Annotated in this window: 45 protein-coding genes; 26 read left to right on the top strand and 19 right to left on the bottom strand. The window is 48.7% G+C overall.

What is annotated here, in order from left to right; translation table 11 throughout:
• Positions 1-11: 11 nt before the first annotated feature.
• The 6 genes from ACXAGC_RS11230 (at position 12) to ACXAGC_RS11205 (ending at position 9,645) form a co-directional block, all read left to right on the top strand.
• Positions 12-1,259: a metal-dependent hydrolase family protein gene (locus tag ACXAGC_RS11230; RefSeq protein WP_474844461.1), complete on the top strand. Its 1,248-nt coding sequence runs from the start codon at positions 12-14 to the stop codon at positions 1,257-1,259.
• Between the two features lie 184 nt (positions 1,260-1,443).
• Complete coding sequence (locus tag ACXAGC_RS11225) at positions 1,444-4,512, top strand: TonB-dependent receptor plug domain-containing protein (RefSeq protein WP_474844460.1); 3,069 nt, start codon at positions 1,444-1,446, stop codon at positions 4,510-4,512.
• Between the two features lie 292 nt (positions 4,513-4,804).
• Positions 4,805-5,512, top strand: coding sequence for a hypothetical protein (locus tag ACXAGC_RS11220; RefSeq protein WP_474844459.1), 708 nt, complete (start codon positions 4,805-4,807; stop codon positions 5,510-5,512).
• Positions 5,513-5,849: 337 nt separating this feature from the next.
• On the top strand, positions 5,850-7,376 hold the full coding sequence (locus ACXAGC_RS11215) for a DUF2235 domain-containing protein (RefSeq protein ID WP_474844458.1): 1,527 nt from the start codon (positions 5,850-5,852) through the stop codon (positions 7,374-7,376).
• 331 nt (positions 7,377-7,707) lie between these two features.
• A complete protein-coding gene (locus tag ACXAGC_RS11210; protein WP_474844457.1) occupies positions 7,708-8,358 on the top strand; it encodes a hypothetical protein in 651 nt (216 codons plus the stop codon).
• A gap of 9 nt (positions 8,359-8,367) precedes the next feature.
• Positions 8,368-9,645 (top strand): trypsin-like serine peptidase, encoded by a 1,278-nt coding sequence (locus ACXAGC_RS11205; protein WP_474844456.1) that lies wholly within the window; start codon positions 8,368-8,370, stop codon positions 9,643-9,645.
• A 744-nt stretch (positions 9,646-10,389) separates the two neighbouring features.
• Here the strand turns inward: ACXAGC_RS11205 and ylqF are convergent.
• The 3 genes from ylqF to ACXAGC_RS11190 all read right to left on the bottom strand — a co-directional run bounded on the left by ylqF (position 10,390) and on the right by ACXAGC_RS11190 (position 13,949).
• Entirely contained in the window at positions 10,390-11,388 is a 999-nt protein-coding gene (ylqF, locus tag ACXAGC_RS11200) for a ribosome biogenesis GTPase YlqF (RefSeq protein ID WP_303574093.1), read from the bottom strand.
• 184 nt (positions 11,389-11,572) lie between these two features.
• A complete protein-coding gene (locus ACXAGC_RS11195; RefSeq protein ID WP_474844455.1) occupies positions 11,573-12,493 on the bottom strand; it encodes an alpha-E domain-containing protein in 921 nt (306 codons plus the stop codon).
• Position 12,494: 1 nt separating this feature from the next.
• Positions 12,495-13,949 (bottom strand): circularly permuted type 2 ATP-grasp protein, encoded by a 1,455-nt coding sequence (locus ACXAGC_RS11190; protein ID WP_119501705.1) that lies wholly within the window; start codon positions 13,947-13,949, stop codon positions 12,495-12,497.
• Positions 13,950-14,126: 177 nt separating this feature from the next.
• Between ACXAGC_RS11190 and ACXAGC_RS11185 the strand changes: the two genes are divergently transcribed.
• Entirely contained in the window at positions 14,127-14,888 is a 762-nt protein-coding gene (locus ACXAGC_RS11185; protein ID WP_474844454.1) for a proteasome-type protease, read from the top strand.
• Between the two features lie 2 nt (positions 14,889-14,890).
• Here the strand turns inward: ACXAGC_RS11185 and ACXAGC_RS11180 are convergent, their stop codons facing one another.
• From ACXAGC_RS11180 to ACXAGC_RS11170, 3 genes are all read right to left on the bottom strand, one after another.
• Positions 14,891-15,964, bottom strand: coding sequence for a zinc-binding metallopeptidase family protein (locus ACXAGC_RS11180; protein ID WP_474844453.1), 1,074 nt, complete (start codon positions 15,962-15,964; stop codon positions 14,891-14,893).
• Between the two features lie 94 nt (positions 15,965-16,058).
• The gene (locus ACXAGC_RS11175) at positions 16,059-16,553 is read right to left on the bottom strand and encodes a PTS glucose transporter subunit IIA (protein WP_474844452.1); all 495 of its coding nucleotides are present in this window, start codon (positions 16,551-16,553) and stop codon (positions 16,059-16,061) included.
• Between the two features lie 12 nt (positions 16,554-16,565).
• Positions 16,566-16,952, bottom strand: coding sequence for an ACT domain-containing protein (locus ACXAGC_RS11170; RefSeq protein WP_474844451.1), 387 nt, complete (start codon positions 16,950-16,952; stop codon positions 16,566-16,568).
• A 295-nt stretch (positions 16,953-17,247) separates the two neighbouring features.
• On the opposite strand from ACXAGC_RS11170, the gene ACXAGC_RS11165 reads away from it, so the two are divergent.
• From ACXAGC_RS11165 to ACXAGC_RS11150, 4 genes are all read left to right on the top strand, one after another.
• Positions 17,248-17,622: a VOC family protein gene (locus ACXAGC_RS11165; protein ID WP_474844450.1), complete on the top strand. Its 375-nt coding sequence runs from the start codon at positions 17,248-17,250 to the stop codon at positions 17,620-17,622.
• A gap of 85 nt (positions 17,623-17,707) precedes the next feature.
• Complete coding sequence (locus ACXAGC_RS11160) at positions 17,708-18,790, top strand: patatin-like phospholipase family protein (RefSeq protein ID WP_474844449.1); 1,083 nt, start codon at positions 17,708-17,710, stop codon at positions 18,788-18,790.
• Between the two features lie 259 nt (positions 18,791-19,049).
• Complete coding sequence (locus tag ACXAGC_RS11155; RefSeq protein ID WP_474844448.1) at positions 19,050-20,210, top strand: acetyltransferase domain-containing protein; 1,161 nt, start codon at positions 19,050-19,052, stop codon at positions 20,208-20,210.
• 256 nt (positions 20,211-20,466) lie between these two features.
• Positions 20,467-21,024, top strand: coding sequence for a YbhB/YbcL family Raf kinase inhibitor-like protein (locus tag ACXAGC_RS11150; RefSeq protein WP_474844447.1), 558 nt, complete (start codon positions 20,467-20,469; stop codon positions 21,022-21,024).
• Between the two features lie 47 nt (positions 21,025-21,071).
• On the opposite strand, the gene ACXAGC_RS11145 is transcribed toward ACXAGC_RS11150, so the two are convergent.
• Genes ACXAGC_RS11145 through ACXAGC_RS11135 form a run of 3 tightly spaced genes read right to left on the bottom strand, consistent with a single transcriptional unit; the run spans position 21,072 to position 25,015 of the window.
• Positions 21,072-22,529, bottom strand: a complete 1,458-nt coding sequence (locus tag ACXAGC_RS11145) for an NAD-dependent succinate-semialdehyde dehydrogenase (RefSeq protein ID WP_474844535.1) — start codon at positions 22,527-22,529, stop codon at positions 21,072-21,074.
• Positions 22,530-22,562: 33 nt separating this feature from the next.
• Positions 22,563-23,639 (bottom strand): tartrate dehydrogenase, encoded by a 1,077-nt coding sequence (locus ACXAGC_RS11140; protein ID WP_474844446.1) that lies wholly within the window; start codon positions 23,637-23,639, stop codon positions 22,563-22,565.
• A complete protein-coding gene (locus tag ACXAGC_RS11135; protein ID WP_474844445.1) occupies positions 23,639-25,015 on the bottom strand; it encodes an aminotransferase class III-fold pyridoxal phosphate-dependent enzyme in 1,377 nt (458 codons plus the stop codon). Before ACXAGC_RS11135 ends, ACXAGC_RS11140 begins: the two co-directional genes overlap by 1 nt.
• 501 nt (positions 25,016-25,516) lie before the next feature.
• On the opposite strand from ACXAGC_RS11135, the gene ACXAGC_RS11130 reads away from it, so the two are divergent.
• The 6 genes from ACXAGC_RS11130 to ACXAGC_RS11105 are packed head-to-tail and all read left to right on the top strand — an operon-like array spanning position 25,517 to position 32,520.
• Positions 25,517-26,185 carry a haloacid dehalogenase type II gene (locus tag ACXAGC_RS11130; RefSeq protein ID WP_119501693.1) on the top strand — a complete coding sequence of 223 codons (669 nt, stop codon included), beginning with the start codon at positions 25,517-25,519 and terminating at the stop codon, positions 26,183-26,185.
• 3 nt (positions 26,186-26,188) lie between these two features.
• Positions 26,189-27,463 carry an NAD(P)/FAD-dependent oxidoreductase gene (locus ACXAGC_RS11125; RefSeq protein WP_474844444.1) on the top strand — a complete coding sequence of 425 codons (1,275 nt, stop codon included), beginning with the start codon at positions 26,189-26,191 and terminating at the stop codon, positions 27,461-27,463.
• Between the two features lie 39 nt (positions 27,464-27,502).
• A complete protein-coding gene (locus ACXAGC_RS11120; protein WP_474844443.1) occupies positions 27,503-29,098 on the top strand; it encodes an ABC transporter substrate-binding protein in 1,596 nt (531 codons plus the stop codon).
• A gap of 13 nt (positions 29,099-29,111) precedes the next feature.
• Positions 29,112-30,068 (top strand): ABC transporter permease, encoded by a 957-nt coding sequence (locus tag ACXAGC_RS11115; RefSeq protein WP_474844442.1) that lies wholly within the window; start codon positions 29,112-29,114, stop codon positions 30,066-30,068.
• Positions 30,069-30,071: 3 nt separating this feature from the next.
• A complete protein-coding gene (locus ACXAGC_RS11110) occupies positions 30,072-30,899 on the top strand; it encodes an ABC transporter permease (RefSeq protein WP_474844441.1) in 828 nt (275 codons plus the stop codon).
• Position 30,900: 1 nt separating this feature from the next.
• Positions 30,901-32,520 (top strand): ABC transporter ATP-binding protein, encoded by a 1,620-nt coding sequence (locus ACXAGC_RS11105; protein WP_474844440.1) that lies wholly within the window; start codon positions 30,901-30,903, stop codon positions 32,518-32,520.
• Here the strand turns inward: ACXAGC_RS11105 and ACXAGC_RS11100 are convergent.
• The 3 genes from ACXAGC_RS11100 to ACXAGC_RS11090 are packed head-to-tail and all read right to left on the bottom strand — an operon-like array spanning position 32,500 to position 34,807.
• The gene (locus ACXAGC_RS11100; RefSeq protein WP_474844439.1) at positions 32,500-32,829 is read right to left on the bottom strand and encodes a TfoX/Sxy family protein; all 330 of its coding nucleotides are present in this window, start codon (positions 32,827-32,829) and stop codon (positions 32,500-32,502) included. The genes ACXAGC_RS11105 and ACXAGC_RS11100 overlap by 21 nt on opposite strands.
• Positions 32,830-32,841: 12 nt before the next feature.
• On the bottom strand, positions 32,842-34,248 hold the full coding sequence (locus ACXAGC_RS11095; RefSeq protein ID WP_474844438.1) for an MATE family efflux transporter: 1,407 nt from the start codon (positions 34,246-34,248) through the stop codon (positions 32,842-32,844).
• Positions 34,232-34,807, bottom strand: a complete 576-nt coding sequence (locus tag ACXAGC_RS11090) for a DUF2239 family protein (protein ID WP_474844437.1) — start codon at positions 34,805-34,807, stop codon at positions 34,232-34,234. Before ACXAGC_RS11090 ends, ACXAGC_RS11095 begins: the two co-directional genes overlap by 17 nt.
• Positions 34,808-35,401: 594 nt before the next feature.
• Between ACXAGC_RS11090 and ACXAGC_RS11085 the strand changes: the two genes are divergently transcribed.
• Positions 35,402-36,121, top strand: coding sequence for a hypothetical protein (locus ACXAGC_RS11085; RefSeq protein WP_474844436.1), 720 nt, complete (start codon positions 35,402-35,404; stop codon positions 36,119-36,121).
• A 76-nt stretch (positions 36,122-36,197) separates the two neighbouring features.
• On the opposite strand, the gene ACXAGC_RS11080 is transcribed toward ACXAGC_RS11085, so the two are convergent.
• Both ACXAGC_RS11080 and ACXAGC_RS11075 read right to left on the bottom strand, forming a co-directional pair.
• The gene (locus tag ACXAGC_RS11080; RefSeq protein WP_474844435.1) at positions 36,198-38,258 is read right to left on the bottom strand and encodes an amidohydrolase family protein; all 2,061 of its coding nucleotides are present in this window, start codon (positions 38,256-38,258) and stop codon (positions 36,198-36,200) included.
• Between the two features lie 114 nt (positions 38,259-38,372).
• Positions 38,373-40,157, bottom strand: coding sequence for a GGDEF domain-containing protein (locus tag ACXAGC_RS11075; RefSeq protein WP_474844434.1), 1,785 nt, complete (start codon positions 40,155-40,157; stop codon positions 38,373-38,375).
• Between the two features lie 539 nt (positions 40,158-40,696).
• On the opposite strand from ACXAGC_RS11075, the gene ACXAGC_RS11070 reads away from it, so the two are divergent.
• Complete coding sequence (locus ACXAGC_RS11070) at positions 40,697-41,917, top strand: MFS transporter (RefSeq protein WP_474844433.1); 1,221 nt, start codon at positions 40,697-40,699, stop codon at positions 41,915-41,917.
• A 1-nt stretch (position 41,918) separates the two neighbouring features.
• On the opposite strand, the gene ACXAGC_RS11065 is transcribed toward ACXAGC_RS11070, so the two are convergent.
• The 3 genes from ACXAGC_RS11065 to ACXAGC_RS11055 form a co-directional block, all read right to left on the bottom strand.
• Positions 41,919-43,004, bottom strand: coding sequence for a mechanosensitive ion channel family protein (locus tag ACXAGC_RS11065; protein WP_474844534.1), 1,086 nt, complete (start codon positions 43,002-43,004; stop codon positions 41,919-41,921).
• A gap of 152 nt (positions 43,005-43,156) precedes the next feature.
• Positions 43,157-44,479: an NAD(P)/FAD-dependent oxidoreductase gene (locus ACXAGC_RS11060; RefSeq protein WP_474844432.1), complete on the bottom strand. Its 1,323-nt coding sequence runs from the start codon at positions 44,477-44,479 to the stop codon at positions 43,157-43,159.
• A 35-nt stretch (positions 44,480-44,514) separates the two neighbouring features.
• Positions 44,515-45,978: an aldehyde dehydrogenase family protein gene (locus ACXAGC_RS11055; protein ID WP_474844431.1), complete on the bottom strand. Its 1,464-nt coding sequence runs from the start codon at positions 45,976-45,978 to the stop codon at positions 44,515-44,517.
• 180 nt (positions 45,979-46,158) lie between these two features.
• On the opposite strand from ACXAGC_RS11055, the gene ACXAGC_RS11050 reads away from it, so the two are divergent.
• The 6 genes from ACXAGC_RS11050 (at position 46,159) to ACXAGC_RS11025 (ending at position 54,371) form a co-directional block, all read left to right on the top strand.
• Complete coding sequence (locus tag ACXAGC_RS11050; protein ID WP_474844430.1) at positions 46,159-47,313, top strand: M20 aminoacylase family protein; 1,155 nt, start codon at positions 46,159-46,161, stop codon at positions 47,311-47,313.
• Positions 47,314-47,430: 117 nt separating this feature from the next.
• Entirely contained in the window at positions 47,431-48,276 is an 846-nt protein-coding gene (locus ACXAGC_RS11045; protein ID WP_474844429.1) for a GNAT family N-acetyltransferase, read from the top strand.
• A gap of 46 nt (positions 48,277-48,322) precedes the next feature.
• A complete protein-coding gene (locus ACXAGC_RS11040) occupies positions 48,323-48,667 on the top strand; it encodes a hypothetical protein (protein ID WP_474844428.1) in 345 nt (114 codons plus the stop codon).
• An 80-nt stretch (positions 48,668-48,747) separates the two neighbouring features.
• Positions 48,748-50,007, top strand: coding sequence for a TolC family protein (locus ACXAGC_RS11035; RefSeq protein ID WP_474844427.1), 1,260 nt, complete (start codon positions 48,748-48,750; stop codon positions 50,005-50,007).
• Positions 50,007-51,236 (top strand): efflux RND transporter periplasmic adaptor subunit, encoded by a 1,230-nt coding sequence (locus tag ACXAGC_RS11030; RefSeq protein ID WP_474844426.1) that lies wholly within the window; start codon positions 50,007-50,009, stop codon positions 51,234-51,236. Before ACXAGC_RS11035 ends, ACXAGC_RS11030 begins: the two co-directional genes overlap by 1 nt.
• A gap of 9 nt (positions 51,237-51,245) precedes the next feature.
• Complete coding sequence (locus tag ACXAGC_RS11025; protein ID WP_474844425.1) at positions 51,246-54,371, top strand: efflux RND transporter permease subunit; 3,126 nt, start codon at positions 51,246-51,248, stop codon at positions 54,369-54,371.
• Positions 54,372-54,447: 76 nt separating this feature from the next.
• On the opposite strand, the gene ACXAGC_RS11020 is transcribed toward ACXAGC_RS11025, so the two are convergent.
• Entirely contained in the window at positions 54,448-56,478 is a 2,031-nt protein-coding gene (locus tag ACXAGC_RS11020) for a BCCT family transporter (RefSeq protein ID WP_474844424.1), read from the bottom strand.
• A gap of 278 nt (positions 56,479-56,756) precedes the next feature.
• On the opposite strand from ACXAGC_RS11020, the gene ACXAGC_RS11015 reads away from it, so the two are divergent.
• Positions 56,757-57,122, top strand: coding sequence for a cupin domain-containing protein (locus ACXAGC_RS11015; RefSeq protein WP_303574058.1), 366 nt, complete (start codon positions 56,757-56,759; stop codon positions 57,120-57,122).
• A gap of 45 nt (positions 57,123-57,167) precedes the next feature.
• On the opposite strand, the gene ACXAGC_RS11010 is transcribed toward ACXAGC_RS11015, so the two are convergent.
• The gene (locus ACXAGC_RS11010) at positions 57,168-57,440 is read right to left on the bottom strand and encodes a hypothetical protein (RefSeq protein ID WP_303574057.1); all 273 of its coding nucleotides are present in this window, start codon (positions 57,438-57,440) and stop codon (positions 57,168-57,170) included.
• Between the last annotated feature and the right edge of the window lie 231 nt (positions 57,441-57,671).

The following is a 57,671-nucleotide window of genomic DNA, read 5'->3' as shown; positions in this document are numbered from 1 at the left end:
GGAATGTTAATGTGTGGGACGGCACCAGTGATTCCCTTAAGCAAGGCTACAGTGTGCTGATTACCGGTAATCTTATCACTGCCGTTGAAAAAGCAATCGACACACCACAGGATGCGGTAATTATCGATGGCAAAGGCCAGACGCTGATCCCCGGCTTGTCTGATGCGCATACCCATTTTGCCCAGACCTCGCCGTCAATTACCGGGATGCGCAACGACGAGAACTGGATGTACGTGGGGATCAAATCTGCACTTACGGCTAAACATTTTCTTATGCTGGGCTTCACCACTGTCAGAGATCTCGGCGGTCCCTCTTTTGGAGTAAAGCAGGCTATTGATGAAGGGCTTATTCCCGGTCCGCGTATTTATCCTTCCGGGGCGTTTATATCGCAAACATCCGGCCATGGCGATTTCCGCAATTACAATGAACCTAACCGTGTCATCGCCGGTGGTCCTGTGATGCCAATGGACCAGCAGGACTGGTTTTATCTGGTGGATGGTAAGGCGGAGGTTCGCAAAGCAGCGAGAGAAAACCTGAGAAAAGGTGCGACCCAGCTTAAAGTGATGGCTGGCGGAGGTATCGCTTCTGATTACGATCCTATTCATTCGGTGCAATTTGCGCCGGAAGAAATAAAAGCAGCAGTGGAAGCAGCAAAAGACTGGGACACGTACGTGGCTGTGCATGCGTATACCGAAAAAAGCATCATCCGTGCACTGGAAGCCGGAGTGAAAAGTATCGATCACGGTCAGCTTATTTCAGAAGAAGCGATGAAACTGGTCAAAGAGAAAGATGCCTGGCTGGTGCCGCAAAGCCACTGGGGTTTAAGGCCTGCTCCGGATTTAAGCAAAAAATTATCTGACCGGGAAAAGAAATCGCTCATGGTCAGAGAGGGCATAAACAGAGAAATGATGCTGGCAAAGAAATATAAGGTCAATCTGGCTTATGGCACTGATGTTTTCGGATCTTTAGGAAATGAGAAAAGGGCGCTGAATGAGTTTACGTCAAGGGTGAAATGGTTTACGCCACTGGAAGTGCTAAAACAGGCCACGTCAGAGAATGCCCGCCTGTTTGCCATGTCCGGTAAATTAAATCCCTACACAGAAGGAAAGCTGGGTGTCATTGAGCCCGGAGCTTACGCAGATATTCTGATTTACAGTGGCAACCCGTTAATTGATGAGCAGGTTGTTGTGAATTACAGCCAGAATCTTAAGTTCATTATGAAAGATGGTGAAATATTTAAGAACGTTCTGGACGACTAAGTGTTGCCGCTTAAATGTTAAATTTAAACTTTTTCGTAACAAATGGCGACATTTCGTGAGTTTTAGTGTTTTTTAAAAGAAGTTGGTTCCGTTAATTCAAAGTGGTTCGTCTTAATGAGTGAAGTGTGAATCCCGCAATATCACACACAGATAAGACAATAAAATCATTCAACGGGAACTAATCATGCAGATACAGGAACTCAGAGGTTTCAGAAAGCTGGCACTGTCAACAGCGATAATTTCAGCGATGAGCGTACAGGCTTATGCTCAGGAAACACCGGCCGGCGACGGGCAGGAAAAAATTGCTGAAGAGCAGCGGATGGAAAAAATAGCTGTTGTAGGTTCCAAAATCGGCAGTGAAAGAACGGAAGCAGCATTACCGGTTGCGGTTATCGGGCAGGAAGCCATCGAAGCACTTGGCTCTGTTGACGGTAACGAACTGATAAGAAGTATGCCTCAAATGGGGGATATCACCTGGAACGAGTCTTTTATTCCGGGAAGCAGTAACGCCGCTCGTGGCGACATGGGCTCGATGAACCTGAAAGGGTTGGGGGCGTCAAATACCTTGCTGCTGGTCAACGGACGTCGTTCTGTTATTCACCCTACAACCGCTACGGTTGACGGCAGTGTGTCGACAACCACATTTAACTCCAACGCCATCCCCATGTATGGCCTGGATCGCATTGAAATCTTACTCGACGGTGCCGCAGCGATTTATGGTTCAGACGCCATCGCAGGGGTTGTGAACGTTGTTACGAAAGATAATTTGCAGGGCGGGGCCGTTAAACTGAAATATGGTCAGGCGCAGGGCTCTAATCGTTCGGATCTGGATTTAACCGGTTACTACGGCACAGATATCGACGACGGCAAAGGTAATTTCTCGTTGATGTTTAATGCCTTTCACAGAACGGCACAGAAAGCTTCCGATATGTGGTTTACTGAAACTTCTGACCGGCGGGATTTCCTGCCGGGCACCGATCTCGCCGGCACTGCTGCGCTGGACGGCCGCAGTTCTTACACGCCGTGGGGTAATTATCTGGCTCCCTATCAGATTTATCAAAATGGCGAAGCGATCACCACAGCTTCTGGTTATTTTCACTCAGAACTCGCCTCATCCTCTGACTGTCTGACAGAAGGCAGCACCAGTGAAACCTGTTATGCCTCCGGCACTGTTCCCACAGATTACCGGTCAGACAGTGCACGTGAAAACAGTTATGTCACACCTCAGGTCACACGGATGAACCTGTTCTCAACCTTTAATTACTTTATTAATCCTGATCTTGAATTCTTCGGCGAAGCCGGGATCTATGCTGCTGAAAGTAAATACATGAGCGGACCGTCTGTGTTTTCAAGTTCTCAGGTGGTTTATATTCCTGCCAACGCGTATTACAACCCGCTTGGCGCAACGTACCTGGAAGATGGCACACTGAATCCCAACCGTATTGCCGGCCTGGATAACGTGCCGGAAGAAGGTCTCGATTTACGCATTCTGGCTTACCGGTTCACCGACATCGGCAATATGGAAGTTAATGTGGAGAATCGTCAGTACCGCCTGCTTTCCGGTTTAAGAGGATGGTTTGGCAGCAACTTCGAGTGGGAATCTGCCGTTCTTTATTCGCAGGGTAAAGCCCGGGATGAATCTGAAGTGATCAATGTAAATGATATGGTGACTGCCATTTCAGGCACAACAGCAGATGCCTACAACATTTTCTCCGGCGGTAACACTTCCCACGTGAACTACGGCCACAGCGGATTTAACAGCGAAGAAGTCATTAACTCATTTATCGATATCTCTGTACGGGAGAGCACCTCTCAACTGGCATCCTGGGATTTTAAAATCAATAACTCTGAACTGATGAGTTTACCAGCAGGAGATCTCGGGTTTGCCGCCGGTATAGAAGTGCGTTACGAATCATTGAAAGATGACCGCGATCCTCTGGTTGATGGCACAGACCCTTATGTTAACTGGTATACCGGCGAGTCCTTCAACAGTAATCTTGGGGGCTCAAGCCCTACGCCGGATTCTTACGGAAGCCGTAATGTAAAATCGGCCTATGTTGAACTGGCGGTTCCCATTGTCGGGCCTGATTTTGGTATTCCGCTTATGCAAACCCTTGATATGCAGTTAGCCGGACGCTACGAGAGCTATAGCGACGTAGGCGATATTTCTACCCCTAAAATTGCGCTGGCCTGGGGCGTCGATGAAAACCTCACTCTGCGGGGTTCGTGGTCAGAAGGGTTTAAAGCACCGAACCTGGAGGTACTGAACGCTTCTGAAATGGCGAGATATAACACCCGTACTGACTACATTTACTGTGAAGCTGCGCTGAGACAAGGCGCTATCGAGAATTATTCTGCCTGTACTGACAGCTATGCGGTGACCTGGCATATGGCAGGTAACAGCGAACTGAAACCGGAAACATCAACAAACCAGTCATTTGGTTTTCAGTTAATTCCGCAGTTCCTGCCGGAAGACTGGGGTAACTTCCGTGTCACACTGGATTTCTGGGAAATTCAACTGGATGACCAAATCGGTGTCGCCCACTCTCAGGATGTTTTGATTTACGATCTTTACTTACGTACCGTTGAAGGCTCCTCTGATCCGCGGATTATCCGTGCTGACCCGACGCTGGACGATGTGGCCCGCTTCGAAGGTACAGGGTTGGATCCTGTCGGCGAAGTACTTTACATGAATACCAACTACTCCAACCTGAACTCATTGAAAGCTAAAGGGATGGACTTTACGTTTGACTGGCGAAGTGTGGCGACAGACTTTGGCCGGTTTAACCTGAACTTCAGTGCTTCGCAGCTGCGCAGCTTCCAGCAGGAACTGACACCGCAAATGCAAACAGCCAAAGCAGCACAGGAAGCGGGTTTGCTGGACTCTTTCATCTCAATTACATCCTCTGATGAAGTGGGTCAGGACGGCATGAAGCCTGAGTGGCGGGCAACCACACGTTTTAGCTGGAATTACGAAGATTTTGCATACCGTATTTCAGCTATTTACACCGACAGTGTGGTAGATGGCCGTTACGCCAACGGTGATGATTTCGTTGTACCATCAACAACGTTGTGGAATACGTCGTTCCAGTACGAGCTGGATGAATCGACCTTTGGCGGATTTATCGTGGAAGCCGGTGTGAAAAACCTGTTTGATAAAAATCCGCCGTTAAACTCATCGGGCAATTATCTGGCTAACCTGTATCTGCCTTACAAACGTTATTTCTATGCCAGTATCGAAAAGCAGTTTTGATAACGCTGCCTTATAAGGTGTTATAACCTGAAAACCCTCAACCGGGGGATTCATTCCCCGGTTTGTTCCTGTCGCGTAAAAGTTACACAATTTCCACTATCCATCATTAATGCAGTCGTCGTCTTAATACCTGATACTTTTCTTAAATGTTTTTTAACACATTGTAACTACTAGCTTTAATGACTTGCCCAGATAGGGCAGTCCGCTATTTCCAGGTTTGGCATTTACCGTGCATCTGTTAAGTATGCACTGCGTAAGCAGCGTACTTTATGTTCAGTCAGCGGAGGTTATTATGACGATCAATCAGTTACCAGCTACAGCACTCGAAGAGCTCGAAGCCAGAAGACGGGCTGAAGAGCGGGGCGTGAGTGAGACGTCATCAGTTGTCTCTCCGGCTGAGCGGGCTGAAGAGGTCCGCGACAGTGAGCGCGAGGCGGATGAACGTCAGCAGGAAATACGCCGCGAAGAGCGACTGGAACAGGAGTATCGTCAGGAAGCGCTGCAGGAAGAGCGTCAGCGTGAAGCATACAGGCGCGAGGAGCGTACGGCAGTGATTGAAGAACGCCAGCTCCGGCGGGAAGAGGACAGGGAAGCGTTGTTGCGTGAAATAGAAGCACGTCGTGAAGAAAGACGGCAGGAAGCATTACTCCAGGAAGAACGCCTGGCCTCATTGCAGGAAGAACAGGTTCAACTCAGAGAGCAACGTTTACAGCTGCAGCAACAGTCGCAGACCCGGCAGCAGGATGCATCAGAGCAAGCTGATATTGAGAGTTCGCAGGCGGATGAGCCGGCATCACAGGAAGATATTAACGAAACGATTCAGTTGCTCCGGGCTGAGGTGGCCGTGCTGCGTCAGTTGCAGAACATCCGCGACAATGAGCAGGTTTCGCAAGACTTACAGGAAGCTTCACAGGCGCTTGAACAGCAAACCGGCAGAGCGGCTAACCAGCTTCAGACTGGAGCCAACCGGCTGGGAAATTTCATTGATTCGGTGAGCTGATTAATTTAAGCGGGCATCAGGGAAACCGCAGGAAGTGAATAGATTCTGCGATATCCAAATTGTCAGGCCCCAGCAATTCAATTAAGTGAATTAGTTATTTGTAATAAATGATTTATTGCGGCGTTTTCGACTAATTCAATATTATGTAATTATGTCTGTCAAAGTGTAGTTACTACTTTAGACTTTCATTCATGCACCTGAATGGTCTACCTGTGGTGATAGTAGGTCAAAATATTAGTTAGTTTAAAAAAAATATAAAACAAGATATTCCTTGATATTAAGAATCAACTGGAGTACAAAAAACAAACAGTAACCAAGTAATTACATGGATGTAAGTATGGCTAACCTAGTTGTTTGTTGTGATGGTACTTGGAACAACCCATCACAAGAAGATAACGGCATTCCAGCGCCTACGAATGTCGTAAAACTTTACCATTCCCTTAAAACAGATTATGCCGACAAGCAGAAAGCCTTTTATCACCCTGGTCTGGGAGGTGAAGAAACTGGCATATTTAACAGTGTGGTTGATGGTGCTCTAGGAAAAAGCATCAAAAGGCATATTTGCAGTGCATATTTCTGGATTGCTAATAATTACGAACATGGGGATAAAATATTTCTTTTTGGGTTCAGCCGCGGGGCCTTTACAGCCAGAAGCCTGAGTGGATTACTCGGACTTGGCCTTTTAGATTTTAAAGGTGTGGATAATAAAACTAAATGGGAACAGACCCACTCTCTCTTTGAAACCTACAGGTCTAAAAGCCCTGATACTCCCCCCGGTAAATTTCTAAATAACCGCGCTCCGCAGGGCATACACTTTATTGGTGTCTGGGATACTGTAGGTGCGCTGGGTATTCCGAATGACATGGAATTCTTTAATCTTCTGGATAATCCAGCAAAGTGGCGCTTTCATGACACTTCTATAGGCTCTCATATCAAGCACGCTAGACACGCAATGGCTATGGACGAGAAGCGCAGCAGCTTTAGTGTGACAAGATGGAAGAATGCTACGAGTCACCCTGATGTTATTGAGAAGTGGTTTTCTGGTGCGCATTCCGATGTAGGCGGGGGATACGCCAATAATGACCTTTCTGACATCGCTCTAGAATGGATGCTCAAAGAGTCAATAAATAAAGGGCTTAAGATTCGCGAGAACGTTTTTGAACAATTAGCCCCGAACCCGCTTGGAGTGCTCCATAATTCCTACAAGGGAGTATTTGCCAAATTTCGCTCTCGTCCACGAAATGTAGAGTGCATGAATAGCTATCCAGGCAACTTTCACGAAAGTGTCCATACACGGTCTTCAGTATCACCCATAACACACCCTTCATACTGGCCCTGTAAAAGGCTTGATGTGGGTGAGTCTTTCGAATTTGACGTTTTTGCAAAAATGACTTGGAACCCATCTTATATATATATGGAGAAAGGAGAAAAGTACTATTTTTCTGCTGAAGGCGAATGGCAGGATAGTAAAGACATATGTGACTGGAAAGGGACTGAAGATGGAAATCTTACAGCTGGAGATATTATCCGGACAGTTTCATCTTTGTGGGGATACACAGAACGAAAATTTAAACAGCTAACTGACAACCGCTCTACGGATTTTTGGGGGACTAAGCGAGTAGAACGAATGAGATGGTTTATTGCTGTGGGTTGTATTTCAAACGATTCTGGAAATGGAGAGGCTGTCGATAATGACGGTAGTCCTTGCCCCCATCAATACTATGCGCTTCCAAATCATAATTCAGTCAGTACAGCGATAGAAATTGATTCCCCCGGATACTTTTATGCTTTTGCCAATGATGTTTGGGCATTGTATGACAATAATCACGGAAGTATAAAGCTAAGTATCAACCGAATCGAATGATATTATTATTTTTAACTGTGTGGCACCTTGTTTTTCGATTTTTATGAATTTAAAGCTGATCTCTAGATACAAAGAAGGTACGACCGTCATGCAGCGAATGAATTATTATATGAGTGCAATGAGTAAAGCGAAATTTTAGGTTTTAGTTATGGTGAATTTCAAATCATAGTAAAACGATATATGCTATTACATTTTCTTGCTGTTCATTTCAGAAAGCTAAAAATACGCCCCCTCAGTCTTAATTGCTAGAATCATAAAAAATTAGTCTTTAAGGCTTAATTAGATGTGAAGTTTTTTAAAGGCTCTTATCTAAAAGTTAAAATGAAAATTTATGAATAAAAAGTCTACTCTATATACACTGCTTCTCGCTGGTTGTGCATTAGGATGGTTAGTTGGACTATCTGCTTCTCCAGTTATTGCAAGTTTATTAGGAATACTTGTAACAGCTATAATTGGTGTTGGGAACTTAAAGTACATAGGGGAAGAGGATAATTCTCAAGTACTATTTGGTGTTAAAATTATATCACTTATTGTCATAGGTATTTCTATAGGAGCTACAGGGGGAGTGTATACAAGGACCCACGACTTGCTAGGATTCGAAAGTAAATCTGATGTTTTAAATACTATGTGTGGATTATCGACAAACTACGAGATTTTAGAGGCAGAAGTAGACGTTTGGAATAGATTAACAAATATCTCAAAAGAGGAGATATCAAAGCACTTGTTTGGATTGTATTCTAAAAATTGCACTAGTGGAAATGATGATATTATAAGCGATCGTAGTCAATCGAAAGATATGGGTGAAAATTTTAGTAGAGGAGCTCTTTTTTCAAACTCTAGAAATTCTTGCGATGAACTAATCTCTTCAAAAAATTTAAGTAGGGACATGATTGAGAGTAATGAGTTATTTCAAAAAATAGGTGAGCTTCCGATTTCAGATGATATGAAAATGGAACTTGTGAAATTAATTTGCATGTCTTGAGGTACTGGAATGTCTAAAATTATAATTATAATAATTCTATCATCCTTTGCTTTTTTGTCTTATGCTGATGATTTTATATACGAAGATGCTATAGTCAGAATTGTTAATTATGGCTTGCAAGGCAAGGTCGCAAAACAAACAGGGGTGATTATAAGCATAGAGCGGAACGGATCTGCCCGTACTGGGGTGATAACCGCTCTTCATGGAGTCATTGCTTACCCGAAAATAAAGGCTATTTACGAAAATGAAGCACACGAATTATATATTGACGAAGTAGATATCGAAAATGATATCGCCTTTTTAATACCAAAAAATTCATGGGCACCAGAAATAACGAGTTTCAAGAGTTTTACTTCACTAGAGGCTAGAGATAAAGATGCTGAAGTTATTGTGCATGGGTATCCTGGTAACTTTAAAAAGTTAGTAGAAAGAAAAGTAGAAATTCGAACTCCAGAGACTATAAAGATTAGTGATACAGGTATCAGTCAATTATCAACGTGGAGTGCTCGAGGAAGTCCTGTAGTTGATTCTGAATTTATTTTCTTACAGGGTCCGGTAATGCCGGGGGACTCAGGTGCACCTGTTATAGTAAATGAAAGTATCATTGGTATTGTTAACGGAGGACTGGATTATGGTCGGCAGCATTTTTCCTGGGCTATACCATGGAGTATTATTCAGTTGAAAAAAGCCTCAATTGAAAATTCAAGATTGTTAGCACTTCGACGTGAACCTCTTCTAGTATCAATTTTGTTTAATGCGCATGTAGAGCCTAAAGATAGAAATGGAAGTCCATGTTTAGCTAGTGAATATAAATGTTGGGAAAGCTGGATTTACTTAGCCGCAAGAGCTATTAAGCCTTCTATGCCGGAAGTATGTTCGAAATTAGACTCCACTTTAAATGTTACAGTATCTGAAATTCAAGATATTCAAGCTAAACTAGCCTATGAAGTTAAGTTGCATAGAATAGAGTTTTTTAAAGTAGGTATAGTTAAAACAATTGATAGATTAGATAACATCCATCCACCGATAGATTCAGATGAGAAACTATTTTTAAGTTTTGCGTGCAGCCAGTTATCGAATGCATCTGCAGCAAGGGTTGGAAGCTGCTATCAAGGTTTTGCGCTCTTGAGGGCCTTAGGGACTCCTCAGTTTTGTGAAATGAATGGGCATAATGATTCCGCAAGTTGTCAAAAGTTTAGACAAGAAACTACCCCAAAAATGATTGAAGAGAGTTTTAAACAATGTGATTCAGATACTTTTACAGAGGATTGGTCTTTAGAGTATTAATTTAACTATGATTTTGTAAGCCCCAGTTCTTTCGTTACCTTATAATTTTAAACCAAAATAAGAGTTGCTAAAAGCGTATTTCCAGTAGGATTTTTTGCATTACGTAGTTTGCGTAACGCGAATTGCGTAATTGAACAACAAATATAAATTTTATGCGACTACATAGCAACTTTTGGAGAAGATAATGGTGACAAATCTAAAGATGTTACAAGCAGAGTACATTCGCCCTGTAGTGGTCTAGTGAATTAGTGTGATTACCAAGGGATACTGGCGGTATAAGTACCGAGCGATTTTGACGTAATCACACTATCAATGTTGCCTCGCTTCAGCAAGCTTTGCCAGCCGTAACGCAGTGGTATTCATGTTTTCCCTCAGCCAGATATTGCGAACGCCGTTAGCGTGTATGTCGACGTTTCTTTCGGATTTGAGTAGCCGTGATACCTTGGATTGTCCCATGTGTGGGTTAGCTAGGGAGAATTCGATGACGATTTCTTCAATGGCTTTGTCTGTGCGATTTTTGTGATGAAAATCCGGCGTTTCCTGACGTTTTAACGATTCGATTCCGCCTTGTTTTATCAGTTTACGATGGCGGTAAATCGTATTGCGGGAAACACCACTAAGTCGGGATGCCGCTATTTTAGGGGAGGTTTACATTAACAGCTGAGAAGAATTTAGCTCAAATCTAATCTGACGCTGGCACCAGAAAAACTGGGTAACTGTCAGATCAGGTATGAGCTAGTACAATTAAGACTTACGCATCCGCTTGCTTTGTGCAGCGCGTTTTTCGTTACGCTTTTCTTTTCTGTCGTGCTTATCAGGGGTCGCTGAGCCATCTTTGAAGCGTTGTTTCCGGGCTGCTTTCTTCGCCGCTTTTTTCGCTTCGGCTTCTGCGATTTCTATCTTCTCTTTTTCCAGCATAGCGGGCGTTTCGAGTGTGATCCGGCCCAGTTTTCCCGCTTGTAATTCGGTGAGGAGTATCTCGCAGATCTTATGCAGGTTCACACGGCCACCTGTCATGATTGCACCACGCTTGCGGGCGGCATCTTCGAGAAATTCAATCTCTGTATCCGCTATTTCATCCAGCTTAAAGCGGTCTTTCAGTACGTCCGGATAAGCTTTGATCAGATAGTCGGCGGCATAAAAGCCCACGTCATCAAACTCCATTGCGGTGTTCTTAACTGCGCCGGATGCAGCCAGCCGGTAAATGGAATTCGGGTTTTCCTGCTTAGGCCACAGTACTCCCGGGGTATCGAACAGAATAATGCCGCTGCCCAGATTGATCCGTTGCTGGGTTTTGGTTACCGCCGGTTCATTACCGGTTTTAGCAATCACTCTGTCAGCCAGAATATTTATCAGCGTCGATTTACCCACATTAGGGATACCGGTGATCATGGCGTGAATGGCTTTACCGGGGCCGGCTTTCTGAGGAAACATGTCTTTCAGCATACTCAAAATGTGCTTAGTGTTTCCCGGCTCTCCCGTGTTGGTGGTGATGGTGCGCACGCCCCGTTCACTTTCAAGGTAAGCCTGCCATTCCGCCGTCAGTTCAGGATCGGCCAGATCGAACTTATTGAGGATTTTCAGGCAGGGCTTATCGCCACGAATTTTAGCGATTTCGGGATTTTCGCTGGAGTAGGGGATGCGGGCATCCAGTACTTCAATCAGCACATCAACCTGAGATAAGGTTTCTTTTATTTCTTTCAGGGCCTTGTGCATGTGCCCCGGGAACCAGTGTAACGCCACGATATTCTTTCATTCAGCCGGATTTGGCCGTAGTTTACTTCATTTCTGTACGAAATGCGGCGTTATTCGCAGGGCATCAGAAGGGGCGGGACGGGAACAGCCCGTGAATGGTCAGATAAATGATTGCTCGCGGTAAGTCCCTGTGGTCTGTACCACGAACAATGAATGCACAAAGCGGTGCGGATCAGAAATACGCTTTCTTTACCGAGTCATGAATGACAATAAGTGCAGCCTGTATATCGTCTATCAGTTGATGCAGCGCTTCCTGTTTCAGATCTCTGGTTTCAAGCTCCATGAGCATGGCGGATATTTCTTTTACCTTGCTGCTGATGTCCTGCGGTTCAGGTAGTTCCGACAGACATTTTTCCACCTGGCCCAGAGAATGGTTAATGCTACGGGGAAAGGACTTCCGCTTTAACAGGAATTCCAGGATATCAGCCCGCTGAACCCGTAAGCGCATTTCCTGCCGGTATACCTGATAGGCCGATAAAGACTTCAGTACACCCATCCACTGAATGTTTTCAAACGCAGAATGTTCTTCTGACACATCAGGGAGCAATGACGCTGACCGTACATCGATGATCCGTGTGGTCATATCACAACGTTCAAGATGCCTGCCAAGTCGCAGGAAGGCATAAGCCTGATCGCGGTTCATGGTGCCGCCGACAAGACCGGTGATTGCCTGGTTACCTTTTATTATTTTGTTTAAACAGGTGAAACGGTGACGACGGGTCAGCACGCTCTGGCTGTCAGCCTTCGCCTGCAAATGCACGTTATTGATTTCTTCCCAGGCTTCAGACGGGATGATTTCCCGTACAATGCGGGCATTTTCCCGTGCTTCTGCCAGCGAATTAATGATAGACCCGGGATTACTGGTGTCGGTTACCATAAAACGGATAACACTTTTTTCATCAGCCGTTTCATAGTTTGCATAGAAACTCTCGCGGATGGAAAGCATATCCACAATCGGCTCCCAGCCCAGGGTGACACTACGGGGTAAATCCAGTAACAGGTGAGTATTTACCTGAATCAGGCGCGCAGTATTCTCAGCCCGTTCAAGATAACGGGCCATCCAGTAAAGATGATTGGCAACACGTGACAGCATCTTATTCGTCCTCCATGTCAACAATCCAGGTATCTTTACTTCCTCCGCCCTGGGAGGAGTTCACCACAGTAGAGCCTTTTCGCATTGCTACCCGGGTCAAACCGCCTGTGGTAACAGAAATATCACTGCCGGATAAAATAAACGGACGCAAATCAAGGTGCCTTGCTTCGGCTTTATTATCGATTAAAGTGGGCGCTGTAGACAGCAACAGCATAGGTTGTGCAACATAATTGCGGGGGTCGCGGCGAATGAGCCTGACAAACTTTTCCCGTTCCGCTTTGGTTGCATGGGGCCCGATTAACATGCCATAACCGCCGGATTCGTTTGCGGGCTTAACCACCATCTCATCAATATGTTCGATGACGTAGTCACGCTCATCTTTGTTAATGCATTTGTAAGTAGGCACGTTTGGCAGCAGGGGTTCTTCATCCAGATAAAAGCGGATGATGTCAGGCACAAAAGCATAAACCACTTTGTCGTCTGCCACACCGGCGCCGGGCGCATTCGCCAGCCCCACATTGCCAGCCTTCCAGGCGCGCATCAGCCCCGGCACACCAAGCATGGAGTCTTCACGGAATACTTCAGGGTCGAGAAACGCATCGTCGATACGGCGGTAAATGACATCTACCCTGGCCAGCCCTTCTACTGTGCGCATATAAACGATATCGTCATCGCCCACTACAAGATCGCTGCCCACCACCAGTTCTGCACCCATTTGCTGGGCCAGATAGGCGTGCTCAAAATACGCAGAATTATAGATACCGGGGGTGAGTACAACGATTTCCGGTTGCTTCGTCTTTCGGGGAGAAAGCTGGCACAGCATGTCGTAAAGTTCTGACGGATAATCGTCTACCGGCAGGATGTTGTACTTTTCAAACATGTCAGGAAAAACCCGTTTCATAACATGACGGTTTTCCAGCATATAAGAGACGCCGGAAGGGACCCGCAGGTTATCTTCCAGCACGTAAACGGTGCCGTGCTGATCGCGGACTAAATCTGAGCCGCAAATATGTGCCCACACGCCGTGTTTAGGTTTAACGCCAAGGCATTCCGGAAGGAAGTTCTTTGACTGGGTAAGAATGTCTTCGGGAACGATACCGGCATCAAGAATTTTCTGCTCGTTATACAAATCGTCGATAAACATATTCAGCGCTTTTACCCGCTGCTTCAGGCCAAGCTCAATTTGTGACCATTCTTTTTTATCGATAATGCGGGGAATAATATCGAATGGCCAGGCCCGGTCGATGGAGCCTTCTTCCTCGGTATAAACGGTAAAGGTGATCCCCATCACGTGGATTGCCGTGCTGGCGGCCACCTTATATTCCTCGATATCTTTGTCGGATAAGTCTCTTAAATAAGAGCACAATGATTTTGCTGCCTCTCTTGGCTTATTACGGCCTTGAATCAGCTCGTCATAAAACGGGCCGGTAGCATAATTTCCCCATCTGATTGCCATGGCCTGATCCTTCATTTTTTTGTGTTTTATTTATACTCATCTAATCGTGTTTCTGACCAAAAATCAATCGCTAATATGTCAATTTAGTGACAAGATTTTGATTGCGTATCTTGCGCCGGGCATGCATGCTTAGCCCCATGCTATATTGTGTTTTATCACTTTTTAGAAAGGTGAATTGTGACTTATTGTCTTGCTATAAAAGTAAACAAAGGACTTGTGTTTGCTTCTGATTCCCGCACCAATGCGGGTGTGGACTACATTGCGACGTACAGCAAAATGTGGCGTTTTTGCTGGCCCGGCGAACGTTCTATTGTGTTACTGACGTCCGGAAGTCTGGCAACGTCTCAGGCGGTGGTGAATGCCATCAAGCGTGATCTGGAAAATCCGGAATCGAAATTTAATCTTCGCGCCGGAAAACATCTTCATGAACTGGCAGACTACGTTGGCAAGCTGAGTCAGGCAGAGCAAAAGCAACATGCCGAAGCCATGGAAAGATCAGGCAGCAGTAATGAGTCTAATTTTATCATTGGCGGTCAAATCGCCGGTCAGCCTCACGAAATTTTTCTGATTTACCCGCAGGGGAATTACATTTCTGCGTCAGACGATACGCCGTACCTGCAAATAGGTGAGAACAAGTATGGCAAGCCCATTCTGGACCGAATTTTATCCGGTGCCACGTCGCTTGAGGATGCTGCCCGCTGTGCCATCGTATCGCTGGATTCCACCATCCGCAGTAATATTTCGGTAGGGCCGCCGGTGGAGCTGGCTATGCTGACAGCAAATCAGGTGGAAGCGCCGTATCATCAAACGTTTACCCTGAACAGCCCCATGTATAAATCCATGCAAAAGCAATGGACTCAGGGGCTGAAGCGCACGTTCAACCGCTTACCCCGTTTTGAATGGGAAAAGAAAGCGGAAACAGGGTCTGCGCAAAAGTAATCTTAAAGCCGCTGATGCAATAAGTCGTGTATGAACGACAACTTCTCAAGCGCCGGGTAGGATATGACAAACGGATACGCGTCATCCTGCCCCATGCTGCGGTTCAGGGCATTTAACACTGTGGTCAGCCTGCACCAGTCTTCAAATATTCGCTGGAAATCCGTTTCACTCGCACGCCGGTAGGTTTCTGCCAGCGGGTTACCCAGGCGGTTCTGCAAAATATTGATGCTGTATTCGGTAGCAGTTTCCAGCGTATCCACAATGTGCAGATAGTGCGCCCAGCTCTCAGCCCAGTCTTCCCAGGGATGCATGCTGGCATAGGCGCTTATCCATGACGACTGCCAGTCCTGAACCGGCCCGTTGGCGTAATAGATCTGCATTGATTTGGTGTAATCCTGTCGTTCATCGCCGAACAGGCTTCTGAATTTTTCCAGATGAGGGGAGTTCTGGATCAGTGTATCCCAATAATAATGCCCGGACTCATGACGGAAATGACCGATAAGTGTCCGGTAGCGCTCATTCATCTGTTCACGCATTTTAAGACGTGAAGCGTCTTCAGCCTCTTTCAGGTTTAAGGTGATAACGCCGTTACAATGCCCGGTGATGACCGTTGATTTTACTGTGAGCTCTTCGCCATATTCGTCTTCCTCCGTTTCATCCTCAAGAAAGCGGAAGCGAAGTTCGTTTGCGTTTTCCACACCGTGTTTCCAAACGTCCAGCCCCAGTTTACTTAAGGTGTAAATTAACTGGCGCTTGGCCTGCTCCATACGGAACCATAATGACAGGTTGTCCGGCTTGGAGAGATCCGGAATGGTCTCAGTTAACCGGCAGGACTCGCACAGCGAATGGTCCTCTTCTGCGGGAATCAGCCAGTTACATACCTGATACTCACTGAAGTTGGTACAGGGACGGTACGCTTTACCGTTAAGACAACTTATCCAGTGACCGTTGTCATCAATTTCACAGGCAGATAACGTCATTTCCTGACTGATGAAGCCCACCGGCCGCTGGCAGGACAAACAAGTTGAGTTGGCGAAATACAGAGTGTTGCCACATTCGCACTGGTAGTTCTTCACGGTTAAACCTGACTAAACGAGCTGTATAAAATGTATAGCATGTTTACGCGAATAAAGATTGCGCGGCTATGAAATAAATCCTGTTTGAGACAGATTAAATGTAAACGTAGATCAACGGGTCTTCAGGGGCCATGAACTGACGGTTATGACTGTGCACGACGGCTTTACATTTTTCACCGTTCATCACACAGCACACACCGTTAAGCGGCAGGCTCTGTTGCTTGAGCCACTGCGGTTGAAAAGACATCAGCGGTTGTCCGGCTTTGACTTTCTCACCGGCTTTTACCAGACGCATGCAACGCTCGCCCATCAGAGAGTGTCCTGCCGGCAGGAGGTTAATGTGCAGTCTGAGGCCGTGACGGGTTTTAATGATAACCGCATAGCCGGTTTCGGGAATACTTTCTATCAGGCAGTCTGCCGGTGCGTACAAAGTATGCCCGGCGTAGGTAAATGCCAGTGCCGGGCCCCACATACCGGCAGCATAAAGCGGTGCATTAATTGACGCTAACTCTGTACGGGTGCCGTTAAGCGGCGCACGCAAAATAATTTCGCGGTTGAACGAGGCCGGTTTTTCTGAAGTAAAATTCATGCAGGGAAGCCGCTATTGTCCGACGATGGTGTAGCCATCCTCCTGCAATGCAGTAATGGCGTCATTCAGTTTGTCCGCTTTGACCAGAAAAAAATCTGTGTCGAATGTAGAGACAATAAACATACTGACTTTGGCTTTTGCCAGCACTGTCCCCAGGTTCGCCATGATCCCTACCATAGACAATTCAAGGGGGCCTAACAATTCAAGCGCCCGCCAGCCTTTATCAGATTCCAGTGACACAAGATTAACAGAGGAAGGTACGACAACCGACAAGGTATCTTCCGTCTTGCCAATGAAAAATAAATCACTGTTCAATACCGGAGCCGGAATGGCGGAGTTAGGATCGAAGGCATGGATAGTAAATTCACCGTCAATGACGGCTAACGTCTGCTTTTTCATTATCTGATGTCGTCCGGAACATGTCATATTATTAAATCATCATACTTGAATAACTTCTACGTGTTATCCACTTTATCTGTGGATAAGTTTGTTGAGTAGTATGTGTGTGAAATGTAACTCCATGAAATTGTTTAATAAAAAATACTGGTTAAACAATGGTCAGTGGATAACTATTGCCATAGTTCAAGCATTTTCCACAAGCTGTGTCTACCTTTGTGTGAAAAAAATATTGGAAAAAACTGGGTTTTCTTTAAGCTGTGTGTATTGACACTTCATATTTAGTCTGGAGCAAATCATGAGCGACTCAGCAGGTGACTGGCGGGATTTAACAGTAGCAGATGCAGTGGAAACCAGCACCTTTTATGAAAAGGTACTGGGATGGCAAAAAGAACCTCTGGACATGGGCGGCTACAATGACTTTGTTATGAAAGATGCAGACGGACAGGTAAAAGGTGGCATTTGTCACCGGAGAGGCCCGAATCAGGATGTGCCTGCAGGTTGGATCCCGTATTTTACCACCGGTGAGTTTGATGAAGCCTTATCGCAGGTTACGGCATGTGGCGGGGAGCAACTGACTGCCGTGAGAACACACGGTACGGCAAGGTTTGTGTATATTAAAGATCCCTCCGGCGCCTGTTTTGCACTTTACAGCGATGGCAGCGGGTCGTAATTCAGCAAAGGATTTTGCGGTCATGACATGACCGCCATCAACTGCTAAAGTACTCACAAATAAAAAGAAGTGAAGGGATAACACGTTGACTGCGCCACTGAATATTTACGCTGGCCCGGGCGCACTGGCCACATTAAAAGAGCACGGTTTCTATCCGCTGCTGTTCAATTACTTCCTCGGCGCGTCCGGCGGACCCAAATGGTTCGTGCTGGCGGGTCTGGATCGGGTGCTGTTTCCGGAATGGTTCGATGAACGGGGAGGGCAGGTGCAGGTGATTGGCTCATCTGCCGGGGCATTCAGAGCCGCATGTGCCGTTCAGAGAGACCCATTGGCGGCCATCAACCGGCTGGCACACCATTATTCACACACTGTGTATTCTGCCAAACCGTCAGCAAATGAAATTACCGTAAAAGCCCGTGAACTTATCAGCCATGTGCTGGGTGAAGAGGGTATTGACGATATTCTGCTGAACCATCGTTTTAAGGCGCATATTTTCGCCGTACGTTGCCACCGTGCTATGGCATCGCGGGGGCGCATTACCCAGTTCCATGGCCTTGCCATGAGTGCAGCTGCCAATGCTGTTTCAAGACGTGGTCTTAACCGCTTTTATACCCGCCATATTTTTTCGGCACCGGACAGCGATTTTACTATTCACGATCCGTACAACCTGAACACTGAACGGACAGAACTGAGTATTGTGAATACCCGGGATGCGTTACTGGCATCCGGTTCTATTCCTCTGGTACTGGAAGGGGTAGAGAAAATCGTTGATGCACCTGAAGGGGTGTACAGGGACGGCGGTATCACCGACTATCATTTTGACTTGTCTTTCGGTCCCCGTGAAGGGCTGGTGCTTTATCCGCATTTTTATGACAAGCCTGTTCCGGGCTGGTTTGATAAAGGCCTGAAAAGACGGGTACCACACCGCAGCAGTTACGATAACGTGGTGATGCTTGTACCGTCGGCAGAATTTGTTTCATCTTTACCTTACGGCAAAATCCCTGACAGAAAAGATTTCGATGCCCTTGATCCCCAAACCCGCATAAAATACTGGCAAACCGTGCTTAGAGAGACCGACAGGCTGGGCGAGTATTTTATGGATATTACTGCCAGCGGAAAAATCATGGATGAAATTAAGCCACTGCCTTTTCCAATGCTGAGCGACTAACAAAAGTTAACACAGAAAGCCCGTTTTTCATTTACAGGAGCGGGCTGCTCTTCTCTCTTTGGTTCTTCATCTTCCTGCTCCCGGCTGGCAGATCTTTTCATGACTTAGCACGGCTTCAGCAAGATATGCCAAAAAGCTCCGGCGCAGTCAAAAACACCTGTCGACCATAATTTATCTATGGCAGTCTTGCCTGAAACAACGAATGAAATGATTGAAGTGTCTCTGCTGCAATCATTTTCTGAGCATGAGAACGATAAAAATGACAACAATGCAAACTTCTGCGGCGAACCATGCAAAACGTATCGCGTCTATTGATATCCTCCGGGGGCTGGTGATGCTCTTTATGCTGGTGGACCATGTTCGCGAACGGTATTTCTATCATCAGCAGGTTGGTGATCCCATGGACGTGGACATTACCAGCCCGCAATTATTTTTCACCCGGATGAGTGCCCATTTCTGTGCACCGGTATTTGTATTTCTGACCGGGTTGTCTGCGTGGTTATACTCCCACCCTGCGAACAAGCCTGCACGCTCTGCAACACCGTTCTTATTTAAACGGGGTTTGTTCATTATTTTCATTGAGATTGCAGTGATCAACTGGCTGTGGATGGGCACCTACGACACATTGTGGTTGCAGGTAATGTGGGCAATTGGCGTGAGTATGGTTGTACTTTCTGTGCTGTGTCATTTACCGGCAAAACTGATTCTGGCACTGGGGCTGTTGATTGTATGTGGTCATAACTTGTTATCACCAATCAGCTTTGCGCCGGGGGAAACCGGCTACACCCTGTGGGCTATTTTACATGACCGCGGCTTTATATTTACCTCCGAAACCCTCCGTATTAAAGCGTCTTATCCTGTGCTGCCGTGGATAGGTGTGATACTACTGGGTTACAGCATGGGGCCGGTATTTTCGCGCAATGTTGCCTCGCCGCAGCGTAAAAGAGTATTGCTGGGTCTGGCTTTATCCATGTGGGGAGTACTACTGGTCCTGAGGGGCTTCAATATTTACGGAGAAGACATGCCATGGGAAACACAGGCAACAGCCATTCAGACCGCGATGGATTTCATTAATTTTACCAAATATCCGCCATCTCTGGATTTCGTGTTACTCACCCTGGGCGGGGCATTTTTAGTGCTGTTTGCTTTGGATACAGTGAACAATAAATTCACACAAATCATTGAGTCATTTGGCTCAGCACCCATGTTTTTCTATATCGTGCATCTATTTGTGCTGCTGGTCAGTTACAACCTTGTACTTGATCTCGCCGGACCGAACTACGATGACTTGTTTGCCTTCGATTATATCTGGCAGGTATGGCTGGTTGCGGCGTTGATGGCAGTGGGGTTGTATTTCCCCACAAAAGCATTTTCTCGCTTTAAACACAACAGTACGAACCCGCTGGTTAAATATTTCTGATGTAGTAAGCGCCTTATTTCCCCTGCGTTTTTGCGCAGGGGAATTACACAAAACCAATGTTCTCTTTCCTGCCTCAAAAGCTGAAACAGTATTCATCTGAGTGAAAAATCAGTTGTCAGCGCCGGTCCTTCCGTTAGTATAAATTTAATGCTGAATTAAGCTGCAAGATGCCACAAAGCAAAGTATCAGATAGCTGAAATTGCTTATGTTCAGCTACAACCGGCACTCCCACACCTATAAAGATAAGGAACAGATCATGACGTTGAAAACGGTTGCAGGTATTGCCTGCTTTGTCGGGCTGTCATTCACCTCTGCAGTAACCGCTGCCAGTTTCACCATAACCAGTGAAGACATGGCAGCCGGGGAACCCATGTCCAAAGAGCAGGAATTCAAAGGTTTCGGTTGTGACGGAGATAATTTGTCACCTCAGCTTTCGTGGCAGGGCGCACCGGAGGGAACAAACTTCTTCGCACTCTTTGTATACGATCCGGATGCACCTACCGGAAGTGGCTGGTGGCACTGGCAGGTAGTCAACATTCCGGCCAGTACCAGTGAATTACCCACCGGCGCGGGCAGTGCCGGCAGTATGGTATTACCGGAAGGCAGTATGCAGATAGTGAATGATTTCGGTTATGCCGGTTTTGGCGGCGCGTGTCCGCCTGAAGGTCATAAAGCGCACCGCTATCAGTTCACGGTATTCGCATTGCCGGAAAAATTGTCCCTGCCGGACAATCCATCAGGCGCACTGACAGGTTACATGGTGAACATGAATGCATTAGGGAAAGCCACTCTGGAAGTGACTTATCAGCGCTGAATGAAGAAATTATCAGCGCCGGAATGAGCAGGAAGGGAAAGCGGGTGTTAAAACCCGCCTTCACAGAAGTAAGCAATATATAAGAAGTCATCCAGGCCGTAGTGTGAGCCTTCACGGCCATAGCCTGATGCTTTGATGCCGCCAAAAGGTGCCTGTTCGCTGGCAACCGCACCTTCGTTTACGCCAATCACACCCGCCTGCAGAGCACCTTTTAACCGGTGAATCCGGTAGTGGTTACGGGTGTAGAAATATGCCGCCAGGCCATATTCGGTATTGTTAGCTTCTTCAATGGCTTCGCTTTCTGACTGAAAGCGGAACAGGGGAAGCACCGGACCGAATGTTTCTTCAGTGAACAGGCGCATGGCATTGTTAGCATCGGCAATGACGGTGGGTTCGACGAACAGGGTGTCGTCAGGCGCTTTATTCCCGCACAGTACAACGCCGCCTTGTTCCACCGCGTCAGCAATATGGGCGTTAATTTTGTCTACAGCCTTTTGATTTATCATCGGGCCGATGCGGGTATCTTCGTCCAGAGGTGAACCCACTTTTAACGCCGCGACTTTGTCCGTCAGCCGGCTGGCAAATTCATCATAAATACTGTCTTCTACATAAATGCGGTTAGGACATACACAAGTCTGCCCGCCATTTCTGAGTTTAGCAGCCATTAAGCCTTCAACCGCCGCGTCTAAATCTGCATCAGCGAACACAATAAAGGGCGCATTGCCGCCTAATTCTAAAGACAGCTTTTTCAGCGTACTGGCACAGCGCTCCGCCAGATAGCGGCCTACCTGCGTTGAGCCTGTAAAGCTGAGCTTTTTCACTAACGGATCTTTAAGCCAGGCATCAACGGCAATGGCCGTTTGTTCACGACTGGCAGTGACCACATTCACCACACCCGGCGGGAAGCCTGCCATATCGATAAGTTTTGCCATCATCAGTGCCGTCAGCGGGGTATCTTCCGCCGGTTTAACCACTACCGTACAGCCGGCCGCCAGTGCCGGCGCAATTTTCCGGGCCAGCATGGCAAACGGGAAATTCCATGGTGTGATAACTGCAACAACGCCCACCGGCCGCTTTTCAACAGTCTGCATTTTGCCGCTGCCGGTTTCAGGTAAAATATCGCCCCGAAGCTGCATGATTTGCTGAGAAAACCATTTTACGTAAGAAGCGCCATAGGCTACTTCGCCTTTTGCTTCCGCCAGCGGCTTACCCTGTTCTGTGGTCATGGTAAGTGCAAGATCGTCAATATTTTCGTTGATGACAGCGTACCATTTCTCCAGCAGTGTGGCCCGTTCACGGTGACTGGTTTTACTCCAGCTCTGAAATGCTTTTTGTGCAGAGCGGGCAGCATGGGCGGCATCAATGGCGTCACTGTCGGGCGCACTGGCAATCCGTTCACTTGTGGCCGGATTGATAACCGGATACGTCATCCCGGAAATCGCATTCTGCCACTTTCCGTTAATGTAGTTTTGCGTGCTGAGTAGTGTCTGATCTTTCAGCGTCATTCCTGTTTCTGTCGTCACGTTGCTGTTAAACCCTTAAAGGTGAGAAAGAATGGTGTCACCCATGGACTGTGTGCTGGCATTGCCGCCCAGATCCGGAGTGGTAATGTCGCCTTTTAAAGCGGTTTCTATGGCTTTGATGATAGCATCGTGGGCCTCTGCACCGGAGCCTGAATCTTCAGTAAGGAACTTCAGCATCAATGCGCCAGACCAGATCATACCAATGGGATTGGCGATGTTTTTACCGTAAATATCCGGCGCCGAACCGTGTACCGGCTCGAACAGGGAAGGGAATTTTCTTTCAGGGTTTAAATTCGCAGAAGGTGCCAGACCAATGGTGCCGGTACATGCAGGACCCAGGTCAGACAAAATATCACCAAACAGGTTGGAGGCAACCACCACATCAAACCGCTCCGGATTCATGACAAAACGGGCCGACAGAATATCGATGTGTTGTTTGTCCCACTGAATGTCGCTGTAGTCTTGACTGATGGCTTCGGCGCGGGAATCCCACCAGGGCATACTGATGGCCATACCGTTACTTTTCGTGGCCACTGTCAGTTTCTTCGCATCACGTTGACGCGCCGTTTCAAAAGCATATTTTAAAACGCGGTCGGTACCGTGACGGCTGAACACTGATTGCTGTAAAACCACTTCACGCTCTGTGCCTTCATACATAATACCGCCAATGGATGAATACTCGCCTTCAGTATTCTCCCGTACAACCACAAAGTCGATGTCATCAGCACGGGGTGTCGACAGAGCACATTTGACCCCTTCGAAAGTACGTACCGGGCGCATGTTGATGTACTGATCGAATTCACGGCGGAAAGTCAGAATGGAGCCCCACAGTGAAATATGATCAGGCACAGACGCCGGCCAGCCAACGGCACCAAAATAAATGGCATCCATGTCTGACACTAACTCTTTCCAGTTTTCCGGCATCATACGGCCATATTCGGCGTAGTAGTCGCAATCACCCCATTTGAATTCCTGGAAGTTAAGAGGGATGCCGAATTTCTTTGCAGCCGCTTTAACAATTTTCAGCCCTTCAGGCATGACTTCTTTTCCGATGCCATCACCGGCAATTACTGCAATATTAAACGGTTTCATTAGCGGGCCATTTCCTTCTTAACCATATCTAAAGACAACACTTCATCGAGGGTTTTCTGTAACAGGTTAAAGAGTTCATCAAAATCTTCTTTGCTGTAACAGAGCGCCGGGGCAAAGCCGAGAATATTGTCGCCAAATGCACGGAAAATAAGTTTGTTCTTCCAGGCAATATCAGCAATTACTTCATGTAATCCCAGCTCTGCAGGAAACTGACGTTTTGACGATTTATCTGCCACCAGTTCAACAGCCGCAAGCAGGCCCTGGTTTCGTACATCGCCCACAAGAGGGTGGCTCAGTACCGATTGCAGTTTGTCTTCGAAATACGGCGTCATGGCCTGCGCGTGTTCCAGCAGGCCTTCTTCGTAAATACTGATCACTTCCAGTGCTACAGCGGCACTGACCGGGTGGGCTGAATACGTCTGACCGTGGCCGACTACCGCTGAACGGTGCGGGCCGTCGGCGATGCCTTTGAATATTTCATCTGACATCATCACGGCACCCATCGGCACGTAGCCTGATGTTAAACCCTTTGCCATGGTCATCATGTCGGGTTGGATATTTTCATGCTCACAGGCAAACATTTTTCCCGTGCGACCAAAACCGGTGATGACTTCATCGACCACAAATAAAATACCCAGTGACTTACACGCTTTGGCAATGGCGGTTAACCAGCCTTTCGGAGGCACGATTACGCCACCGGAACCCACAACCGGTTCACAGAAAAACGCAGCCACATTGTCGGCGCCCAGTGCTGCAACTTTATCTGTCAGTTCCTGTACGGACGCGTCGATGAGCGCCTGTTCAGTGTCGAAGTCGCTACGGTAAAAATAAGGGCAGGTAATATGATGGTGTGTCGGTAGCGGCACATCGAAGTTAGCATGAAAAGCCGGTAAGCCGGTGACCCCTGCACCCACTGACGAAGAACCGTGGTAGCCACGTTTCAGCGCAATAATGTGTTTTTTCTGAGGTTTGCCAATAGCATTGTAGTAATAGGTAATGTAACGCAGCGCGGCATCTACAGCATCAGAGCCACCCAGAGAGAAATACACATGCTGTAATGACTCCGGCGTAATGGACACCAGTTTTTCTGCCAGTTTGATTGCCGGCTCGCTGCCGAATCCGAAATAGCCTGTGGCATAAGGAAGTACCGACATTTGTTTGCTGGCCACATCGACAATGCGTTGTTCCCCGAAACCTACATTCACACACCATAAGCCTGCGAATGCATCCAGATAAGTTTCTCCCTCGCTGTCGGTCACCCGGGGGCCTTTGCCGGATTGTAAAATTTTGACACCTTTTTGCTGGTGACCACGGAAATCTGATACCGGATGGATCAGGTACTGGCTGTCCAGTTCTTTCAGGGCAGAGGTTTGCATGATGACATTCCATATTTGTATTTTTTAAGCGAAGTGTGTGCGCCGCTTAATGTTTATGATTCTTTAAGACATCTGCGTGATTTATCCGGCGAGAAAAAAGACGGAGGTAAAGAAACGCAGAGCAAATTCAGCTTGATAATAGTAGCGCTGCACCAGTTCGTTTATCTTTCAAACGATTTGAGATAAAGGTGCGGAAATATTGTTTTTGTGAGCTTCTCAGCAAAATATGCTGCGATTAATGCGGCATGATGATTAAGCAGGAGTGATGCGACAGCAGCATTGTTTTAAACCGTGGCACGGTACAAGTGATGTTACGGGAAACGGGCCATTTTCAGGCGTTCTGGCCGGTGGATTAGCAATTAAAACGATGCGGCATACTCTGCTGATTGTACAAATAAAACAGACGTATCATCCCGTGGTAACATTTCATTTTGGAATGTTTATACCGTTACCGCGTGGTGTAATAGATTCGACATAAAAATTACATAGCTGGAACCAACAATGAGTGCATTTAAACCTAAATATATTTCTTTCGACTGCTACGGCACCCTGATTTACTTTGAAATGGCGCCCATTGCGCAGCGACTGTTTGCAGACCGGATCACACCGGAGCAAATGCCTCAGTTCGTAAAAGACTTTTCAGCCTACCGTTTAGATGAAGTGCTCGGCGCGTGGAAGCCTTATTCTGAAGTGGTCCGCAATGCTGTTACCCGTTTATGTAAGAAATGGGGCATTGAGTATCGCGATGAAGACAGCGTAACAATTTACAAGGCTGTGCCAACGTGGGGACCACACCCTGATGTGGTTGAACCGTTAAAAAAGGTGGCTGCTGAGATCCCGCTGGTCATTTTATCCAACGCGGCAAACGAGCAAATCAATTCTAATGTGGCCAATCTTGAAGCGCCTTTTCACGCTGTATACACCGCAGAACAGGCGCAGGCTTATAAGCCCCGCTTGCAAGCCTTCGAATACATGATTGATAACCTGGGCTGTAATCCGGAAGACATTCTTCATGTTTCATCCAGCTTCCGTTATGACCTGATGTCAGCGCATGATATCGGCATTAAAAATAAAGTATGGGTAAACCGTGGCCATGAGCCGGCTAACCCGTTCTATGGCTACACCGAAATTAAAGACATCAGCGGATTACCGGGCGTAGTCGGACTGTAAAATATGAAAAATACGTCGTACTGGTTAGATACAGCACCCACGCTTTCACTACCGGAAAGTCCGGCCAATGCCACAGTGGATACCGTGGTGATTGGCGGTGGTTTTACCGGCTTGTCCACCGCGCTGGCCTTAGCAAAACGGGGCGCAACAGTGGCTCTGGTTGAAGCCGGCACTATCGGTTCGGAAGCGTCCGGCCGTAATGGCGGGCAATGTAATAACGGTACGGCGCAGGATTATGCCGGGCTTGTCGCAACATACGGCGAAGAAAAAGCCCGCGCGTTCTATACGTTTTATAATGATGCTGTTGGATCTGTTACCCGCATTGTGCAGGAACATCAGATTGCCTGTGATTTCAGAGTGGCCGGAAAAATCAAACTGGCAGCTAAACCTGAACACATGGAAAAGCTGGAAAAAACACATGCTGCGCTGATCCAGTCAGTGGATCCTGATGCGAAATTACTCGATAAATCCGCACTTGAAAAAGAAATCGGTTCCGGTTCGTTTTACGGCGGGTTGCTGACACCCAATGGTGTGCAACTGCATGTGGGTAAACTGGTCACGGGTCTTGCTCAGGCTTGTGTGCAGGCAGGCGCCATGCTGTTTCAGCATCAGCCAGTCACGCAGGTCCGCAAGCTGAATAATCAGTCATGGCAGGTGACTACGCCGGTGCAAACACTACAGGCAAAGCAAGTTGTAGTTGCTACCGGCGGCAGTGGCCCCGGTCCGTTTAGCTGGTTTCGCCGCCGCATTGTGCCGGTGGGCAGTTTTGCTGTGGCCACTGCACCGTTGTCAGACGAACTGGTGGCTGAATTGTTCCCCGGCAACCGTTCCTACGTGACCAGCAAAAATATCGGTAATTATTTCCGTTTAACGCCGGATCAGCGTTTGCTGTTCGGTGGCCGCGCCAGATTTGCCGTATCCAATCCGAAGTCAGATGCCAAAAGCGGTGTGATTTTGCGTCAGTCTCTGGATGACATGTTCCCGCAGCTTGTCAGCACAAAAATTGATTATTGCTGGGGCGGAACGGTGGACATGAGCGCAGACCGCTTACCGAAAGTCGGACAGCACGATGGCCTTTTTTATGCCATGGGTTACAGCGGTCATGGCGTTCAGATGGCTGTGCACATGGGTGAAACCATGGCGGATTTAGTGGAAGGCAAACCCTCGCACTGTCCCTGGATTTCCAATGACTGGCCAGCGGTGCCACTGCATTTTGGAAAGCCCTGGTTTTTGCCTTTTGTCGGCTTGTATTACCAGCTTCAGGATAAACTTCATTAAGCGTAGAACGTTACGTGTCATGACGGAAGGTGTTACAACATGAAAGAACGACGTTCTCTGCATTCTGTGTCGCAACACGACAGAAGAAAATTATTAAAAGGGCTGGGCGCTGCGGGTGTTGCTGCGGCCAGCGGGCTGATTTTACCTCAGCATGTTCTGGCTGCGATGGCCGGAACCCCGGCAACGGACAAGCCTGTTTATGGCGGCCGGATCCGTGTGGCCGGTATGTCTATTTCCACAAAAGATACCTTAGATCCTGCAAAAGCCTCGTTGGGGACCGACTACGCCAGAATTTATATGCTTTACAGCGGATTGACGCAGTTTAACCGCGACCTGGGAACGGATCTCGCGCTGGCTGAAAAGATGGAGAGTGAGGACCAGCAGCACTGGTTTATCACCTTGCGCGATGGTGTTACTTTCCACAACGGTAAGTCACTGACATCAGACGATGTAGTGTATTCATTACTGCGTCATAAAGACCCGGCAGTGACGTCCAGAGCAGCGGCAATTGCTCAGCAATTTGATTCTGTAAAAGCGACAGGCAGGCTCACACTGTCACTGACTCTTAAGTCGCCTAATGCCGATTTACCGGTCATTCTGGCATCATCAAATTTCTGTATTGTTGCTAATGGCACCACAGACTTCAGCCGGGAAGCAAATGGCACAGGTCCCTACAAGCTTAAAGAGTTCTCCCCGGGCACACGTACTGTGGGAGAAAAGAACTGCAATTTCTGGAAACCCGGCAAGCCTTATCTGGATGAAATTGAACTGGTAGGAATTGCAGACGAATCGTCCCGTGTGAATGCGCTGCTATCAGGTGATGTACAAATGAGCATTGCCCTTAATCCCCGTTCAACCAAACGGGTCAAAGCATCCGGCACCTGCGACATTATGCAGACTGAATCTGGCCTGTACACAAATCTTATTATGCGCCAGGACGCTTATCCTACAAATAATCCGGACTTTGTTCTGGCAGTGAAGTACATGATGAACCGGCCTCTGGTGCAACGGGCATTGTTCCGGGGATATGCCACAATTGCAAACGATCATCCTGTTCCGCCTTCGCACAAATATTACAACGCAGATTTGCCTCAACGGCCATACGATATTGATCGTGCAAAGTATCATCTGAAAAAAGCCGGTATGAGCGGAGCGCGTTTTCCTGTCTTTGCCAGTCCTGCTGCAGAAGGCTCTGTAGATATGGCCGCACTTCTGCAATTGTCCGGTATTGAATGCGATTACCATTTTGGTATTAACCGTGTGCCGGCAGATGGCTACTGGTCAAATCACTGGATGAAACACCCTATGGGCTTCGGCAATATCAATCCGAGGCCGTCGCTGGATGAACTGTTCACATTGTTTTATAAGTCTGATGCTCCGTGGAATGAATCAGGATGGAAGAACGCGCAATTTGACCAGCTTTTACTGGCTGCAAGAGGCGAGGGGGACGAAGTTAAGCGCAAACAAATGTATGGCGATATGCAGGCGCTTATCAGTGAGCATTGTGGCGTGAGTATTCCGGTCTTCATTAACATTATTGACGGATACGACAAGCGGATCAAAGGCTTTTATCCCATCCCTACCGGCGGGTTTATGGGGTACACCTTTGCCGAGCATATCTGGCTGGACGCCTGACGGGAGTATCACGGTGAACATTTTAGTACCGATAATTATAAAACGATTAGGGACAGCGGTAATAACACTGCTACTGGTATCTGCTGTGGTCTTCAGTATTTCAAATCTGCTTCCCGGTGACGCTGCACAGGAAATGCTGGGGCAGAGTGCCACGCCTGAGGCTGTCGCTGAACTCCGGGAGGCTTACGGGTTGAACGATCCGCCTTTAACCCGCTATGGCAAGTGGTTATGGGGGCTTGTTAAGGGTGATGCCGGTGTCTCTCTGGCGAATGCACAGCCTGTTTCTTCTTTGATTAATGAGCGGCTATCCAAGTCTCTGTTGCTTGCGGCGTTTACCACAGTTGTCGCCGTCCCTTTTGCCATGATCCTTGGTATATCTGCGGCGATGTACAGCGGCTCCCGGATTGACCGCGCTATAAATCTTTTCACGTTGTCTATGGTCGCGGTACCTGAATTTCTGCTGGCAACGATTTTCGTTCTGATTTTTGCAGTCGAGCTTAACTGGTTACCGTCACTGTCTTACATAGCCGGTGATGCAGGTTTATACGATTATTTCCGTGCCTTTGCGATGCCGGTATTAACATTGTGTATCGTACTGTCCGCGCAAATGGCCCGTTTAACCCGTGCGGCAGTCGTTGAACAATTATCTCAGCCCTACGTTGAGATGGCTCTGCTTAAAGGTTCCACGCTTTCCCGCGCTGTGCTGCGTCATGCACTTCCTAACGCTATTGGCCCGATTGTTAATGCGGTTGCCCTCAGTTTGTCCTATTTGCTGGGCGGCGTGGTGATTGTTGAAGTGATCTTTAACTATCCGGGGCTGGCCAGCCTGATGGTTGATGCGGTTACAAACCGGGATATGCCATTGCTTCAGGCTTGTGCCATGTTGTTTTGTCTCGGGTATCTGTTGCTGGTGTTGATTGCTGACCTGGCCGCCATTGTGGCAAACCCCAAACTGCGTAAAGGAGGCTGAGCCATGCTCACAACGATAAAGAATCTGCCGTTATCGGGTAAAATTGGCGCAGCCATTGTGAGTTTCTGGATATTTATTGCCGTATTTGGTCCTTTACTCTCGCCACACAGTGCAAAAGAAATTGTAGCCTGGGACGTATTTGAGCCCATTGGCGGTGAATACCTGTTAGGCACTGATTACATCGGACGTGATGTGCTCAGCCGTTTGATGGACGGTGCACGTTTTACCGTTTTTATTCCGCTACTCGCTGCTGCACTGGCATGTTCTGCAGGCACGCTCATTGCGCTGTACGCATCTGTCAGTCATCAACGTGTTGATGAGCTGATAAGCCGTTTTATGGATGCACTTATTTCCATTCCCAGTAAGATTTTTGCTTTAGTGATGATTGCTGCGTTCGGCTCATCAATCCCTATTTTATTAGCCATCACTGCAGTGAGTTATATGCCGGGCGCGTTTCGTATTGCCAGAGCGTTAGCAGTTAATGTTGCCAATATGGATTTTGTTACTGTTGCCAGAACGCGGGGTGAGGGTAAGCTTTACCTCGCGGTAAAGGAAATTTTGCCTAATATTCTGCATCCCATGCTGGCTGATTTTGGTTTACGTTTTGTGTTTGTCGTGTTGTTGCTGAGTAGCCTGAGTTTTCTGGGGCTGGGTGTACAACCGCCTCAGGCAGATTTAGGTTCGCTGGTCAGAGAAAACATTTCTGGTCTGGCCGAATGGGCGCCGGCGGTAATTATACCGGCGCTGGCGATTGCCACTATCACGATTGCGGTGAACCTGCTTATCGACAGTTTCCGTGGCAGTGCCACCTATTCCGCAGGAGATAAATAATATGTCATCTCATGTTTCGGTTAATAAACTCGAAGTCTCCGCGGGGAAGGGCGACAGCAAAAAAGTTATCGTAAAAGACGTCAGCTTTACCTTAAAGCGCGGAGAAGTGCTGGCCCTTATCGGTGAATCCGGCTCGGGCAAAACAACCATCGCCATGTCGTTACTGGGCTATGCCCGGCCGGGCTGTCATATCACCGGTGGTGAAGTCGCGGTGGGCGGGCAGAGTATGCTCGGTTTAAGCGATACTATGCTGGCGTCATTGCGGGGCCGGAAAGTGGCATATGTTGCACAAAGTGCCGCTGCAGCGTTTAACCCCTCCCGGAAAATCATGGAGCAGGTGATAGAAGGGGCGTTAATTCACGGCGCCATGAGCCGGTCTGAAGCACAGAAAAAAGCCACAGAGCTGTTCAGTCAGTTGTCGTTACCTCATTACGATTCTATCGGAAACCGTTATCCCCACGAGGTATCCGGCGGTCAGTTGCAACGGTTGATGGCCGCGATGGCCCTTATCTGCGATCCTGAACTGGTTATCTTTGACGAGCCGACTACTGCACTGGATGTCACCACTCAGGTAGATGTGCTCAAAGCGTTTAAAGCGGCGGTGAAAGCCAGGAATACCACGGCTGTGTATGTATCCCATGATTTGGCTGTGGTTGCCCAGATGGCCGATCAGATCCTTGTTCTGCAACACGGCAAAACGGTGGAGCACAACACCACTACTGAAATCTTAAATCACGCAGCAGAGCCCTACACCCGTCAGTTGCTGGCTGCAGTGTCTCACGGTGCGTCCGGATTAAACCGGCCAACGGCAAAAACAGTCCTTGAGGTCAGCAATATAGTTGCTGGCTACGGTAAAATTACCGCAGCAGGTTTACCGCAAATTCCTGTGTTGCATGACGTGTCTATTAAAGTGGAAAAGGGCAAAACCGTCGGCATTATCGGTGAGTCCGGTTCCGGAAAATCAACGTTCGCACGTGTCATCGCAGGTTTAATTCCCGCGGCGAAAGGCTATATGCTGCTGGATGGAAAAGAGCTGCCAGCGTCTATTTCGTCCCGCAGCAAAAGTGAATGTCAGCGCGTGCAGATGGTGTTCCAGAATGCGGATACGGCGCTGAATCCGGCGCAGAAAGTCGGGGATATTATTGGCAGGCCATTAGCTTTCTTCCATGGCATGAAAGGGGAGCAGAAGCGTGCCCGTGTGGCAGAGCTGTTAGCGCTGGTGCAATTACCCGCTGAACTGGCTGAGCGTAAATGCGGCGCGCTGTCCGGCGGGCAAAAACAACGTATCAACCTGGCCCGTGCACTGGCTGCGGAACCGTCGGTAATTTTATGTGACGAGGTGACATCAGCGCTGGATACTGTTGTTGCCGCAGCCATTTTAGAACTGCTGAAAGATCTGCAGACGAAGTTGAATATAGCCATAGTGTTTATCAGTCACGATATACCTACTGTACGCACTTTGTGTGACGATGTGCTGGTTCTCTATAAAGGCAATGCGGTGGAATACGCGAGCGGTGAAGCGGTAAGTACTGCGCCTTCCCACGATTACACGAAGAAACTGGTGGCCAGTGTTCCCACGTTAGATCCGGGCTGGCTGGACTCAAGACCGCCTGCTGCGTAAGGCGCTGGAAAAGGCCAGCTGTGCCCACAGAGCGGCATCGTCGGGATCATCATAAATACAATCAGGTGCACTGTAGTATTGCAGTGCAACCTGTTTGCCTTGCCTGCTGTAAGTAAACGGCTCACACCCTTCATGAATAAATTGCTGGCTGGTCTCCTTGTCCGCTTTCAGGTAGAGCAAATCATCAATGACGATGGCAAACATGAGGCCATTGTGAAACAGGCCGGTGCCGCCAAACATCCGCCGTGTTGTTACCGGTTGCAGCGTTGAAAATACATCATGCAGGCTATCAATAAATTCTGAGGTCATAACGTTCTGTTTCTATTTTCCAGTCTGTGGCTCAGCTTGACGCTCAGCATACAGCAAACCAAAGCGGTGATTGCCCTTAGCTGCACGGTGATACAAAATACCTGCGGTAAGCATCAGCCCGAGAAATTCAGCTGCCGGGCCGGCATACCAGATTCCCCATTCTCCCCACATAAGCGGCAACACAAAAATTAACGGCAGGGCAAACAGGTACGTTTTGGCAATCGTTAATATTCCTGCCCGTCTGGCATCACCAATACTCTGAAAGTAGAAGCTTATCAGCATTAAGGGGCCTGTCAGGAATAAGGCGAGACTGACGACAGGCAGTAACCTGGCTATCTCATTTGTGACGGCGGGATCGTCCACAAACAAGTGACCAACGTCAGCCCGCAGCCACCATAATAACCCTTCGGTGACCACGCCATAAAACAGCGCAACGCCGACAGCGATGCACAAGCTGCGGTCAGATCGCTGATATTGCTGCGCGCCCACGTTATTGCCCACAATACTCTGCATTGCGAGGCCAAGCCCCAGCAGTGGTAAGTACACGAAGGTCAGAACCCGTGTGATCACACCATAAGCACTTACGGTTACTTCATAGTTGTCCGGCAGCCATTGTTGCAGGCTAAACAAAATAGCCCCGGAAGTCAGTGCTACACCCACGTAGGTGAGGCTGGATGGTGCGCCCAGAGACAAAAACTCACGCCATCTGTTCCGCACCGCTGTGATGACGAACAGCGGCAGACCGGTGCGATTTTTATGGCTGCGGCGAAACGCCCAGACAGCACATAACGCAATAATTTGTGAGGCTACCGTGCCGTATGAAGACCCGGCCACGCCCATTTCCAACAGTACAATAAAGACGTAATTCATCACGCCGTTACCCACCGTTGTTATCAGCGAGACCAGTGCAATAAAGCCGATGTGACCTTCACTGCGCAAGCTGTCTGAAGCGATGGCCAGCCAGAAAAATAACGGAGCACCATACATAATGATGCTCATATAGGTAAAGCTGGTAGCTGCCTGCGCAGGATTATCGTTGTTACTGGCCAGTGCCAGTGACTGACCTGACAGGGTGAATACGAGCATCAGAAGAACGCTTATCACCAGTGCAAGTGTAAGTGCCTGTGCATAGGCATTACGGGCTTCATCATACCGGTTTGCTCCCAGCAGGCGGGCCATTACACTGGCGAACCCGCTGGCAATCCAGGTGGACAGGGCAATCAGAACCATAAATAACGGAAACATCGCCGTGACCGCTGCCAGCGCATCTGACCCCACGAATACACCAATAAAGTAAGCGTCTACCAGGTTCAGCGAGCCGCTTACTACCATCATCAGAATGATGGGCAGTGCAGTTTTTAAAAATACCCGTGTAAGGGGCGGGGTGACATACGGGTTGTGACTAGTTTGTTCCATCATTTGTATCTTTACCTGTAGCGTGCAAGCCTGTGAACTTGTCCTTGTATATAGCCTGCAGCGCCTGAGGCCAGTTTGCTATTGCCTGCGTGAAAGCTGTTTCATCCAGCCGGTACAGTGCTCTTGAAGCCGCTTCAAAACCGGCTTCATCTTCAAATACCCGCATCATATTGTAGAGCTGATCCTGCTTAATGCGACGTGCCTGCTCAGGTGTCATCTGAGCCATGGCTGCGTCGATAAGCTTGCGTAACGTCGTCGATGCGCCGCCACGCTGTAACGACAGCCACTCCCAGTGTTCAGGTAACAGCGTCACTTCTTTTGATTTCACGCCAAGCTTAGGGCGGCCCCGCTTTTTAACCTGCGGCATCAGTGAAGCAGGCAAACGGCTGATAACCTCTTCTGCATCGCCCCGCCAGTCGATATCGGTGCGCTTACCATCATCTAACTTAAATAAATACGGCTCAGCGTCAGGAAACTTTGTCACTGCTTCACGAATAACCGCCGGCAATTCACCCTGCGCAATGAGAGTTTTGTTATGGATTGCGATGTAGATGTCACCCACAGATTTGTTCCTTTATTTTTATCAGGGTAAAAATAACAGGTGTTTGGAATTTGATCAATATTGTCGGGGTAAAAATGGTTTGAGGAGATCTTGTATTATCTATGGTGGAGAAGTTGATCATGTATAAAGCAACCCATGATAAGCCAATAAACAATATCCACTCCTGACCAACAACCACAAATATTGAAGCCACAATTATGTCTCGCATATACTGGCTTAAATATGAACAGTTAAGGTCAGCATATTGGGTTTATTCAGAAGCGGAAACAGTCAGTCACCAGAGTTAATTTGGGAAGCTTTAAAAAATACGAATGGGAGCAGCTCTCACACATATCGTACAAAAACTCCCGGCGGCTGGCTGGTTACAGTGAGTAACACTCAAGGGGCAGGGGTTACCTTTGTACCGGACGCTAAGCACGAATGGTATGGGAACTCTGTTTGATATTGGTGCCGTGCATATCCGGTGCCTGAACACAACCCTTCGTATTAAAAAACATACCCTGTCATACAATATGATACCCGGTTTAATGTTCATACTCTTCAATTATTCACTGCTGCGCATAAAATAGACGCTTATCTTCAAAAGGTGTTCTTATGCAAATCAATACCAATCTTTCTGTACAGGACTATCTTCGGGGCTACAAGGAAATGTGCCGTTTCATTGCCCGGTCACCTGTGATCTGTGGTGTGATGTTGCTGCTGGCTCTGCTTGTTACTGTGGTGCCGTTTTCTTTCTTTCCGCTACGCATGGGCGCGTGTGCGTTGCTGGTGTCACTTGTGGTTTGTGTGGTCAGTATTCAGTACCGGTATGGTTCGCTCAGACGATTAGCCGCCGAACTGAACTTTCATCAGCGGCTGATATTGCCGGCTATTCTGGGGATCACTGCTTTAAGCTGGCTGGCATTTTTTGCCGCTGATTTACTGTCGGGGTTAATGCCGGCAGCCTCCGGGAATGCAGCCGTGGCCTATGACGGTATGACGCTGACAGGGATTGTTCTTGGCGGTGCGCTGGTGTGTGTGGCCCAATTGATGCCCTACATCCTGGCTCATTTTTGTCACAGTTTCTCACTGTCCCGCAAACAAGGAGAGCATATCTGGTTGTCGCTGATGTTACGCTGGAAAACGCTGGCTGCCTTTCTGCCTGTGGCATTGTTTGTTCCGCTGGCGATTGTGCTGAAGCAGGACTGGAGCGCATTTCTGCTGCTTGCAGCAAGCATGTACTGCACATTTTTAATGTTTATTGTGTTCAATATTACACCGGAACCGGAAGCACAGAAGGTGAGTTCGCCGGCATTTATGCCACAGGGCGCCTGAATATTGCCAGCAGAAGTTAACTGATTAAGCAGCCCCGTTAACGGGGCTGTCTTGTTTTTTTGTTAAGATAGCGGGGTTATTCGCCTTTTACTTCCGGCAGGGTGGTGAACGGTGTAATGCCAAACTCAGGATACACTTCATCCGGAAACAGGATTCGCCCGTCAGCGACGACCATGGCGATGGTTTTAATGGCTTTTAAATCTTCCACCGGGTTGCCGGGAATGAGGAAGAAGTCAGCCAGCTTGCCAGTTTCAATGCTGCCCAGTTTGTCATCGTGACCCATGTATACGGCCATGTCCCACGAGCCCCGTTTCAAAGCTTCTGCCGGTGTCATACCAAATTGTTGAAACAGCTCCAGCTCACGGTGCAGACGGAATGCGCCGCCCATATCCGTACCGGGCACCAGAAGAATGCCGTTTTCGTGCATTTTCTTCAGTGTGGCTACAATCTTCGCGTAGGCGTCTTTGTAAGCTTTATCTTCAGCTTCATCCGCCACATTCAGCATAGCGACCTTTGCGGCACGCTGACTGCTGAGAGGCATGTGATCAATATAGTCCACCACACTGGGGCTTACCGTACCGTTGCGGGAGGTCATGGCATGTTCGTGGATCACCGTTGTGGGATCCAGCGCGATGTTATTTTCCTTCATCAGCGTAAGTGTGTGATTAACCTGATCGCTGTTCAGATCCAAATCTGTAAAGCGTTTCATGCCGGTAATGCGGAATAGCGTACGGGTATCTTCTTTTCTGTCGAGCACCCAGCCCAGCATTAACTGGTTAATATGGGTGATCTCGTTGTAACCGGCAGCAATCATTTCATCTGCTTTGGCGAAAGCCGGAATGTGTCCGGCAACCCGAAGGCCGTTTTCATGTGCTTCTTTTGCCATGGCCGGCACCCATTTGGGATTCACCGAACTGTAGATCTTTATCTGAATATAATCATCCATACCGGCATATTTGCGGACCAGTTCAACGGCTTCGTCTTCGCTGGCGGCCAGTTCACCGGTGGAGTTACTGAAGGGACTTTTACCTTCAATAAAGCCGCTTTTAGCAATGCGAGGGCCTACCAGTATGCCATTGGCGATATTGTCTGTAATACCCTGCAGAATATCGACTTCGTTGCCCATGTCTCTGACGGAAGTAACACCGGCAAGCACGTTTAACAGCGCATCGTTATCACTCATATGGCCGTGCATTTCGTAGAGTCCGGCTACCAGTGTGCCGCCGTTGCCTTCAATGGTCACTTCGTCGTCTGATGGTGCAGCACTGACTGCTTCGATTGCCGTGATTGTGTTACCGGTGATCACTACAGACTTCGGTTCACTGAGGGAAAGACTTTGTGGCTCAAAAATACGGACATTATTGATGCGTACCGGCTTTTCGTAGTCGTGCAGATAACGGCTGGCGATATCTTTATAGCGCTGTGCATTAAGCTGGGCGGTTAATTCCCTCAGGCGAGCTTCTTCCCCGGCAATCTCCGGTTTAACTATCGCTGTGCGCGGGCTGACCAGCCCCACTAACGCTTTGTTTTCATCAATAATGAAATAAGACGGGTTCATGGAAATCCCGCCAATGGCATAAAGTGTGGCTTTCATTTCACCGCCGGTGGCGGAGAGCGTGAGATCCTGCTTTTTGCTGAGCGTAATATTTCCGGAGGGAAGGGCGGGATACTGTGTCAGATTGTTATTCAGCAACGGCAGGGCATAAAGATACTCACTGAACGGGCTGCCGTTTTGTGCAATGTACACAGGTTCACCGTCAAATCCGGCCTCACCGGATTCGGCTTTAGATTGCCACGTGGCGGTGTTAGCTGAGACTGAGAAATTCTCCTGCGTGGCGTTCCCGAACACAGTTTTACCTTCAACAGACCAGGAAAGAGGAATGTCGTTGTCAGACAAAATTATGGTTTCAGTGCTGCTGGCCCCGCGGCCGTTGTTTGAGAAACCGTAATCAATGTCTATTTTATTGCCGGTACGGGTGATATCCATATCACCCACGTCTGTACCGCCAAGGTACATATCAAAATGAGTAGTCGTTATTTTCTGAGTTGTTGTCTGACTGCTTGATCCGGTCTGTTCAGTCGGACCCGAGCAGGCAGTCAGTGCTGCCGTGAAGGTGAGTAGTGCCAGTTTTTTCATGTTATGTTCCCTTTATTATTCTAACCAGTATGTCACGGTTAACAGGGAAAACGCTGCAAACTAACTTTATTTCACTGCTGTACCCCGCAAACTTCAGACTACAGGCGGGGAAGGTTACCGGTTCTCCATATCAATAGACATGACCATTTCATCCAGAATATCACTTAAACCGGTAATCTTTTCGTGAGAGACAAACACGCTCATACTTGACTCAACGGCAACGTTGCCGGTCTTTGTGCCGTTGTCCAGTGTGTTGTCCAGCGCGGTCTGTACCCGCTCAAAATAAGAACGGGCGCTGCGTTCTTCAATATTGTGAAGGCACATGATGAATTGCTCGGTACCGAAGCGACCAAGAATGTCATTCCCCCGGGTGGTGAGCTGTAATGTTTGTGCCAGTTTTCTCAGCACACTGTCCGCTTTAGTGGAGCCCAGCAGCCGGATAATTTCCCGGAGGTTGCTGATATCAAAAATAGCGATGGCAATGGCGCGGTTTTTACCAGGGGCAGTCAGTCTGTTTATTCGGCTGATGGCGGTATCAGCATTTAACAACTGGGTGACCGGGTCGATGGCTTTAGAAGCAAGGAACTTCTTACGCAGCACATAGGCTGCCAGCGCAGCAGTGATAAGGAAAATCCCGGTCACTATGGCGAGAATTTGTTTGCGCTCCTTTTTCGCTTCAACAACTTCGCCCTCCAGGTCGTAAATCCGGTTGTACAGATTCGCTGCGCTCAGAATATTTGCGGAGTTTTGTTGTTGAATGCGTTTATTTTCAGCTTCAGCGGCAAACACTTCATTGGCGATTCGGGCTTTTTCTATGTCGCCCAGTGCCAGATACATGGCAAGATTGAAGCTCAGGTAATCCAGATTGGTTCTGAATCTGGGCGGGATGTAGTTATCACCTTTATTAAAGCTGTCTATGTAATTCTGCACACAGGTTAAATCATGATGGTACAGACAGACTTCCGTTTCGTGCCAGTTGTACATCAGCAGGCCGAATGAACTGGAAACGGCAGAAATTGCCGTTTTGAAATCCGGCAACGTGGCTGCAAGCTGGTCAAAATCCCGGGCTTTACGATAGTAATATGACAGAGCGTAATGATAGTGGTAGTTAGTCAACGGAGTATTAATTTCACGGTTCAGTGCGCCGTATTCCATGATCCGCCGGTACGCTTCTTCGGTTTGCCCGCTGCTTATCAGCGATACAATGGCACTGATGAGAATACTGAGTTTATTGCTGCCTTCATAAACCTTCAGGCCCATTTCATGAGCTTTAATATATTGCTCTGCTGCCAGAGCATGTTGCCCCAGGCTGCCGTAGAGCAGGCCTATGGCGTTGTGAATATGGGCCAGTACGCCGGGGTTTCCTGATGCGGCATTCTGCTCCAGTACCGTAAACATCTTGCCAAGACGCTCTCCGGTTGTAGACGATTCTGAACAATAGGTAATGAGTGATAATGAAGCGAAGGTGAAAATATCGCTGTGTCGTTCCGGTGAAGACAGTGATCTGGCCTGACGGTAATACTGACAACGTTCAGGACTTTCCTGCGCATCGTAGATAAAGCCAATTTGGTTGATGGCTGAAACGTAAGCGTATGAGGTGTCATCCACATCTTCCTGCGCGATCAGGGATTTGAGCATAGTCAGTGCACTTTCGTAATCGCCTCCGCAGATCAGAAACTGGCCTTTCGCGCTGAGCAGGGAAAAACGTTGGTCAGCCGTAACAGACTTATCACTCAGCGTGGCTTCCAGTTCATCAAACAGGGCAGAGTCCGGGCAATCATAAGCCGGCGCCCGAACTTTATTGATGACATCATCGACTGTGGTTGCCGCAAAGGCCGGCATTGCGGACAGCACGAATAACGTGAGCGCTGTCATCAGAGCGCGTAATTTACTGTACATGGTAATTATTTTTTCTTTTTTTAATCAAACCGGCTTTGTAAAGAAGCGATGCCGGCAAGCAGTTCCGTCCGGGCTGCTCATCCTGAGCGAGCCTGATACGGAAAAATATCATTTTTTTATCCGCTATGTGCAGATAATGATAACCATTATGAACAATGCCGCACAGAGGAAAATCAATTATTAGTAAAAGTTTTTAAGTTGCTGTTAGTAATCTATATTTATATTGAAAAAGCGCATATTGCAGTGATGAATCAACAAAATAGTATGACAAACAACGTTGTTCAACAGCCATCACATTGCGGTATAATAATGTCGTTCCGATGGATCGGCCCGAACACTAAACAATATCAACATTAAAACATCATACTGCGAAGTCCGGCTACATTCTGTTTTATCCGAATTATCGCAGATACACCTTACACCTGTATTTCACATTCTATATCCGGTAGGAAGACTTGCTAAATCATCAGCGATGTAAATCGATGACAGGCAGTGGCTTTGCCGGCTTTATTTAAACACTATCCTGATAGAAGGTATCTATGTCATTTAATAACGGGACATCGCAGACGTCTCATTTCTGGCCAATTCTCATCATGGCACTGGGAACGTTTACCCTCGGCCTGACTGAATTTGCGTCTATGTCAATGTTGCCGCTGATTGCAGCTTCATTTGACGTAACGCCGTCGCTGGCCGGTAATGTGATTAGTGGTTACGCCATCGGCGTGGTGATCGGTGCACCGCTTTTCATGTTGCTGACAAACAAAACTAACCGGCGTACATCGCTGATTTTATTCGTGATGATGATGTTTGTGGCAAACGGCCTCAGTGCTATCGCAACGTCCTTACCGGAAATGGTTTTCTACCGCGTACTCAGCGGTTTACCTCATGGCGCATATTTTGGTACAGCATTACTGGTAGCCTCAGACATGGCACCAAAAGGTAAGCGTGCCAGCTTTATGTCCAAAGTGTTTATGGGCCTTACCATTGCAACGATTGTGGGTGTACCCATGGCTACTTTGGTGGGGCAGGCTATGAGCTGGCGGGTTTGTATGGGCATTGTTGCCGTACTGGCCCTTATTACTGCAGTACTGATTTATTTTGTTGTGCCAGGCAGTCCGGTGAAAACGCCTACCCGGTTACGCGAAGAATTCGGTGTGCTGAAAAACAAGTTAGTATGGTCAATTTCCGGCATCATATTCGTGGGTTTCGGTGGCGTGTTTTGTATTTACACGTATCTGGCAGACACGATTATTAATGTAACTGAAGCCCCTGAAGTGACTATTTCTATTGCCATGATGATGTTCGGTATCGGTACTACTATCGGCAACTGGGTGTGCGGACGATTAGCAGACAAATCGCCCATTGCTACCACCGGCATCGCATTGCTTTGCAGTGTGGGTATTGCGGTGATGTATGTTTTCGCGGCGTCAAACATTTACTGGTTATATGTGACTGTATTTTGCCTCGGTGCCAGTGTGGGCCTGGCGGCGGTTATTCAGTCCATGTTGCTGGATGTATCGCCTACCGGTCATGCCATGATTGGTGCACTGGTACAGTGCGCGTTTAACACGGCTAACGCCATAGGCCCTATGATTGGCGGAACTCTGCTGGCTACGGGCGCTACCTTCAATGAAACTGGCTATGCCTCTGCCTTATTGTTCCTGGGCGGGCTGGTAATGTGGGCACTGAGCTATATGCAAATGCGTCAGAAACAGCAGCCTCAACCGGTTTGTACCAACCCCAATCCTAGCTGCGGTTGATTTATGATGATTTCTCCGGTGGCATTGTTGCCTCCGGAGATTTCGCTGCAGCAAGAATTGCTGCAGCATTCTCCTGATCCACATTAAGCGCTGTAATAGGAAAGGGGATTACAATGCCTTCTTCATCAAAGCGCTTTTTCAGCATCTTGATGAATGCACTTTTGATAAAGAAGCGGTTAAAGTATTCTTTTGTTCTGAGCATCACGGTCAGGTTAATACTGGAATTATCAAAGGTGTGAAACAGCACAAACGGCTCGTAGGTTTCTACGCCGTATTCGTGGTGTTTTAACGTGTAATTCGCTACCTCAAGACAAATATCTTCCACCTTATCCAGGTCAGAATTATAGTGCACGCCCACTTCCACGGGCACTGACAATTCCCGCTCGGGATAGTAATAGTTAATCAGTTTTGAATTCGACAGTTTGCTGTTTGGCATGATCACAATGTTATTTGGCAGCATGCGCACCCATGTGGAACGCCAGCCAATTTTTTCTACAAAGCCCTGTTCACCTGAATCCAGCTCAATAAAGTCACCGATGCGGATAGGTTTATCCACGACCAGTTGCAAGCCGGAGAAGAAGTTTTCCAGAGTAGGCTGAAGGGCCAGAGCCACTGCCAGAGAAGTGATTCCCAGTGACGCAATGACCGGCGTAATAGACACGCCCATAGTGCTCAAAATTATCAGCAGAGCCAGTGACGCCAGTATGGCGCGGACTGCGCCGCCGGCAATGCCGCTGCTATTTTTAACCAGCGTGGACTGATTCTGGTACCGCCGTAACGAATAACTGAAAAAGCGCTCAAAAAACAAAAATAACGTGAGGATCAGACCTGCCTTCACCACGTGATCCACAATGGCTGCCATGTCTTTGTCTATGATACCGGGCCATATGAGCAGAAACCGGCCGAGTACAATAATAACAAGGAAGATAAACAGGGTAAGAGGCGCATCCAGAGACAGCACAAGTATGCGGTAAATGCCTGCCATGGAGCTGTCCTGAGAGCGGGCTTTTCGGGTTAGCCGCACCAGGATAATGCGTTTGGCGATGAAGAGTAGTGCAATGACACACAACAGTGTGCCCAGGGTCATTGCTTCCTGAGTCTTAAGAAATGCAGGTATCGTCATATTGGAGGATTTCCGGCAATAGCAGAACATTATTGTTTACTGCTTTTGCCGGTAAACGGTGCAAAAGCTGCACCATTCTCTTATAAGTCCGGTAAATCACGCCCGTCAACGGGCGATCAAATCGCACCTACTTCAATTTTTGAGCCGTCAGTTAACCGTGATAAACGATATGCGGTAGCATCTACCTCAGGGGTATTGTTTACTACCAAATCGGCGGCAACTTTTGCCAGTCCCGGCCCGAGGCCGAACCCATGCCCTGAACAGCCTGCTGCAAGATAAAAACCTTCCAGGCCATCGACTTCGGACATTACCGGAATGGCATCCGGTGTACAGTCTACGTAACCACCCCAGCTTTCGCCGATTTCCATGTCTGCCAGTTCAGGAAAAATGGTTCTGACCGCATGTAAAGTCTTTTCCAGATTACTTTTCACTGGCGCCGGATCCAGAATCCGGTGTTTTTCCATGGGAGACATCTGTGAATTTTTCCAACGGTTGATTGCTTCAGGGCCGGAGAAAAATGAGCTGCCGATCCCGGCCTGAACCGCTTTTAACCGCTTGATAAACATAGGCATAAAGGGTTTGGCAAAACGTATGCCCTGTGGGGTAAATTCAAGCAGTGCCGTGCCGCTGAGGGCGACGGTATACGTGCCGTCCAGGCGACGGGTTAACGCCACGCCGGACGTGTAAATGGCTTCACCGATGTTCTTAATGGGTTTAGAGCGGAATGCAGTTTGTCTCACACTGGCCTGTGGAAAGATAATGCCGTGATGACGACAGAACATGGAAGCCCATGCACCGGCAGCACACAGTACCCGCTGAGTTTGAATGGTGCCTTTTTCGGTGATGACACCGCTCACTTTACCGCTGGTGATATCCAAACCACGCGCTGCACAATGCTGATGTATGGTGGCACCGAGTGCCCGTGCGCCTTCCGCTATCATGGGGGCAGCAAGGGCAGGCTCACCTTTGCCGTCGTCAACAGAATGCACACCGCCCAGCCAGGTTCTGCCATTGGCCGGTATTTTTTCATTGGCTTCTGCTACACTCAGCATTCGGGTGTTCACATCGAACTGTTTTGCCGTTTCACGCCAGGCATCCCATTCAGCCAGCTGCTGAGGATCGTCGGTGGCATACATTAAACCGCAGCGTCTGAAACCGAGATCTTCTCCAATATCACGTGACAATTCGTCCCACAGGCGCATGGAGAGGCCTGATGTGGGCAACTCCCGGGCATCACGGTTTTGCTGGCGGCACCAGCCCCAGTTACGGCTGGATTGTTCTGCGCCAACCCGTCCTTTTTCTACCAGCGCAACGCGGTAGCCTTGTTTAGCCAGAAAATAGGCGGCTGACGAACCAATAATACCGCCACCGATGATCACCACATCGGCGTGTGAAGGTAAGGTGTCATCGCTGGCAATGTGCTTTAACTGTGGAGACATGCTTCTTCCAATTTTATCAGGTTAACGTGATAATGTTATTCGGGTTGTGCGTAGCCGACGATGGCTTTGGTTTCCAGATATTCTTCTAACCCTTCCACGCCGTATTCACGGCCTGTACCGGATTGTTTGTACCCACCAAAAGGCGCTTGCGGGTCCCAGGCCGGATAGTTGATGTGCACCTGACCGCTGCGGATTTTTCTTGCGACCTTACGGGCCATCGTCAGATCCTGTGACTGTACATGTGCGCCCAGCCCGTAAACGGTGTCGTTTGCGATTAAAACGGCTTCTTCCAGTGAATCGTAGGGGATTAAGCAAATCACCGGACCGAAAATTTCTTCCTGTGCAATGGCCATGTTGGTGGTGACATCACTGAATACTGTCGGTCTGGCGAAATAGCCTGTTGGAAGATGGTCAGGTGTTCCGGTGCCGCCAACAATGCAACGTGCTCCTTCGTCTAACCCTTTTTGAATCATTGTCTGCACCCGGTCGAACTGCGCTTTATTGGCAAGGGGGCCGTGGGTCGCATCCTCATTGTCTGCCACATCCAGAATAAACCCGTTCACCGCAGTAACCGCTAACGCTTCCACTTCCTCAAGGCGTTCACGGGGAACCAGCATACGGGTAGGTGCGCTGCAGGACTGTCCGCAGTTTCGCATGCCTGCAGCAATACCAGCCGGTACAGCGGTATTAAAATCCGCATCGGGTAACAGCAGGTTCGGTGATTTACCGCCCAGTTCCTGTGCGACACGTTTCACTGTTTTCGCCGCGGCCTGCGCCACCATAATGCCAGCCCGGGTTGAGCCGGTGATAGAAATCATGTCCACATCGTTATGTTCAGACAGGGCTGTACCCACAACGGCACCATCACCATTCACTAAATTAAACACGCCGGCCGGAAACCCTGCTTCATGAACCGCCTGTGCAAAGGCAAGGGCACTTAACGGAGACAGTTCACTGGGCTTTAACACCACGGTACAACCGGCAGCCAGCGCCGGAGCAACTTTGGCAGTGATCTGATACAAAGGCCAGTTCCAGGGCGTTATCAGTGCCGCTACCCCAATGGGCTCTTTAACGATGGCTGTGGTGCCGCGTAACTGTGTGAACGGGTAGCGCTGTAGATTATCACGCGCTGTCTGGATATGAGCTTTGGCCAGAGGCACCTGAGCATTCCGTGCATAGGTGAGCGGTGCACCCATTTCCGCAGAAATCAATCTGGCAAAAGATTCTGCCATCGTATCAAATTGTGCTAACAGCCCGTCCAGCAGCGCAAGGCGTTGTTCAGCGGTTGTTTCAGACCAGCTCTCAAAGGCGGCCCGCGCTGCGGCGACGGCGCTGTCGACATCCTGCTGACTACCCATCCGGACAGACGTTAACACTGATTCATCAGACGGGTTGATAACATCCACACAGGCTGTGCCTTGTGTGTCGACCCAGGCGCCATTGATGTAGCTTTGTGAAACAGGTAAATCCTGAATAAGAGAGGAGGTTGCCACTTGCATAAGAAATCCGGCTGAATACTGATGATGAAAAGTCTACCTGTTTTACAAAAGCATAGGTTGCCGCAGATAACTATGTCACAGCAAAAAATGTTGCTGCAGACTCACTAAACACCTCGAATGCGCTGTAAGAGATACGGTAAACTGTGTGAAACAGCAAAGTATACCGCAGCGGAGTTACCCATGGGCACCAGCAATTCCATCGATGATTTGATACCGTCGTTAGTCACTTTCAGACGGGATATTCATCAGCATCCTGAACTGGCATATAAAGAGTACCGCACCGCTGAAAAAGTTGCTGAGGCTTTACGCGCGCTGGGTTTAGACGTCACCACAGATATCGGCGGAACAGGCATTGTGGCGATTCTGACAAAAGGCGACGGAAAGAAAACGCTGGGTTTGCGCGCCGATATGGATGCACTGCCAATTCAGGAAAATACCGGTTTACCCTATGCAAGTTGCCATGACGGTGTATTCCACGGGTGCGGCCATGACGGACACACCGCCATGTTGCTCGGGGCGGCACAACAGCTCAGCCGAGCCGGCAAATTTAACGGCACTGTCCGGTTTATTTTTCAGCCTGCTGAAGAAGGCAAGGCCGGTGCCAGAGCCATGATTAAAGACGGGCTGTTTGAACGTTTCCCCTGCGACAGGGTGTACGCTTTGCATAACTGGCCGGATTTACCCGCAGGCACAATTGCTACCCGCCCCGGCCCGATTATGGCGGCGGCAGACAAATTTGAGATCACGGTATCAGGCAAAGGCGGCCACGCCGCATTACCTCACCAGACACCTGATGCCATTCTTACGGCCAGTGAGTTAGTCAGTCAGCTCAACACCATCGTTGCCAGGCGTATTCCTGCAACGGCAACGGCTGTAGTATCGGTGACCCGCATAGAGGGCGGGCATTCTCATAATGTGTTACCGGCCAAAGTCTCTGTTACCGGTACCGTACGCACGTTTGATCCAGAGGTACAAAACGCCATTGAACAGGCGATGCTGCAAATCATAGAAGGTACAGCGAAGGCCAGCGGTACTGACATTAAACTTGAGTATGACCGCTACTACCCGGCAACCATTAATCATCAGCAGGCAGCAGAAGATGCGCTGGTGGCGGCCAGTGCAACAGGTAAGGCCCTTGAAGCGCCGGAAGCTGCATTTACTTCTGAAGACTTTTCTTTCATGCTGCAAGCCTGTGAAGGCGCGTATATCTGGTTAGGGCAGGGTAAAGCTGACAAACATGTTCCGTTGCATCATCCTGAGTTTGACTTCAATGATGATGTGCTGGCAACCGGCGTTTCTCTGCATTGCGCGCTGGCGGAGCAATATCTGCGGTGACAGGCAGTGTTTTCAACATAACATGCTTGTTGAGAAGTATTATCATTTACGAAAGTTGATTGAAAAACGCAGGTACTTAGTTTTTGCGTTTGTCCCCATCAGGCAGAGGATGTAACTATGACGGGAACCCCATTCACAGTCAGACCCATGCAGGCAACGGATTTACCGGTTTGCTTATCATTTACGCAGGCCGTTAAGTGGCCACACCGCGATATCGACTGGCAACTGCATTATGAAACCGGTAACGGCAGCGTAATAACCGGTGAGAATGATGACATCGTTGGTTGTATTCTGTGGTGGGATTACGACAACTGCGCCACCGTAGGTCTTGTGGTTGTGCCGGACTATATGCAGGGACAAGGTCTCGGCCGCCGGCTGATGAACACTGTGATGTCACAAGCAGGTGACAGAACATTGATGCTGGTAGCAACCGAAGCGGGTAAGCGCCTGTACGAACAGTGCGGCTTTTCAGTCACAGATAACGTCACTCAGGTGCAGGGGACATTAACGGGGTTACCCATAAAACCCGATGTGCCGGATGTTATATCACCCATGCAACAGGATGATATTCAAGATGTTTTTTCTTTCGATGCCCTTGCTTATCAGTGCAATCGCAGTAAACTGCTCGGAAGTTTCTTTTCGCTGGCAGAGGGTGTGGTAGCGAGAGACGGTGATGCCCTGACAGGCTTCGCTTTTTTACGTACCAGTGGCCGTGGCCAGACAATCGGCCCCGTGGTAGCGTCATCTGAAGACGTGGCGAAAGCGCTTATTCTCACATTACTTGAAAATGTTGATGGCTTTGTACGTTTCGACTTAACCGGCTGTGCAGAAGCAGTAAAAACCTGGCTCATTGATGCAGGACTTCAGCAAGTCGATTATGTATGCGTAATGCAAAAAGGTGAAAAGTCACAGGGTGACGGCTCCCGTAAAGTGTTTGCTTTAGCCTCACAGGCGTTTGGCTAAAAATTTGATGAGAAGGCTCAGTGTGGTTTCAACCCGGTTAAGATCGTTGATAGTCGTTCTGCTCATGGCATTTTGTTGTCAGAGCATGGCGTCGGCGTTCGATAATCACGAAGCCCATCAGTCCGGTACTGAGCACCTGACTTTCGAGCATGGTCACGACGTCGATGCCGGCAATGATGTGAGTTTTTCTCAATCCTTTGATATTAATGAAGATGGTGGTGCGTATGACTGCCATCATTGTTGCCACTGTCATGGTGGTCATCATGTTTTCCTGCCCGTGGTGTTATCATCATTGCACGTAAATGCCATGAAACACCGGGCCCGTGGCAACCCTTCTTCAGCCGGTGACGGCTACCTTTCCAACCTGTTAAGGCCTCCTATTTCTGCTTAATTCCGGCGCAATCACAGCGCCTGTTTACAGCTCTGTTGATGTCAACAGACAGCGTTAATTACAGAATTAAGAGAAAGACTATGCAAAAACGTGTCACTACGGCTGCGCGTGTTGTCGCAGCCTGTGCATTTATGTTCGTTTATCCGTCTGCTTCTGCCAATGAATCTGCAGACTGGGCGAGAATGACCCTTGGCACCATAAACGAAAATCCGCAATTGCAGGCGCAACAGTGGGCAGTATCAGCGAACCGGTATGGGCAAAGAGCTGCATCCCGGCCTCTTTTTAACCCTGAACTGCAAACCAGTGTGGAGCGTGAAGGGGAAGAAACCAACTATCAAATCGGACTGTCCTCGCAGATAGACTGGTGGGATGTAAAGCAAACCCGTTCTGATGTGGCCAGGGCGCAGTTCTTACTCGCAGAGGCTGAGCTTTCAGCTTTGACAAATCAGTTGCTTGCCCGGCTGGTTGATGCACAGCTTAACGGCTATCTGGCGAGCAAAGCGCTGGCGCTGGCATCGGAGCAGGTGAGCCGTGATTATGCCATGTTGTCTTTGTCTGAGCGGCAACTGGCTGCGGGTGAGATTGCACAAACCGATGTTGCCATTGCGAAGGCGATTCTGGCTGACAGCCTGGTGTGGGAAGGTGAAGCCAGCTTTGCGGTGTTGCAGGCAGAGCAAACACTGGAACAACTTGGTGTGAGAGACATGGATTTTCCCGCCATTCCGGATGCTGTCTGGCAAGATGAGCCGGCGTTAATGCCGGGAAGTGACATTATGGCTTTGCCGCATTCACAGGTTGCCCGGTTCAGATGGCTGGTGGCAAAGCAACAGGCCGCGAACGAACGCCAGGGAAATAAACCCGTTCCGGTTATTGGTCTTGGCGCCGGCAAACAAGCCGGAGAAGGACTGGTTTCACTGAATGTGTCTGTGCCCCTGCAGTGGCGTAATGATTTCAGTGACGCTAATGCCGCCGCCAATGAGCTGGCACTGTCGGCTGAACTGATGTTTAAAAATACCATACAGGCACAACAAAGTGCCGTGTCTCTGGCTTACCGGAATGCGCTTCAGCACCGTCAGCGCTTTCAGCGCTGGCAGCAGCTGTCAGCAGGTCAGCTTGATCAGCAATTCAGTGTGTTGCAATCCCGTTATGCGCAGGGTGATTTAAGCATGGCGGACTATCAGAATCAGATCACGCAGTTACGCCAGGGCAAACGGGCCGCACTGGCGCTGGAAGCCGCCTTTAAAGAAAGTCATCTCACCTGGTTGCAGGTCACTGCAAAATTACCCTCATTACTTACCGCAATGTCGGCAGACAAACAAGCCGCAGAAGGAACACGATAATGATTACATTAAGTCACTTATTCCGCTTTACGGGGTTATCGCTGTGTTGCACGGTATTTTCTCTGTCAGTCATACTTTTCTCTTTCACAGCGACAGCGCAGGAGCACAGCCACGCTGAAGAACATTCACACGAAGATGCGCGGGAGCATCAGGCTGAAAAGTATGATGAAGAAGATGGTCATGACGAAGACGGGCACGATGAAGACCATCATGATGAGTCAGCAGCTGTTGTCTTGTCCGAGGCTCAACGGCAAATGGCAGGGATCCGTTTAGATACCTTAAACCTGCAAACGCTAAATGCTTCTGCCTATGCGCCGGGGGAGATTAAAGCCAACGGTTATCAAAGTTACATCGTGTCGCCGCGGGTAAGCTCAGTGGTTACCACGCGGTATGCTGCGTTAGGTGAGCACGTGAAAGCAGGTCAGCCTCTGGTGGGCCTGTTCAGTGAAGAGATGGTGACCGCCCAGAGTGCACTGCAACAGGCGGCAACCGAATGGTTCCGGGTAAAGCAGCTTGGTCAGCAGGCGGTGGGAGAGAAGCGCTTTGTCAGTGCGCGGACGCAGTTCAATGCGGCAAGCCGCCGTTTAAAAGCGTTTGGTCTGCGTAACGATACCATTGATGCCATTGCCGGACAGGAAGACTATCCGCTGGGTGAATATACGCTCTCAGCGTTGTCTGACGGTGTGGTGATGCAGGACGAATTTAATCAGGGCCAGCGCATCGAAGCCGGCCAGTCACTGATGCTGATTTCAGATGAAGCCAGATTATGGGTTGAAGCCCGGCTGCCTGCGCACAACGATCTGCCGTTGAAAGTAGGCTCGGAAGCGGTGGTCATGGCCGGCGGCCTGCGGGCCATTGCTACTATCACTCAGGAAGCGCATACCATCGATCCGCAAACCCGCACACGGGTGGTAAGGATGGATCTGAATAACCTGCGCCATCAATTTCATGCCGGCATGTTTGCCGATATCTATTTTCAGTCACCTTTTTCTGAAAAGGTTCTTGCTGTGCCTGAGTCTGCGCTGATGCGTGATGCTGACGGTGAATGGCAACTATTTGTTGCCGGTGAGGACGGCACTTTGCAGGCACAAACCGTGACATTAGGTAAAAAATTCGGTGAGTTTCAGCAAATTTCCGGTGTTGAACCCGGAGTTACCTATGTGTCATCCGGTGCATTCTTTGTGGCATCTGAAATCGCTAAAGGCGGTTTTGACCCGCACAATCACTAGGAGAGCGCCGTGTTTAGTAACATGATTGAAAATGTGGTGCGTCTGCGGGCACTGTTTTTACTTGCGCTCATTGCACTGTGCGCTTTTGCGGCCACCATGGTACCGCAACTAAATCTTGATGCGTTTCCGGACGTCACCAATGTGCAAGTGGCAATTAATACTGAAGCGCCCGGCCTCGCTGCTGAAGAGGTTGAGCAACTCATTACGTATCCGGTTGAGGCCGTGATGTATGCGTTGCCCGATGTGGAAGAGGTACGGTCCATTTCTAAAACCGGTTTGTCCGGTATTACGGTGGTGTTTAAGGAAGGCACCGATATTTATTTTGCCAGACAGCTGGTTTTTGAACGCCTGCAACTGGCGGCACAAATGATTCCTGAAGGTGTGGGGGAACCGGTTATCGGCCCGAATACATCCGGGTTAGGACAGGTTTATCAGTATTTGCTGGTTGCTGAACCCGGTTCCGGTTATGACAGTAAAGCATTGCGCAGTTTGAACGACTACTTGCTGAAACTGTTGCTGATGCCGGTTGACGGGATCACTGACGTGTTGTCTTTCGGCGGTGAGGTGAGACAGTACCAGGTAAACGTGTATCCAAACCGGCTGCTTTCTTACAACCTTACTCAACAGGACGTGATTAACGCACTGGAGAAAAATAACAATAACGCCGGCGGCTGGTATCTGGACCGGGGGCCGGAACAGCTTGTTATCAGAGGGACCGGTTGGCTGGGCAGTGGCGAAGACGCATTGGCGGCCATGCGCCAGATCCCGCTGAAAAATGAGGGGCAGGCGCTGGTTACCGTAGGTGATGTGGCAAGTGTCGAAATGGGCGCCGAGATCCGCCAGGGCGCAGTAACCATGTCAGTCAAAGATGACAACAGCCGGATCATCAATCGTGGTGAAGTGGTTTCAGGTGTTGTGCTGAAAAGAATGGGGGCCAACACCAACGCCACAATCAATGCGATTAATGCGCGGTTGCCCGTCATCGAAAAGGCCCTGCCGGAAGGTGTCACCTTCGAGCCTTATTACGATCAGGCTGATCTTATCCATCAGGCGGTCAGCACGGTGGTTCAGGCATTAATTCTGGCATTCTGCTTCATTGTTGTGGTTTTGGCCTTATTCCTGCTCAGCGCCCGCGCTACTTTCCTGGTGTTGCTGTCGATTCCGGTTTCCATTGCTTTCGCACTCAGTGTGCTGAGTTTGCTGGGCATTTCAGCAAACTTAATGTCCCTCGGCGGTATTGCCGTGGCCATCGGTATGCTGGTAGACGGTTCGGTGGTGGTAGTTGAAAACCTTTATCAACGCCTGCGTGAACAGCCCGGAAAATCCATGGCGGATTCAGTGGTTATGGCCACCAGGGAAGTCGCCCGGCCTGTGTTCTTCGCGACCTTGATCATTCTGGTGGTGTTTACCCCATTATTCAGCTTTGAAGGGGTGGAAGCTAAGTTGTTCCAGCCCATGGCCGTTGCCATTATGCTGGCACTTATTTGCGCGGTCATTGTGGCACTGATTTTTGTACCTGTTCTGGCGACTTACGTGTTGTCGTTCAGGCCTGTGCGTGTGCGGGAAAACCGGATCCTGAACAGTCTGGAATTGCGCTACAAAGCATTGCTTGAAAAAGCCATGCATAAACGAAAACTGCTCGTTGCCGGTATGGCGGGCTTGCTGGTGATCACTGCGTTCATTATTCCCCGCCTGGGCACCGAATTCGCACCGGAGCTGGAAGAGGGGACAATTAATCTGCGGGTGACGCTGGCGCCGTCTGCCAGTTTGCAAACCGCACTGGACGTTGCCCCGAAACTGGAAGCCTTATTGCTGGAATTTCCGGAAGCCACTTATGCGGTGAGTAAAATAGGCCGGGCTGAAATTGGTGGTGACCCTGAGCCGGTAAACAATATTGAAATCTATATCGGGTTAACGCCGCAATCGACCTGGACAACGGCGGACACCCGTACCGGTTTACAAAAAAAGATGGAAGAAAAGCTGGAAATTCATCCGGGATTACTCTTTAACTTCTCTCAACCCATTGCTACCCGTGTGGACGAACTGTTATCCGGCGTAAAAGCGCAGCTTGCCATCAAGTTGTTCGGGCCGCATCTTGCAGAACTCGCCAGGTACGGGCAGCAAATCAACGATGTGGTTGCGCAGGTTGCCGGAACACGGGATGTAGCGTTAGAGCAAATATCCGGCGAAGCTCAACTGGTTATCCGTCCCGACAGGCGGGCGCTCAGCCAGTATGGTCTTAACGTGGCTGATGTGATGGGGCTGGTACAGCAGGGACTTGGCGGTCAGGAAGCAGGGCAGATCATTAGCGGTAACGAGCGCTACGATATTATGGTGCGGTTTGCCGGCCCCTATCGTGACAACATTCCCGCTCTGGAGGAATTACGTCTGTTATCTGCTCAGGGGGCGAGGGTACGCCTGAAAGATGTGGCTAGTATCGAAATTGAATCAGGCCCGCCTCAGATCCGCCGGGATGATGTTCAGCGGCGGGTGGTTATTCAGGCCAACGTGGAGGGCCGTGACATGGGCAGCGTGGTTGCTGATATCAGCCACCAGATCGACAGTAAAGTGATGTTACCCGCCGGATACACGGTGCAAATTGGTGGTCAGTTTGAAAACCAGCAACGGGCCATGCAGCGTTTGTCGGTGGTGGTGCCGTTGTCACTGGTACTCATTGCGCTGTTACTGTTCTTTGCGTTTAAGCGTGTGGATCAGGTGTTGCTTATTATGCTGAACGTGCCGCTGGCGGCTGTGGGGGGCGTGCTGTCATTGTTTGTCAGCGGGCATTATTTGTCTGTGCCGAGTTCAGTTGGCTTTATCACCTTGTTCGGGGTTGCAGTGCTGAATGGTGTAGTCATGGTGGAGAGCATCAATCAGCGCAGGCAGAGCGGTACAGATCTCAACCAGAGTGTACTGGCCGGTGCAGCATCCAGATTGCGACCGGTTCTTATGACGGCAGCAACATCGGCGCTGGGTCTGATGCCCATGCTGATGTCAAACGGTATTGGCGCTGAAATTCAGAAACCGCTGGCTTCAGTGATTGTTGGTGGTCTCATCACCAGCACATTGTTAACGCTGGTGGTTCTGCCTGTTTTCTATCCCTGGTTTATCCGTGAGAATAAAGCTGAATCCTGACGCTTACAGGTAAATAAAAACACCGGTGTGCAAAGCGCAGGCCGGTGTTCTTCAAAGGAGCAGGTTCTCGTCCTTTTTACTGTTCCGGCTTTTTCAACATATCGTCATGGTCATCCATGTTCCAGGGCAATTCACCCGGGCTGGTGTCCAGAAAGTGCAGATAGTTTTCAAACTGGTCGAGGATATCTTTAACGATGTTGTCTTTTGCGTACCCGTAAATATCGTAAGACAAGCCGCCACGGCGTAAGAAGACCTCCGCACGGTAATATTTTTCCGACTCATCTTCTTCGGGCTTGAGCTCAGCGTAACTGAAGCCCGGTACCAGATGTTCTGTCATACGAATATCGTACACAAAATCCATGTGATCGTGACGTTCAACGGTTAACCATGCACGACTTAATTCCTCATCAAAGGTTACACCGGCATGCCATTCCTTCGATTTAAGCTCATCACGGACATCATTCATGGCAAGCACGACGGTATCCTTAATAAAATTATGCACGGTTTGTTTATCAGGATAATCCACCATAGACGCCAGGCGGCGTTGCCACTGGGAACCGCTACGGTCATTTTTGTTCAGCGTATGGGCCTGAAGACTGTTATTTCTGTAACCCTCGATAACCAGTGCCCGCCACAGCCCGGTGGCTGCCAGCAACATAATCACAGCAAAAGGCAGTGCACTGGCAATGGTCATGGTTTGCAGCGCACTCAGGCCGCCGGCTAACAACAGTACTGCTGCCACAGTCCCTTCCAGGAAGGCCCAGAATACACGTTGCCACACCGGGCTGTGAGGGTTACCGCCGGATGCCAGCGAATCAATAACCAACGAACCTGAATCTGATGAGGTGACAAAAAAGGTAATAATAAGCACCACAGTGAGCGCCGATAGTAATGACGATAACGGTAATTGATCGTACAGCTTGAACAATGCGATGGCGTGGTTTGCCTGCACTTCCGAAATCAGACTGGTGACCCCCTCGTTCATAATGGCGTTGAGTGCTGTATCACCGAATACCGAAAACCATAAAAAGGTAAACAGGGTAGGTACAAGCATTACACCGACAACAAACTGACGGATAGTGCGACCACGGCTGATCTTGGCGATAAACATGCCCACAAAAGGTGCCCAGGCAATCGTCCAGCCGAAAATAAACAAGGTCCAGTTGCCAATCCAGTCACTTCGGCTGTAAGCCTGAATATTAAATGTCCGGGCCACAATGCCGTTCAGGTAACTGCCGGTATTTTGTAAATAAGACTCGAGGATATGAACCGTCTCGCCAAGCACAAAAACAAAACTCATGAGAGAGACCGCGAGCACCATGTTCAGTATTGATAAGCGCTTCACACCTTTGTCCATTCCGGCAACAACCGATACTGTTGCTGCCAGTGTAATTACTGCAATGGTAATGACCTGTACGGTGGTATTGATGGGAATGTCGGATGACAGATAGTTCAGCCCGGCATTAATTTGCGTTACTGAAAGGCCAAGGGTGGTGGCAATGCCGAATAGCGTGCCCAGAATAGCGAAAATGTCCACGGCATGTCCCAGGGGACCATAAATCTTATCCCCGATAAGCGGGTACAGGGCCGAGCGGATAGACAAGGGCAGTCCGTGGCGAAATGCGAAATAAGCCAGCACCAGGCCTACAAGGCCGTAAATGGCCCAGATATGAAATCCCCAGTGAAAGAAAGCAATTTGCATAGCCTGTTTAGCGGCATCTATGGTTTCCGGAGCGCCGGCCGGTGGCGAGGCATAATGCAACACCGGCTCAGCAACGCCGAAGTAGAGAAGGGCAACGCCATAGCCGGCTGAAAACAGCATGGCAAACCATTCAGGAAAACTGTATTGCGGTTCGGCGTGATCCGGCCCGAGTTTAATGTTTCCCCAACCCGAGGCAGCCACCGCCACAATGAACATAAGAAACAGTGCGACTGACAGCATGTAAAACCAACCAAAGGTTTTGGTGATCCACGCTAACGTGTTGTCAAAGGCTTCTCCGGCTAATTCCGGATTACTGATGGTGCCGGCAACCAGCAACAAGATGATGGTAACAGCCGGCAAGAATACCGGAATGAGTATGGTGGAGCGGGTCGCCTTTTCTTTCATATCTTATCCTTAGCAATGACAGTGCATCTTCGTGCCTTTAAAGACAGCCTTCAGATGATGGGTACAGTGCCAGGTAAGGATTAGTTCACCTTCTTTTAACGTTGACAGTTATCTCACGTTTTCGTGTCACAGCGTGTCAATACCTTCAGGATTTTCAGCGAAATAAGCAGATTTGACTGCAGATTTAACTATTTTATGCCTTCATATAGGAAGGGAAGAGCCTAATCTGCGGGAGGAGCCGGGATAGAATTTCTGCCAATAATTTACATGGAATCATTATGACTTTACTGAATACCGTTGAGCAGTCCCCTGCAGAAAAACCGGAAGAGCGTTTTGTGAATCCTGACATCCTTTTGGAAGGTAATCCGCTTTTGCAATTGTGGGCGCCTTACTTGTCAGCCTCTAAAAAAGTGAAAATTGGTGTGATGTCCGGCGAACCCGGTGTTAACCGTTCGGCAAAAAATGGCATGTTAGAGTTTTGCTACATGATTGAAGGTGAAATCGAACTCACTGAAGACGGTTGTGAGCCGAAGCGATACAGTGCCGGAGATACATTCTTCATGGAAGACGGTTACCGGGGGACGTGGCGGACTATAGAAACTTATAAAAAAGTGTATGTGTGTGTATATAACGACGAGCAATAAAACGTAAGCGCCTGCACTTTACTTTAAAGTCCCTTTATCGGGGACTTAAGCCTGCTCTCTTTCAAACGTCCAGCCGTTACCTTCAAATTTCAGCAAGAAATTTTCAGCATTAGCACTGGAGTGTAATGATACCTTCAGCAGGTTGGCGTTTAACGATAAAAACTCAATGGTGCCTGAATCGGAAAGCGTGGCCTTGATGTGACCGGTTTTCAGGTTGCTGTTAAACTCTTTAATATGCAGTAGTTTCTTTTTGCAGAAAAAAGAGATCCCGTCCAGAACTGACATCTGCTTATTTCTCTCAACAGTATAACTTCCCATAGAACAACCTCTGTATTGCCGTCATTTGATTCTGGCAGCAAGTTTGTCTGTGTGCCACTATACTTTCAGACGAAGAGGTATGCCTCGCGAAGCAACGTTTTAGCGCACTATACGTTTTTTGGTTGTTGAGCGTTCAAACAAGTCACCAGGCTGATTGGCGGCCTTAATTTCCCTTTTTCTTATCTATTTGAGTGTCGGTGTGTTAGCGTGACTCCCCATGTTAGACTTTTG

This window comes from Alteromonas sp. AWJ4_197 (assembly GCF_056160285.1).
This window is presented reverse-complemented; position numbering and strand designations above follow the sequence as displayed.

Excerpts from the sequence above, each read along its gene's own strand:
- ACXAGC_RS11070 (WP_474844433.1), top strand. The coding sequence starts at position 40,697 with ATGTCATTTAATAACGGGACATCGCAGACGTCTCATTTCTGGCCAATT.
- ACXAGC_RS11220 (WP_474844459.1), top strand. The coding sequence starts at position 4,805 with ATGACGATCAATCAGTTACCAGCTACAGCACTCGAAGAGCTCGAAGCC.
- ACXAGC_RS11030 (WP_474844426.1), top strand. The coding sequence starts at position 50,007 with ATGATTACATTAAGTCACTTATTCCGCTTTACGGGGTTATCGCTGTGT.
- ACXAGC_RS11080 (WP_474844435.1), bottom strand. The coding sequence starts at position 38,258 with ATGAAAAAACTGGCACTACTCACCTTCACGGCAGCACTGACTGCCTGC.
- ACXAGC_RS11155 (WP_474844448.1), top strand. The coding sequence starts at position 19,050 with ATGACAACAATGCAAACTTCTGCGGCGAACCATGCAAAACGTATCGCG.
- ACXAGC_RS11085 (WP_474844436.1), top strand. The coding sequence starts at position 35,402 with ATGCAAATCAATACCAATCTTTCTGTACAGGACTATCTTCGGGGCTAC.
- ACXAGC_RS11095 (WP_474844438.1), bottom strand. The coding sequence starts at position 34,248 with ATGATGGAACAAACTAGTCACAACCCGTATGTCACCCCGCCCCTTACA.
- ACXAGC_RS11190 (WP_119501705.1), bottom strand. The coding sequence starts at position 13,949 with ATGGCAATCAGATGGGGAAATTATGCTACCGGCCCGTTTTATGACGAG.
- ACXAGC_RS11135 (WP_474844445.1), bottom strand. The coding sequence starts at position 25,015 with ATGCAAACCTCTGCCCTGAAAGAACTGGACAGCCAGTACCTGATCCAT.
- ACXAGC_RS11035 (WP_474844427.1), top strand. The coding sequence starts at position 48,748 with ATGCAAAAACGTGTCACTACGGCTGCGCGTGTTGTCGCAGCCTGTGCA.
- ACXAGC_RS11175 (WP_474844452.1), bottom strand. The coding sequence starts at position 16,553 with ATGAATTTTACTTCAGAAAAACCGGCCTCGTTCAACCGCGAAATTATT.
- ACXAGC_RS11015 (WP_303574058.1), top strand. The coding sequence starts at position 56,757 with ATGACTTTACTGAATACCGTTGAGCAGTCCCCTGCAGAAAAACCGGAA.
- ACXAGC_RS11210 (WP_474844457.1), top strand. The coding sequence starts at position 7,708 with ATGAATAAAAAGTCTACTCTATATACACTGCTTCTCGCTGGTTGTGCA.
- ACXAGC_RS11145 (WP_474844535.1), bottom strand. The coding sequence starts at position 22,529 with ATGACGCTGAAAGATCAGACACTACTCAGCACGCAAAACTACATTAAC.
- ACXAGC_RS11100 (WP_474844439.1), bottom strand. The coding sequence starts at position 32,829 with ATGACCTCAGAATTTATTGATAGCCTGCATGATGTATTTTCAACGCTG.
- ACXAGC_RS11205 (WP_474844456.1), top strand. The coding sequence starts at position 8,368 with ATGTCTAAAATTATAATTATAATAATTCTATCATCCTTTGCTTTTTTG.
- ACXAGC_RS11215 (WP_474844458.1), top strand. The coding sequence starts at position 5,850 with ATGGCTAACCTAGTTGTTTGTTGTGATGGTACTTGGAACAACCCATCA.
- ACXAGC_RS11150 (WP_474844447.1), top strand. The coding sequence starts at position 20,467 with ATGACGTTGAAAACGGTTGCAGGTATTGCCTGCTTTGTCGGGCTGTCA.
- ACXAGC_RS11165 (WP_474844450.1), top strand. The coding sequence starts at position 17,248 with ATGAGCGACTCAGCAGGTGACTGGCGGGATTTAACAGTAGCAGATGCA.
- ACXAGC_RS11110 (WP_474844441.1), top strand. The coding sequence starts at position 30,072 with ATGCTCACAACGATAAAGAATCTGCCGTTATCGGGTAAAATTGGCGCA.
- ACXAGC_RS11195 (WP_474844455.1), bottom strand. The coding sequence starts at position 12,493 with ATGCTGTCACGTGTTGCCAATCATCTTTACTGGATGGCCCGTTATCTT.
- ACXAGC_RS11065 (WP_474844534.1), bottom strand. The coding sequence starts at position 43,004 with ATGACCCTGGGCACACTGTTGTGTGTCATTGCACTACTCTTCATCGCC.
- ACXAGC_RS11045 (WP_474844429.1), top strand. The coding sequence starts at position 47,431 with ATGACGGGAACCCCATTCACAGTCAGACCCATGCAGGCAACGGATTTA.
- ACXAGC_RS11140 (WP_474844446.1), bottom strand. The coding sequence starts at position 23,639 with ATGAAACCGTTTAATATTGCAGTAATTGCCGGTGATGGCATCGGAAAA.
- ACXAGC_RS11125 (WP_474844444.1), top strand. The coding sequence starts at position 26,189 with ATGAAAAATACGTCGTACTGGTTAGATACAGCACCCACGCTTTCACTA.
- ACXAGC_RS11020 (WP_474844424.1), bottom strand. The coding sequence starts at position 56,478 with ATGAAAGAAAAGGCGACCCGCTCCACCATACTCATTCCGGTATTCTTG.
- ACXAGC_RS11170 (WP_474844451.1), bottom strand. The coding sequence starts at position 16,952 with ATGAAAAAGCAGACGTTAGCCGTCATTGACGGTGAATTTACTATCCAT.
- ACXAGC_RS11050 (WP_474844430.1), top strand. The coding sequence starts at position 46,159 with ATGGGCACCAGCAATTCCATCGATGATTTGATACCGTCGTTAGTCACT.
- ACXAGC_RS11225 (WP_474844460.1), top strand. The coding sequence starts at position 1,444 with ATGCAGATACAGGAACTCAGAGGTTTCAGAAAGCTGGCACTGTCAACA.
- ACXAGC_RS11130 (WP_119501693.1), top strand. The coding sequence starts at position 25,517 with ATGAGTGCATTTAAACCTAAATATATTTCTTTCGACTGCTACGGCACC.
- ACXAGC_RS11120 (WP_474844443.1), top strand. The coding sequence starts at position 27,503 with ATGAAAGAACGACGTTCTCTGCATTCTGTGTCGCAACACGACAGAAGA.
- ACXAGC_RS11105 (WP_474844440.1), top strand. The coding sequence starts at position 30,901 with ATGTCATCTCATGTTTCGGTTAATAAACTCGAAGTCTCCGCGGGGAAG.
- ACXAGC_RS11010 (WP_303574057.1), bottom strand. The coding sequence starts at position 57,440 with ATGGGAAGTTATACTGTTGAGAGAAATAAGCAGATGTCAGTTCTGGAC.
- ACXAGC_RS11060 (WP_474844432.1), bottom strand. The coding sequence starts at position 44,479 with ATGTCTCCACAGTTAAAGCACATTGCCAGCGATGACACCTTACCTTCA.
- ACXAGC_RS11055 (WP_474844431.1), bottom strand. The coding sequence starts at position 45,978 with ATGCAAGTGGCAACCTCCTCTCTTATTCAGGATTTACCTGTTTCACAA.
- ACXAGC_RS11075 (WP_474844434.1), bottom strand. The coding sequence starts at position 40,157 with ATGTACAGTAAATTACGCGCTCTGATGACAGCGCTCACGTTATTCGTG.